Annotated in this window: 62 protein-coding genes (2 of these 62 only partly in view); 30 read left to right on the forward strand and 32 right to left on the reverse strand. The window is 63.3% G+C overall.

All coding sequences use genetic code 11. From position 1 onward, the window contains the following. Positions 1-136, reverse strand: the 5' portion of a protein-coding gene (gyrB, locus tag BM413_RS23450; protein WP_091917274.1) for a DNA topoisomerase (ATP-hydrolyzing) subunit B. Its footprint begins 2,339 nt before the window's first position; 136 of the gene's 2,475 nt are visible here — the first part of the coding sequence; the start codon lies at positions 134-136; the stop codon falls past the left edge of the window. A gap of 196 nt (positions 137-332) precedes the next feature. Beyond that, positions 333-923, reverse strand: coding sequence for an NADPH-dependent FMN reductase (locus BM413_RS23455; protein ID WP_091917275.1), 591 nt, complete (start codon positions 921-923; stop codon positions 333-335). A gap of 205 nt (positions 924-1,128) precedes the next feature. Here BM413_RS23455 and BM413_RS23460 point away from each other — a divergent pair, with 205 nt between their 5' ends. Further along, entirely contained in the window at positions 1,129-2,499 is a 1,371-nt protein-coding gene (locus BM413_RS23460; RefSeq protein WP_091917341.1) for a cytochrome P450, read from the forward strand. A gap of 10 nt (positions 2,500-2,509) precedes the next feature. Further along, on the forward strand, positions 2,510-2,794 hold the full coding sequence (locus BM413_RS23465) for an acylphosphatase (RefSeq protein WP_348272929.1): 285 nt from the start codon (positions 2,510-2,512) through the stop codon (positions 2,792-2,794). On the opposite strand, the gene BM413_RS23470 is transcribed toward BM413_RS23465, so the two are convergent. From BM413_RS23470 to rsmI, 3 genes are all read right to left on the reverse strand, one after another. Continuing rightward, complete coding sequence (locus BM413_RS23470) at positions 2,791-3,618, reverse strand: cyclase family protein (RefSeq protein ID WP_091917277.1); 828 nt, start codon at positions 3,616-3,618, stop codon at positions 2,791-2,793. The two genes, BM413_RS23465 and BM413_RS23470, sit on opposite strands and share 4 nt — an antisense overlap. 78 nt (positions 3,619-3,696) lie before the next feature. Next, positions 3,697-4,068, reverse strand: a complete 372-nt coding sequence (locus BM413_RS23475; protein ID WP_091917278.1) for a YraN family protein — start codon at positions 4,066-4,068, stop codon at positions 3,697-3,699. Continuing rightward, the gene (gene rsmI / locus BM413_RS23480) at positions 4,061-4,933 is read right to left on the reverse strand and encodes a 16S rRNA (cytidine(1402)-2'-O)-methyltransferase (RefSeq protein WP_091917342.1); all 873 of its coding nucleotides are present in this window, start codon (positions 4,931-4,933) and stop codon (positions 4,061-4,063) included. The genes BM413_RS23475 and rsmI overlap by 8 nt, the downstream gene beginning before the upstream one ends. Positions 4,934-5,060: 127 nt before the next feature. Between rsmI and BM413_RS23485 the strand changes: the two genes are divergently transcribed. Continuing rightward, positions 5,061-5,267: a hypothetical protein gene (locus BM413_RS23485; protein WP_091917279.1), complete on the forward strand. Its 207-nt coding sequence runs from the start codon at positions 5,061-5,063 to the stop codon at positions 5,265-5,267. A 70-nt stretch (positions 5,268-5,337) separates the two neighbouring features. Here BM413_RS23485 and BM413_RS23490 read toward each other — a convergent pair whose 3' ends face one another. The 5 genes from BM413_RS23490 to rph form a co-directional block, all read right to left on the reverse strand. Beyond that, positions 5,338-5,775: an EamA family transporter gene (locus tag BM413_RS23490; protein WP_091917280.1), complete on the reverse strand. Its 438-nt coding sequence runs from the start codon at positions 5,773-5,775 to the stop codon at positions 5,338-5,340. 173 nt (positions 5,776-5,948) lie between these two features. Next, positions 5,949-7,103: a radical SAM family heme chaperone HemW gene (gene hemW, locus BM413_RS23495; RefSeq protein WP_091917343.1), complete on the reverse strand. Its 1,155-nt coding sequence runs from the start codon at positions 7,101-7,103 to the stop codon at positions 5,949-5,951. Positions 7,104-7,114: 11 nt separating this feature from the next. Beyond that, a complete protein-coding gene (gene rdgB, locus BM413_RS23500) occupies positions 7,115-7,762 on the reverse strand; it encodes an RdgB/HAM1 family non-canonical purine NTP pyrophosphatase (protein WP_091917281.1) in 648 nt (215 codons plus the stop codon). Continuing rightward, positions 7,763-8,173, reverse strand: coding sequence for a VOC family protein (locus BM413_RS23505; RefSeq protein ID WP_091917282.1), 411 nt, complete (start codon positions 8,171-8,173; stop codon positions 7,763-7,765). Positions 8,174-8,182: 9 nt separating this feature from the next. Beyond that, entirely contained in the window at positions 8,183-8,899 is a 717-nt protein-coding gene (gene rph / locus BM413_RS23510) for a ribonuclease PH (protein WP_091917344.1), read from the reverse strand. 135 nt (positions 8,900-9,034) lie between these two features. On the opposite strand from rph, the gene hrcA reads away from it, so the two are divergent. The 3 genes from hrcA to BM413_RS23525 all read left to right on the forward strand — a co-directional run bounded on the left by hrcA (position 9,035) and on the right by BM413_RS23525 (position 11,395). Further along, on the forward strand, positions 9,035-10,111 hold the full coding sequence (gene hrcA / locus BM413_RS23515; protein WP_091917283.1) for a heat-inducible transcriptional repressor HrcA: 1,077 nt from the start codon (positions 9,035-9,037) through the stop codon (positions 10,109-10,111). A gap of 171 nt (positions 10,112-10,282) precedes the next feature. After that, positions 10,283-11,146, forward strand: coding sequence for a DUF2189 domain-containing protein (locus tag BM413_RS23520; RefSeq protein WP_091917284.1), 864 nt, complete (start codon positions 10,283-10,285; stop codon positions 11,144-11,146). 51 nt (positions 11,147-11,197) lie between these two features. Further along, positions 11,198-11,395 (forward strand): hypothetical protein, encoded by a 198-nt coding sequence (locus tag BM413_RS23525; RefSeq protein ID WP_091917285.1) that lies wholly within the window; start codon positions 11,198-11,200, stop codon positions 11,393-11,395. Positions 11,396-11,470: 75 nt separating this feature from the next. On the opposite strand, the gene BM413_RS23530 is transcribed toward BM413_RS23525, so the two are convergent. Further along, on the reverse strand, positions 11,471-12,061 hold the full coding sequence (locus tag BM413_RS23530; RefSeq protein ID WP_091917286.1) for a YceI family protein: 591 nt from the start codon (positions 12,059-12,061) through the stop codon (positions 11,471-11,473). A gap of 2 nt (positions 12,062-12,063) precedes the next feature. Then, positions 12,064-12,666 (reverse strand): cytochrome b, encoded by a 603-nt coding sequence (locus BM413_RS23535; RefSeq protein ID WP_091917287.1) that lies wholly within the window; start codon positions 12,664-12,666, stop codon positions 12,064-12,066. Positions 12,667-12,826: 160 nt separating this feature from the next. Here BM413_RS23535 and BM413_RS23540 point away from each other — a divergent pair, with 160 nt between their 5' ends. The 3 genes from BM413_RS23540 (at position 12,827) to BM413_RS23550 (ending at position 15,443) form a co-directional block, all read left to right on the forward strand. Next, positions 12,827-13,441, forward strand: a complete 615-nt coding sequence (locus BM413_RS23540; RefSeq protein WP_091917288.1) for a LysE family translocator — start codon at positions 12,827-12,829, stop codon at positions 13,439-13,441. Between the two features lie 150 nt (positions 13,442-13,591). After that, a complete protein-coding gene (gene cysK / locus BM413_RS23545; RefSeq protein WP_091917289.1) occupies positions 13,592-14,572 on the forward strand; it encodes a cysteine synthase A in 981 nt (326 codons plus the stop codon). Positions 14,573-14,822: 250 nt separating this feature from the next. After that, positions 14,823-15,443 (forward strand): glutathione S-transferase family protein, encoded by a 621-nt coding sequence (locus BM413_RS23550; RefSeq protein ID WP_091917345.1) that lies wholly within the window; start codon positions 14,823-14,825, stop codon positions 15,441-15,443. A 28-nt stretch (positions 15,444-15,471) separates the two neighbouring features. On the opposite strand, the gene BM413_RS23555 is transcribed toward BM413_RS23550, so the two are convergent. The 4 genes from BM413_RS23555 to BM413_RS23570 form a co-directional block, all read right to left on the reverse strand. Beyond that, the gene (locus BM413_RS23555) at positions 15,472-15,936 is read right to left on the reverse strand and encodes a thiol-disulfide oxidoreductase DCC family protein (protein ID WP_091917290.1); all 465 of its coding nucleotides are present in this window, start codon (positions 15,934-15,936) and stop codon (positions 15,472-15,474) included. Between the two features lie 72 nt (positions 15,937-16,008). After that, positions 16,009-17,283 (reverse strand): RNA polymerase sigma factor, encoded by a 1,275-nt coding sequence (locus tag BM413_RS23560; protein WP_091917291.1) that lies wholly within the window; start codon positions 17,281-17,283, stop codon positions 16,009-16,011. Next, entirely contained in the window at positions 17,256-17,618 is a 363-nt protein-coding gene (locus BM413_RS23565) for a YciI family protein (RefSeq protein WP_091917292.1), read from the reverse strand. The genes BM413_RS23560 and BM413_RS23565 overlap by 28 nt, the downstream gene beginning before the upstream one ends. Positions 17,619-17,755: 137 nt before the next feature. Then, on the reverse strand, positions 17,756-18,214 hold the full coding sequence (locus tag BM413_RS23570) for a winged helix-turn-helix transcriptional regulator (protein WP_091917293.1): 459 nt from the start codon (positions 18,212-18,214) through the stop codon (positions 17,756-17,758). 90 nt (positions 18,215-18,304) lie between these two features. Here BM413_RS23570 and BM413_RS23575 point away from each other — a divergent pair, with 90 nt between their 5' ends. From BM413_RS23575 to BM413_RS23590, 4 genes are all read left to right on the forward strand, one after another. Then, positions 18,305-19,594: an MFS transporter gene (locus BM413_RS23575; RefSeq protein ID WP_091917294.1), complete on the forward strand. Its 1,290-nt coding sequence runs from the start codon at positions 18,305-18,307 to the stop codon at positions 19,592-19,594. Between the two features lie 152 nt (positions 19,595-19,746). Further along, positions 19,747-20,706, forward strand: coding sequence for a TAXI family TRAP transporter solute-binding subunit (locus BM413_RS23580; RefSeq protein ID WP_091917295.1), 960 nt, complete (start codon positions 19,747-19,749; stop codon positions 20,704-20,706). A 226-nt stretch (positions 20,707-20,932) separates the two neighbouring features. Then, positions 20,933-23,044, forward strand: a complete 2,112-nt coding sequence (locus BM413_RS23585) for a TRAP transporter permease (protein WP_091917296.1) — start codon at positions 20,933-20,935, stop codon at positions 23,042-23,044. After that, entirely contained in the window at positions 23,041-23,412 is a 372-nt protein-coding gene (locus BM413_RS23590) for a DUF1850 domain-containing protein (RefSeq protein WP_091917297.1), read from the forward strand. Before BM413_RS23585 ends, BM413_RS23590 begins: the two co-directional genes overlap by 4 nt. On the opposite strand, the gene BM413_RS34035 is transcribed toward BM413_RS23590, so the two are convergent. Beyond that, positions 23,406-23,537 (reverse strand): hypothetical protein, encoded by a 132-nt coding sequence (locus BM413_RS34035; RefSeq protein ID WP_091917298.1) that lies wholly within the window; start codon positions 23,535-23,537, stop codon positions 23,406-23,408. The two genes, BM413_RS23590 and BM413_RS34035, sit on opposite strands and share 7 nt — an antisense overlap. A 416-nt stretch (positions 23,538-23,953) precedes the next feature. On the opposite strand from BM413_RS34035, the gene BM413_RS23600 reads away from it, so the two are divergent. Next, on the forward strand, positions 23,954-24,460 hold the full coding sequence (locus tag BM413_RS23600; RefSeq protein ID WP_091917299.1) for a YciE/YciF ferroxidase family protein: 507 nt from the start codon (positions 23,954-23,956) through the stop codon (positions 24,458-24,460). Between the two features lie 204 nt (positions 24,461-24,664). Here BM413_RS23600 and BM413_RS23605 read toward each other — a convergent pair whose 3' ends face one another. After that, the gene (locus tag BM413_RS23605) at positions 24,665-25,345 is read right to left on the reverse strand and encodes an ArsR/SmtB family transcription factor (protein WP_091917300.1); all 681 of its coding nucleotides are present in this window, start codon (positions 25,343-25,345) and stop codon (positions 24,665-24,667) included. Between the two features lie 70 nt (positions 25,346-25,415). Between BM413_RS23605 and BM413_RS23610 the strand changes: the two genes are divergently transcribed. The 3 genes from BM413_RS23610 (at position 25,416) to BM413_RS23620 (ending at position 26,389) form a co-directional block, all read left to right on the forward strand. Further along, positions 25,416-25,640, forward strand: a complete 225-nt coding sequence (locus tag BM413_RS23610; RefSeq protein WP_091917301.1) for a DUF1127 domain-containing protein — start codon at positions 25,416-25,418, stop codon at positions 25,638-25,640. Positions 25,641-25,715: 75 nt separating this feature from the next. Next, positions 25,716-26,048, forward strand: coding sequence for an NIPSNAP family protein (locus BM413_RS23615; RefSeq protein ID WP_091917302.1), 333 nt, complete (start codon positions 25,716-25,718; stop codon positions 26,046-26,048). Beyond that, positions 26,045-26,389 (forward strand): antibiotic biosynthesis monooxygenase family protein, encoded by a 345-nt coding sequence (locus BM413_RS23620; RefSeq protein WP_091917303.1) that lies wholly within the window; start codon positions 26,045-26,047, stop codon positions 26,387-26,389. Before BM413_RS23615 ends, BM413_RS23620 begins: the two co-directional genes overlap by 4 nt. Here the strand turns inward: BM413_RS23620 and mbfA are convergent. Further along, complete coding sequence (gene mbfA, locus BM413_RS23625; protein WP_091917304.1) at positions 26,386-27,369, reverse strand: iron exporter MbfA; 984 nt, start codon at positions 27,367-27,369, stop codon at positions 26,386-26,388. The two genes, BM413_RS23620 and mbfA, sit on opposite strands and share 4 nt — an antisense overlap. A gap of 166 nt (positions 27,370-27,535) precedes the next feature. Here mbfA and BM413_RS23630 point away from each other — a divergent pair, with 166 nt between their 5' ends. After that, positions 27,536-27,853, forward strand: a complete 318-nt coding sequence (locus BM413_RS23630; RefSeq protein WP_091917305.1) for a hypothetical protein — start codon at positions 27,536-27,538, stop codon at positions 27,851-27,853. Positions 27,854-27,865: 12 nt separating this feature from the next. Here the strand turns inward: BM413_RS23630 and BM413_RS23635 are convergent, their stop codons facing one another. From BM413_RS23635 to BM413_RS23650, 4 genes are all read right to left on the reverse strand, one after another. Beyond that, positions 27,866-29,002 carry an ABC transporter permease gene (locus BM413_RS23635; protein WP_091917306.1) on the reverse strand — a complete coding sequence of 379 codons (1,137 nt, stop codon included), beginning with the start codon at positions 29,000-29,002 and terminating at the stop codon, positions 27,866-27,868. Further along, positions 28,999-29,916, reverse strand: a complete 918-nt coding sequence (locus tag BM413_RS23640) for an ABC transporter ATP-binding protein (RefSeq protein ID WP_091917307.1) — start codon at positions 29,914-29,916, stop codon at positions 28,999-29,001. The genes BM413_RS23635 and BM413_RS23640 overlap by 4 nt, the downstream gene beginning before the upstream one ends. A gap of 122 nt (positions 29,917-30,038) precedes the next feature. Then, a complete protein-coding gene (locus BM413_RS23645) occupies positions 30,039-30,983 on the reverse strand; it encodes an HlyD family secretion protein (RefSeq protein WP_091917308.1) in 945 nt (314 codons plus the stop codon). Then, entirely contained in the window at positions 30,980-31,678 is a 699-nt protein-coding gene (locus tag BM413_RS23650) for a DUF1956 domain-containing protein (protein WP_091917309.1), read from the reverse strand. The genes BM413_RS23645 and BM413_RS23650 overlap by 4 nt, the downstream gene beginning before the upstream one ends. A gap of 79 nt (positions 31,679-31,757) precedes the next feature. Between BM413_RS23650 and BM413_RS23655 the strand changes: the two genes are divergently transcribed. Genes BM413_RS23655 through BM413_RS23665 form a run of 3 tightly spaced genes read left to right on the forward strand, consistent with a single transcriptional unit; the run spans position 31,758 to position 34,005 of the window. Continuing rightward, positions 31,758-32,228 carry a CYTH domain-containing protein gene (locus tag BM413_RS23655; protein WP_091917310.1) on the forward strand — a complete coding sequence of 157 codons (471 nt, stop codon included), beginning with the start codon at positions 31,758-31,760 and terminating at the stop codon, positions 32,226-32,228. After that, complete coding sequence (locus BM413_RS23660; protein WP_091917311.1) at positions 32,225-33,157, forward strand: CHAD domain-containing protein; 933 nt, start codon at positions 32,225-32,227, stop codon at positions 33,155-33,157. The genes BM413_RS23655 and BM413_RS23660 overlap by 4 nt, the downstream gene beginning before the upstream one ends. Beyond that, positions 33,154-34,005, forward strand: a complete 852-nt coding sequence (locus BM413_RS23665) for a C40 family peptidase (protein ID WP_091917312.1) — start codon at positions 33,154-33,156, stop codon at positions 34,003-34,005. The genes BM413_RS23660 and BM413_RS23665 overlap by 4 nt, the downstream gene beginning before the upstream one ends. Positions 34,006-34,008: 3 nt before the next feature. Here the strand turns inward: BM413_RS23665 and BM413_RS23670 are convergent, their stop codons facing one another. From BM413_RS23670 to BM413_RS23690, 5 genes are all read right to left on the reverse strand, one after another. After that, positions 34,009-36,450 carry a GcvT family protein gene (locus tag BM413_RS23670; protein ID WP_091917313.1) on the reverse strand — a complete coding sequence of 814 codons (2,442 nt, stop codon included), beginning with the start codon at positions 36,448-36,450 and terminating at the stop codon, positions 34,009-34,011. After that, on the reverse strand, positions 36,447-37,337 hold the full coding sequence (locus tag BM413_RS23675; protein ID WP_091917314.1) for a phosphotransferase family protein: 891 nt from the start codon (positions 37,335-37,337) through the stop codon (positions 36,447-36,449). The genes BM413_RS23670 and BM413_RS23675 overlap by 4 nt, the downstream gene beginning before the upstream one ends. Before the next feature lie 190 nt (positions 37,338-37,527). Beyond that, positions 37,528-39,549, reverse strand: coding sequence for an ABC transporter permease (locus BM413_RS23680; RefSeq protein WP_244537995.1), 2,022 nt, complete (start codon positions 39,547-39,549; stop codon positions 37,528-37,530). A 217-nt stretch (positions 39,550-39,766) separates the two neighbouring features. Beyond that, positions 39,767-40,786, reverse strand: a complete 1,020-nt coding sequence (locus tag BM413_RS23685) for a quaternary amine ABC transporter ATP-binding protein (protein WP_091917347.1) — start codon at positions 40,784-40,786, stop codon at positions 39,767-39,769. A gap of 78 nt (positions 40,787-40,864) precedes the next feature. Further along, complete coding sequence (locus tag BM413_RS23690) at positions 40,865-41,839, reverse strand: ABC transporter substrate-binding protein (protein WP_091917315.1); 975 nt, start codon at positions 41,837-41,839, stop codon at positions 40,865-40,867. Between the two features lie 242 nt (positions 41,840-42,081). On the opposite strand from BM413_RS23690, the gene BM413_RS23695 reads away from it, so the two are divergent. Beyond that, positions 42,082-42,861, forward strand: coding sequence for a DeoR/GlpR family DNA-binding transcription regulator (locus BM413_RS23695; protein WP_091917316.1), 780 nt, complete (start codon positions 42,082-42,084; stop codon positions 42,859-42,861). Positions 42,862-42,866: 5 nt separating this feature from the next. On the opposite strand, the gene BM413_RS23700 is transcribed toward BM413_RS23695, so the two are convergent. Genes BM413_RS23700 through BM413_RS23715 form a run of 4 tightly spaced genes read right to left on the reverse strand, consistent with a single transcriptional unit; the run spans position 42,867 to position 46,300 of the window. Further along, positions 42,867-43,763, reverse strand: coding sequence for an NAD(P)/FAD-dependent oxidoreductase (locus tag BM413_RS23700; protein ID WP_091917317.1), 897 nt, complete (start codon positions 43,761-43,763; stop codon positions 42,867-42,869). Further along, the gene (locus BM413_RS23705) at positions 43,753-44,202 is read right to left on the reverse strand and encodes an RrF2 family transcriptional regulator (RefSeq protein WP_091917318.1); all 450 of its coding nucleotides are present in this window, start codon (positions 44,200-44,202) and stop codon (positions 43,753-43,755) included. Before BM413_RS23705 ends, BM413_RS23700 begins: the two co-directional genes overlap by 11 nt. 59 nt (positions 44,203-44,261) lie before the next feature. Next, positions 44,262-45,629 carry a sensor histidine kinase gene (locus BM413_RS23710; RefSeq protein ID WP_091917319.1) on the reverse strand — a complete coding sequence of 456 codons (1,368 nt, stop codon included), beginning with the start codon at positions 45,627-45,629 and terminating at the stop codon, positions 44,262-44,264. Continuing rightward, positions 45,626-46,300, reverse strand: a complete 675-nt coding sequence (locus BM413_RS23715) for a response regulator transcription factor (protein WP_091917320.1) — start codon at positions 46,298-46,300, stop codon at positions 45,626-45,628. The genes BM413_RS23710 and BM413_RS23715 overlap by 4 nt, the downstream gene beginning before the upstream one ends. A 214-nt stretch (positions 46,301-46,514) precedes the next feature. Here BM413_RS23715 and BM413_RS23720 point away from each other — a divergent pair, with 214 nt between their 5' ends. From BM413_RS23720 to BM413_RS23755, 8 genes are all read left to right on the forward strand, one after another. Next, positions 46,515-47,114 carry a class I SAM-dependent methyltransferase gene (locus BM413_RS23720; protein WP_091917321.1) on the forward strand — a complete coding sequence of 200 codons (600 nt, stop codon included), beginning with the start codon at positions 46,515-46,517 and terminating at the stop codon, positions 47,112-47,114. After that, positions 47,111-47,749 carry a DedA family protein gene (locus BM413_RS23725; RefSeq protein ID WP_091917322.1) on the forward strand — a complete coding sequence of 213 codons (639 nt, stop codon included), beginning with the start codon at positions 47,111-47,113 and terminating at the stop codon, positions 47,747-47,749. Before BM413_RS23720 ends, BM413_RS23725 begins: the two co-directional genes overlap by 4 nt. Positions 47,750-47,791: 42 nt before the next feature. After that, positions 47,792-48,703 carry a LysR family transcriptional regulator gene (locus tag BM413_RS23730; RefSeq protein WP_091917323.1) on the forward strand — a complete coding sequence of 304 codons (912 nt, stop codon included), beginning with the start codon at positions 47,792-47,794 and terminating at the stop codon, positions 48,701-48,703. Positions 48,704-48,829: 126 nt separating this feature from the next. Continuing rightward, entirely contained in the window at positions 48,830-49,987 is a 1,158-nt protein-coding gene (locus tag BM413_RS23735) for an ABC transporter substrate-binding protein (protein ID WP_091917324.1), read from the forward strand. A 225-nt stretch (positions 49,988-50,212) separates the two neighbouring features. After that, positions 50,213-51,208 carry an ABC transporter ATP-binding protein gene (locus tag BM413_RS23740; RefSeq protein WP_091917348.1) on the forward strand — a complete coding sequence of 332 codons (996 nt, stop codon included), beginning with the start codon at positions 50,213-50,215 and terminating at the stop codon, positions 51,206-51,208. Positions 51,209-51,410: 202 nt separating this feature from the next. After that, positions 51,411-52,379, forward strand: coding sequence for an ABC transporter permease (locus tag BM413_RS23745; protein WP_091917325.1), 969 nt, complete (start codon positions 51,411-51,413; stop codon positions 52,377-52,379). A 194-nt stretch (positions 52,380-52,573) separates the two neighbouring features. Beyond that, the gene (locus BM413_RS23750; protein ID WP_091917326.1) at positions 52,574-53,389 is read left to right on the forward strand and encodes an ABC transporter permease; all 816 of its coding nucleotides are present in this window, start codon (positions 52,574-52,576) and stop codon (positions 53,387-53,389) included. A 116-nt stretch (positions 53,390-53,505) separates the two neighbouring features. Further along, on the forward strand, positions 53,506-53,647 hold the start of the coding sequence (locus BM413_RS23755; protein ID WP_091917327.1) for a gamma-aminobutyraldehyde dehydrogenase. Its footprint extends 1,286 nt past the window's final position; only the first 142 of its 1,428 coding nucleotides appear in the window; it begins with the start codon at positions 53,506-53,508; its stop codon lies off the right edge, out of view.

Below are 53,647 nucleotides of genomic sequence, written 5' to 3' on the forward strand. Positions count from 1 at the left end.
GGCCCGAGCCATCGTCGGTGTCGCCGATATACATGCCCGGCCGCTTGCGCACCGCATCAAGACCTTTGAGAACCTTGATGGAATCGGCGCCATACTCAGCCTGCGCACCGGCCTGGTTTTCGGTCGTATCGCTCATGAAGTGCTTTCGTCTCTCTATCGCGGGACAGGCGCGCAATTCCATTCCGAATCGCGCGCCCGATCATGTCCTAGATATAGGCGCTTCATGGCTTTTTTCCAAGTTTTCCAAGGATTTTGCCGGGGAAAAGCGAGGAGGACGGGGTGCCGGTCGAGAGCCGGGCAAACATGTTCGCACAGGTTGCTGCCCGTGCGCGTTAAGCGGCCTTGTCGGCTACTGCCTTCACCGGACGCAGAGCCTTCAGAGCGCCGGCCCAGCGGTCAAGTTCGTCGAGCATGGTCGTGGCACCGGTGGTGATGAGATCGTTCGGCTCGAACACGCCGTCCTTGAGGAACTGCGGGTAGTTCGGCACCGGCACGCCTTCGGGAATCGGCACCATCTTCTGCGTCGTCAGCAGCGGCTTGAGCGACTCCACTGCGCGCAGACCGCCGGAGACGCCGGCATAGGACAGGAAGCCGGCCGGCTTGTAGCGCCATTCGGCCGAAAGGTAGGTGATGGCGTTGATGAGCGAGGCCGGCGCGAAATAATTGTATTCCGGCGTCACGAAGACGAAGGCGTCGCCAGCGTCGATCGCCTCGGACCATTTCTTGGTGTGGGCGTTCTCATACTGGCCAAGACGCGGATGCTTGGGCTCGTCGAAGATCGGCAGGTTGAATTCGGCCAGGTCGACGATAACCGGCTCGAACTTGCCGTGCTTGCGGGCAAAATCGGCGAACCACTTAGCGAACACCGGGCCGACGCGGCCGGGGCGGGTGCTGCCGATGATGATGTTGAGTTTCTGTGTCATAGTCGTGATCCTGTGGGAGGATTAGGTATCCAATGGTAACCGAGTGTACATAAGCGCTCTTGTGTGCAGTGCACAAGAGGGAACTTTTCGGTAACTGGGGAAGGTTTTGGTGACACAGCGTTCACCAAACGCGGTGCGACAATGCCCTCGCATGGACGCTGGCCATCGGTGCGCCTACATAGGAGGGACCCGAATGGAGCAATTGATGGATATCGCCCCAGCGCCTTTCGTCCCGCCCGCGCCGAAGCCGCGCACCTCGCCGCCTTCGACGCTGGAGATGATCCGCATCGTCTACCGCAACCCGCTCGAATTGTGGGGTGAGCCTTCCTATAACGAGCCGTGGATTTCGGTGAACGGCGTCGGCGGGCCGCTGGTCATCGCCAATGACCCGGGCCTGATCCGCCACGTGCTGGTCGACAACGCCAAGAACTACAAGATGGCGACGGTGCGCCAGAAAATCCTGCGGCCGATCCTGCGCGATGGGCTGCTGACGGCGGAAGGCGACGTCTGGAAGCGCTCGCGCAAGGCGATGGCGCCGGTGTTCACGCCGCGCCACATCTTCGGCTTCGCCGGGCCGATGCTGAAGCGCACGCAGGAATTCGTCACGCGCTACGAGGAAGAGCCTGGCACGGTCGATGTCGCCCACGACATGACCCTGCTGACCTACGACATTCTGGCCGAAACGCTGTTTTCAGGCGAGATCGCCGGCGAGCCGGGCAGTTTTGCCCGCGAAATCGATCGCCTGTTCGAGACGATGGGCCGTGTCGATCCGCTCGATCTCCTGCGCGCACCCGACTGGATGCCGCGCCTTACCCGTATTCGCGGCCGCAAGACCATGGCCTATTTCCGCAAGATCGTCACCGATACGGTGTCGATGCGCACGGAACGGCTGGCGCGTGACCCAGATAATGTACCCGAGGATTTCCTGACGCTGCTGCTGCGCGCTGAAGGGCCGAACGGCCTGACGCGCGCCGAGATCGAGGACAACATCATCACCTTCATCGGCGCCGGCCACGAAACAACGGCCCGCGCGCTCGGCTGGACCATCTATTGCCTCGCCGAAGCGCCCTGGGAGCGCGACAAGGTCGAGGCCGAGATTGACGCCGTGCTGGCGCGCGAGCCGGACCCGACGAAATGGCTCGACGCCATGCCGCTGACCCGCGCCGCCTTCGACGAGGCGCTGCGGCTCTATCCGCCGGCGCCGTCGATCAACCGCGAGCCGATCGAGCCGGAAACCTACAAGGACCTCTACATTCCCAAACACGCTGCCGTTTTGGTCATGCCGTGGGTCGTGCATCGGCACCGCAAACTGTGGGACCAGCCCGACGCCTTCATGCCGGAGCGGTTCCATCCCGGAAACCGCGAAAAGATCGACCGCTTTCAATATCTGCCCTTCGGCGCCGGCCCGCGCGTCTGCATCGGCGCCAGCTTCGCCATGCAGGAGGCGATCATCGCGCTGGCCGTCATGCTATCGCGCTTCCGCTTCGACACCGTCGCCGAGACCAAGCCATGGCCGGTGCAGAAGCTGACGACGCAGCCGCAGGGCGGCCTGCCGATGCGGGTGACACGGCGCTGAGGGAGGGATGGTGAGCGACGCTCCTTCGGCTTTGCTGGTGCGGATAACGGGGCGGGTCCAGGGCGTCGGCTTTCGTATGTGGACACAGGACGAGGCCGAAAGGCTCGGGTTGCGCGGCTGGGTGCGCAACGAACGGGACGGCTCCGTCACGGCGTTGATTTCTGGCCCCGGCGAAGCGACTGCGGCCATGCTGAAGCTGTTATGGAACGGACCGCGCGGGGCGGTGGTGTCGAAGGTGGTGACCGAGGCGGCAAGTGCGGAGGCCGCACCTGCCGGCTTCGAAATCACCGCCTAGACCAGCGCAAAAATCCGCGCAGGCCCGCCCGTCGCACCCTTGATCTTCGGCGCGCCGACCACGATGGTCGCGCCCTTCACTGGCACCTTGTCGAGATTGGCGACGCCCTCGATGCCGTAGCGGCCGCTGGGCAGCCAGGTGTTGTGCACGATGAAATCGGGCGAGGGACCGTAGTCGAGCGACAGCGTGTCGACGGCGATCGCCTTGATCGACGGCTGCTCGATCAGCAGCTGCGCGGTTTCGACGTGGAAGCCCGGAAAATGCATGGTCTTGCCGTCATCGCCGACATTGCGGAATTTTTCGGTCGCGACATGATCGCCCCAGCCCGAGAGCAGCGCCACCACCGCGCCTTCCGGCAGGTCGCCATTGGCGCTCGTCCAGGCCTTGATGTCGTCCGGCGTGAGCTGCGCGTCGGGATTTTCTGCCGCCTTGGCACGGATGTCGATCACCACCAGCGGCGCGATCAGGTCCTCGACCGGCAGCTCGGCCACCGACTTGCCGTCGGCGGTGAAATGCAGCGGCGCGTCGATATGGGTGCCGGTGTGCTCGCTGATGCGCCATTCGTTCAGGTTGAAGGTGTCCTTGGCATGGGTGAATTTCTGGTCGATGAAAAGCTGCTGCCCGCCGAAATAGGTCGGAAACTGCTCCCAGATTTCATGAGTGAGATCCTCGGCCTTCTTGGGAGCTTCGGCGGCAAAAAGCGGCCGTGACGGCAAGGCCGTGGCAAGTGCTGCAGCACCAGCTGCCGCGATAGTTCCCTTGAAGAAGTTGCGGCGGCTGAGCATGCCCGCCTTGACGGATTCCATTACGCAGTGATGGCACATGATACCCCTCTTCATTCTGGTTGACGGAGGGAGTTTGTTCCACGGTTGCCGCAACGGCAAGTGCCTGATCTTGCGCGTTTAGTTGCGCCCGTGAAAAACGTTTTCGATATGCACCGGCCAGCGGCGCGGCAGCACCGCCACCATGTCGAAACGCACCGACAGCTTTCCATAGTCGGGCTGGCGCGACAGCCACAGGTCGGCCGCGCCCTCGATGCGGCGCTCGGAGCTGTAGGCGAGGGCTTCCATGGCTGAAACCAGCGTCGGCCGCGCCTTGACCTCGACGATCAGCACGAGGTTGCCGCGCCGCGCGATCAGGTCGATCTCGCCGAGTTTCGTTCGATAGCGCCGGGCGACGATGCGATAGCCCTTGAACATCAGGGCAAGGGCCGCCAGCCATTCGCCGCGGTGGCCGCGCTTGTAGGCCTTGATCCGCGCGCTGGCGTCAGTCACCCGTACCTTCCCTGAGTTCGAGCAGGCGGCGGTAGAGCGCGGGCTTCTGCCCGCCGGTCATGCGCGCAGCTTCGGCGGCAGCCTTCGACGCCGGCATTTCCTTGGCCAGCGACAGCAGCAGGCGGTCGATGTCTTCAGGCCCGGTCACGGCCTGTTCTTCCGGCGGGCCGACGCAGATGACGATCTCGCCCTTGGGCGTCGGCGCTTCGGCATAATGCGCGGCGAGCGCCGACAGCGTGCCGGTGCGCATTTCCTCGAATCTCTTGGTCAGTTCGCGGCCAATGGCGGCATGGCGGTCGCCATAGACGTCGGCCATGGCGACAAGCGTGTCGGCCAGCCGGCGCGGCGATTCGAAGAAGATCAGCGTTGCCGGCACGGCGGTCAGCTCGGAAAGCCGCGTGCGCCGCTGGCCGTCCTTGACCGGCAGGAACCCGGCAAACAGGAAAGCGTCGGAGGGCAGGCCCGATGCAGTCAGTGCGGCCAGAACCGCCGAAGCGCCTGGTATCGGCACGACCCGGATGCCTTTTTCCAGCGCCTGCCCGACCAGCCTGTAGCCGGGATCGGAAACGAGCGGCGTGCCGGCATCCGATACCAGCGCCACGCTCTGCCCGCTTTCCAGCGCCTCGATCAGGCGCGGGCCGGCCTCGGCGGCATTGTGCTCGTGATAAGGCGTCGGGCGCTGGCGAATGCCGTAGCGTTCCAGCAGAATGCGGGTAACGCGGGTGTCCTCGCAGGCGAGGATATCGGCGCCGGCCAGCGTTTCCAGCGCGCGCAGCGTGATGTCGCCGAGATTGCCGATGGGCGTGGCGACGAGATAGAGCGCGGCTTCCATCGGACGGGCGGCGACCTCCGTCTGCCCGATCATGAAACTCTTCTTGCCGTCTGCCCGCACGCCATCTTCTCCTTGACCTCCCTCTTTGGCACGCCGTCGGTCGCCTTGCAAAAAACCTTTCGGCCCTTACGTAAATTTTGCCGCAATCGGGAACGAAACCATGCGCGTCGGGTTTGGCATGTTCACCCGGGAGGATCCGATGCAAGGCCTTCAGCTACAGGACGTGTTCCAGCCCTACTATGCCGACCGCAGGAGTTTTCTCGCTGACGGTGCAATGGCGCCGGCTCCGAAAACCGAGCGCAAGGACAGCGACGAGACCGGCGATAAAAAGCCGGCCACGCCAGAGCCTAACTCGAAAAAGGCCTGAAGATACAATGCCCAATCACTTCGATGCATTCCTGCCGCGTCTGGAAAAACGGCACGCCGACGAGCGTCCGTCAGACCCGGTAGGCGACCAGAACAGCACCCGCGGCAATCAGCGCGACGCCAAGCCAGTTCGCGCCGCTCAGCCGCTCGCCGAGAAACACCACGCCAAACACCGCGACAAGAACCACGCTTAGCTTGTCGATCGGTGCCACCTGCGCGGCATTGCCCAGCTTCAGCGCGCGGAAATAGCAGAGCCACGACGCGCCCGTCGCCAGTCCCGACAGGACGAGGAAGCCATAGGTCTTTCCCGAGATTTCGCCCGGATTCTGGAACTGCCCGGTGGCGAAGACTATCCCCGCCAGCACCAGCAATATGACCACGGTGCGGATCAGCGTCGCGAAATCCGAATTGATGTTTTCGATGCCGACCTTGGCGAAGATCGCGGTCAGCGCGGCGAAGGCGGCTGAAAGCAGTGCCCAGAACTGCCAGGAGGTGAGGGCGGAATTCATTGAATGGTTTCCTGTTAAAGCACTAGGAGATTGTTCGTTACGGGACGATTGCGCAATCGTGCGTGAACTTTATCCCCCTCTCCGTCTCGGCTTCGCCGAGACGGAGAGGGGGCTTTGACGCACAAAAACGATCGTCCAACTCTTTTCATCAACGGAAGGCGCGGTGCGGCGTCCTACCGCGCCAGATCGGCCACGACCGCGTCCAGCACGATCATGCCCGACGCAGTTGCGCGCAGGCGCGAATTGCCGACGGGCGCGATCAGCCCTTCGCCTTGCAGGATCGACATGCGCGGCGAAGAAAGCGCGCGGCCGGAAAGCCGCTCAAAGCGGTCGAGGTCGATGCCCTCGGCAAGCCGCAGTCCCATCAGCAGGAACTCGTCGGCTTCCTCGGAACGCGTCAGGGTCTCGCCGCCGATGACGCCATGCCCATCGGTCTCGACAAGATCGAGCCAGCTTTCCGGCATCTTCTCGGTGAAGGTCACCACGCGCCGGTCATCCTCGATGAAGCGGCCATGCGCGCCGGGGCCGACGCCGACATATTCGCCATAGCGCCAATAGGTCAGGTTATGGCGGCTTTCCGCGCCCGGCTTGGCGTGGTTGGAAATCTCATAGGCAGGCAGGCCACGCGCAGCGGTCACTTCCTGCGTAATCGCGTAGAGGTCCGCCGATGCCTCTGCATCCGGCAGCTCGAATTTATGCGCGGCGTAAAGCGTGTGGAAGCGCGTGCCTTCCTCGATGGTCAGCTGGTAGAGCGACAGATGGTCGGCGGCGTGGCCGATTGCCTGTTCGAGTTCAGCGCTCCACGCTTCCGGCGTCTGGCCGGGGCGGGCATAGATCAGGTCGAAGGAAAGCCGCGGAAAGATTTCGCGCGCCAGCCCGATCGCGTGCAGCGCCTCGGAGACGTTGTGCAGGCGGCCCAAAAAGCGCAGGTCGGCATCGTTCAGCGCCTGCACGCCGAGCGAGACGCGGTTGACGCCGGCTGCGCGATAGCCGCGAAAGCGCTCGGCCTCCACGGATGACGGGTTGGCCTCCAGCGTGATCTCGATGCCGTCCGGCACGGTCCAGTTTTTCGCCACGGCGTCCAGCATCCTGGCCACCGTTTCAGGCTTCATCAGCGAGGGCGTGCCGCCGCCAAGGAAGACGCTGGTGACCTCGCGCGGGCCGGTGCGCTCGCGCATCGTTGCAAGCTCGGTCTCGAAGGCACTGGCAAAGCGTTCCTGGTCGACCGGCTGGTGGCGGACATGGCTGTTGAAGTCGCAGTAAGGGCATTTGGCCGCGCAGAAAGGCCAGTGGATGTAGACGCCGAATCCCGGTTCGCTGCCCGTCAATGCCTTGTCCTTCACGCCGAGCCGAGCATGGCCCGGGCGAATTTCTGGAAGGCGCGGGCGCGGTGCGAAAGCGCCTCGTCCTGGCCCGGCTTCCAGCCATGCTTCTGCTCGGCCGTCATCTCGCCGAATGTCAGATCGTGCCCGTCCGGCATGAAGACCGGATCGTAGCCGAAACCCTTCTCGCCGCGCGGCGGCCACACCAGCGTTCCCTCGGCCTCGCCGCGGAAATATTCGGCATGCCCGTCCGGCCAGGCAACGCAGATAACGGCGACGAAGCGGCCCTTGCGATCTTCAGGGTCGGTCGCGCCGACCTCGTGCAGGGCCACTTCCGTGCGCTGCATGGCCATGCAGAAATCACGCGTTCCGTCGGGCTTTTCGGCCCAGTTGGCGGTGTAGACGCCTGGCTGGCCGCCGAGCGCGTCGACGACGAGCCCGGAATCGTCCGACAGCGCCGGCAGGCTGGTCGCCTTGGCCGACGCGAATGCCTTGATAAATGCGTTTTCCTCGAAGGTCGTTCCGGTCTCGTCCGGCTCAGGCAGGCCGTATTCCTTGGCCGACTTGGCCTGGAAGCCGAACGGCGCCATCAGGTCGGCGAATTCCCGCAGCTTGCCTTCATTGTGGCTGGCGACGACGATTTCCCGTTCGGTCAGAATGCGCATTCAAAGTCCCCAGATGCGTGGTTCGGAAAATTCTATCGAATTGCCGGAAGGGTCGCGGATGTAGATCGAGCGTCCTTCGTTTGGCCATTCGAAATCGGCCTCGACGGCGATGCCTTGGGCCTCGAAGGTGGCTTTCCACTGCACGATCTCGTCAGCGGTTGCGGCGAAGCACAGATGTCCTTCGCCTGTCGTGCCATGCGGTGGAATCGGCAGTTTCGCGCCGGCCGCAAGCTGGTTTCTGGTTGCTTCTGCGTTGAACAGCAAAAGCACGCCTGGCCCGCAGCGGAAGAACACGTGCCGGCCTTCGGCTTTCAAGATCATGTCCAGCCCCAGCACACCGCCATAGAACCGCTCAGCCTCGTCGAGGTCAGTGACGTAGAGCGCGGATTCGAGGATGGCGGAGGGCTGCATGGCTGAACCTCAGGCGACCGCCATCTGCTGCAGGCTGACCAGCCGGGAAATACCCTTTTTGGCCAGCGCCATCAGCGCGGCGAATTCTTCTTCGGTGAAGGGGGCGCCCTCGGCCGTGCCCTGGATCTCGACGATGCCGCCCTTGCCGGTCATCACGAAATTGGAGTCGGTGCCGGCCGATGAATCCTCGAGATAGTCGAGGTCGAGCACCGGCTGGCCGTCATGGATGCCACAGGAAATGGCGGCGACGTGATCCTTCAGCACCTTGGAAACGCTGACCATCTGGCGCGCTTCCATCCAGCGCAGGCAGTCATGCAGGGCCACCCAGCCGCCGGTAATGGCAGCCGTGCGCGTGCCGCCGTCGGCCTGGATGACGTCGCAGTCGACCGTGATCTGCATTTCGCCCAGCGCCTGCATGTCGACCACGGCGCGCAGCGAGCGGCCGATCAGGCGCTGGATTTCCAGCGTGCGGCCGCCCTGCTTGCCGGAAGAGGCTTCGCGGCGCATGCGGTCGCCGGTGGAACGCGGCAGCATGCCGTATTCGGCCGTCACCCAGCCCTTGCCGGTGTTGCGCATCCAGCCCGGCACCTTTTCCTCAAGGCTTGCGGTGCACAGAACATGGGTGTCGCCGAATTTGACCAGGCACGAGCCTTCCGCATGTTTGGAGACGTTGCGCTCGAAGGAGATGGCGCGCATTTCGTCGAATTGGCGTTTGGAAGGGCGCATACGGTTCTTTCTGTGAAAATTGGTGGAGTCGTCGCGGCTTGTAGCTCCATGCCGTTTCCGGCGCAAAGGAAAACCGGCCATGTTGTGTTCCGGCGCCAGCCATCTATATCTTGATTCCGGAGGTTTGGTGAAACCATGACGAAACCTGTGCTGGATCCGACATTGCAATCGCTCGACATGCGCTCGCGCGATATTTTCCGCCGCATCGTCGATTCTTACCTTTTGGACGGCGAGCCCGTAGGCTCGCGCAGCCTGTCGCGCATGCTGCCCTCGTCGCTGTCGCCGGCTACCGTGCGCAATGTGATGAGCGACCTGGAGCATCTCGGCCTCGTCTATGCGCCGCATATCTCGGCCGGCCGCCTGCCGACGCAGAAGGGCCTGCGCTTTTTCGTCGATGCCTTCATGGAATTGGGCGACCTCTCGGACGAGGAGCGCCGGGTCATCGACGCGCAGGTGAAGGCCGCAGGCAGCGGCGCCACGCTGGAGCAGATGCTGACGGAAGCCAGCCAGATGCTGTCGGGCATGTCGCGCGGGGCAGGACTGGTCCTGGCGACCAAGAACGAAGTGCCGCTGAAGCATATCGAGTTCATCCAGCTCGAGCCGCAGCGCGCGCTGGCAGTGATGGTCTCGCAGAACGGCGACGTCGAGAACCGCGTCGTGGAACTGCCGCCCGGCGTCACCACCTCGCAGCTGCACGAGGCGTCGAACTATCTCAACGCTCATATCGGCGGGCGCACACTGGCCGAGGCGAAGGCCGAGATTGCGCGGCTGAAGGAAGAGACCAAGGCAGCGCTCGACACGCTGTCGCAGGACCTTGTCGAAAAGGGCCTCGCCGTGTGGGGTGGCGGCGGCGTCGAGAGCGGCCTGCCGTCACGGCTCATTGTGCGCGGCCGCGCCAATCTGCTGGAAAACGTGACGGCGCAGGCCGATATCGAATTGCTGCGGCATCTCTTCGAGGATCTCGAGACCAAGGAAGGCATGGTCCAGCTTCTCGATCTTGCCGAAGCAGGCTCCGGCGTACGTATTTTCATCGGCTCGGAAAACAAGCTGTTTTCGCTCTCAGGCTCGTCGCTGGTCGTCGCGCCCTATCGCGACAAGGATGCCCGCGTCGTCGGCGCGCTCGGTGTCATCGGCCCGACACGGCTGAACTACGCCCGCATCGTGCCGATGGTCGATTACACGGCGCAGCTGATCTCGCGCATGCTGCGATAAGCGCACGCGCCAGAGCGAATTCTGAAAAGGTTTTCAGCGCTTTCACCTTCGTGATGCGACAAAATGGCTCAGGCTGTGTATAGTCCGGTCACTGCAGGTCGCGGCCCGTCGAGCGGCATGCTTCGACGGCTCCCTAAACCACCGCGACTTTCAAGCAGCGGAGGTATGAGAATGGCACAATTTCATGTCATGGCAGGCGCCGGCGAGACCTATAATCATGTCGCCGTGCGCAAGATCAGCTTTTCCGACGTCACGGCCTCTCTGAGGCAGGGTGCTGAGGATTTCTGGGAAAAACCGTCTCACTATGTTTTCCTGTGCATAATCTATCCGCTCGTCGGCGTCGTGCTGGCGACCTGGACTTCCGGCAACAATGCCTTGCCGTTGCTGTTTCCGCTGATGTCCGGCTTTGCCCTGCTTGGGCCGATCGCCGCGATAGGACTTTATGAGATAAGCCGCCGCCGCGAACTCGGCATGGATACGTCATGGGTTCATGCCTTCGACGTTCGCCATTCGTCGGCGCTGCCGTCGATCGTCGCCGTCGGCATCTGGCTGTTTGCGCTGTTCATCGCCTGGCTGCTCGTGGCGCAGGCGATCTACGCCATGACCTTCGGTTCCGAGCCGCCGACGTCGATCGGTACCTTCATCAGGGACGTGCTGACGACAGATCGTGGCTGGTCGCTGATCCTGTGGGGCAATCTGGTCGGACTGGTGTTCGCCATTGTCGCGCTCGCCACAACGGTCATTGCCTTCCCGCTGCTGCTCGACCGCGATGTCGGCGTCATTGCGGCGATGGAAGCCTCGGCCCGCGCGCTCATCGTCAATCCGCTGCCCATGCTGTTCTGGGGGCTTCTCGTGGCCGTCGGACTGGTCATCGGCTCGATACCGTTGTTCGCCGGATTGGCTGTCGTCATGCCGATTTTCGGCCACGCGACATGGCATCTCTATCGCAAGGTGGTGGAGCCGAGCGTGACGGCAAGCTCGAAAGCTGCGGAAAAACGGCGCGGCTCCCTCAAGGCAGCAGCAAAGCGAGCGTAGTACCTGCGCGCCATCGGGTGTAGGCTGTGGTTTCGATCACAGGAGGCACCGATGGCACTGGAACAACTCAAGGCGCAGATAAGTCTCCTGCTCGAGCAGATGATCGAACAGCCCGAAGACGCTCATGAAGTGCATGAGCGTCTTCGCGAAAAGCTGAACGAATTGCGTGCCATGGGCATGCCGCTGCCGGCCGATCTCGTCGACCTCGAACGCAAGCTGGACGCCGGCTTTTACGAAGAGGGCAGCTGACCATGATCCCGAAAAGTGGGCACCGGTTTTCGGAAAAGATCATGGTCAAACAGAAAGACTGACCTTTCGTGCCGGTCAACGTGTTCCCTGCAGCACCATGTCGAACTTGACGACATTGGAGTAGATCGGCGTGCCGACATCCATGCCGTAGGGCGAGCGCAGGATTTTTCCCTGCACGCGGAAGGTTATCTTGCGCTTGGTGCGGTCGCTGACGCTGGCATCGAACTGCGCCGGGCGTGTCTTGCCACGCGCCGTCAGCACGCCGTCGATGCGGGCGCTGCTGGCGCCCGTTTGCGTGATGCCGGTGGAACGGAACGAAATCTCGGGAAAGTTTGCGACATCGAACACCGCGTCCGAGCGCAGGAAGTTTTCCACGCGCGCCTCACCGGTGCGCACGCTTGCCGGCAGCAGCGTGAAGCTGACATTCGACCGCCCGATATCCTTGCCGTCGATGCGGAATATGCCGCGAAATTCCCCGAAATCGCCGGCGATGCCGCCGCCGCCGACCTGCGCAACGCTGAAGGCGATGCGAGAGGAGGGAGCGATGCTGTATTTACCCGCAGCCTCGGCCAGCGGGTCGGCATGGGCGGGCAGGCCGGCCAACAGTGCGGCCAGGCCGGCGCTCAGGACTGTGTTGCGTGACGATTTCCAGACATGCGTCGACATTGTCATCTCCCGGCGGCTTTCTGACCTTTGACGGTCCCGCGGTTTGGGCTTTCTGCGCCCGGTTGCAGCATGCGTTTAAGAATGCCGTCGCCGAGCCAGAAATGATGGCGCAGCGCTGCCAGCATGTGGCCTGCGGCGATAGCGGCCGTGCCATAGGCAACCCACCAATGAACGTCCCGCCAGAAATTCTCGGATGCTTCGGATGGCGCGAGCGGCAGATGGGGGACCACGACGAGATTGAATGCGAAGCTTGGAATCTGCAGCGTCGAGGTCGAAACCAGTGCCCAACCGGTCAGCGGCACGGCGAGCATCAGGACGTAGAGCGATGACTGGACGAGCTTCGCGGCCAGCCATTCGGCGCGGCTGAAATAACTTGGCCGCGCTGGTCGCCTGTTGGCGAGCGCCCATAACAGCCGCAGTGCCGCCAGCGCCAGGATGAGGAAGCCGAAAGATTTGTGCCATTGGATCAGCGTGAACTGCAGCGCCATGCTCGCCACCCACTGCGTCGTGAGGCCGAGCAGTATCTGGCCGACAAACAGCGCCGCGATCGTCCAGTGAAACAGGATCGCGATCAGCCCGTAGGCGTTGTCTCTATTGCGAAGCATCGGTGTCTCGGCACGCGGCGGTTACGACAGACAACGTTGCGCGTCTGGATATCTTCCTCCCTGGCCGAATAAATTCATAGGCCGCTGCCGATTTCTGGCCTATTTGCAGCGCTTAATGTCCGTGCGATTATCGCTTTCCGAAAATTGTCGAGTTCGATCCATGACCCTTGCAGGCTTCGTTACCTATGCCGGCGCGCTGGCAATCGCCGCCGCGATCCCTGGACCCGGCGTCACCGCGCTGGTGGCGCGTGCGCTTGGCTCGGGGTTCCGCTCGTCGCTTGCCATGTCGCTGGGGCTGATCTGCGGCGATCTCACCTATCTGACGGCGGTCGTGCTGGGCCTGGCTCTGGTGGCGCAGACCTTCGGCACGGTGTTCCTCGTCATCAAGTGGCTCGGCGTCGCCTACCTCGCATATCTCGCCTGGACCTTCTGGACGAGCGGCATCACGCCGGAAAACATCGAGGCGCGGAAGGGCAAGGGCGGATTGTTCACCAGCTTCCTGGCGGGGCTGACGGTGACGCTCGGCAACCCCAAGACGATGATCTTCTATCTGGCGCTGACGCCGACATTGGTCGATCTGCGCACCATCACAGTGGCCGACTACGGCATTCTGGCGGTGGTGACCGTGCTGGTGCTGCTTGTCGTTCTGGTTCCGTATCTGGCACTGGCCGCGAAAGCGCGCTGGCTCTTGAAGACGCCGCGTGCGCTGCGGGCACTGAACCGCACGGCAGCTGTTTTCATGGCGGGAGCCGCCGCAGCCATCGCCTCCCGCTGAGGGGCGATTTCGCGCCAAATAATTCTCCAATTTCGCGAATCTAGAAAACGTTTTTCTGGTGTTTCGGCTTTTTAAGCACGCCGCCCACTCGGTTTTTTCGGGCGGCGCGCCTATTGTTGCGTCCGAAATTCCAATGTGGGAGCCATATCGATGAACAAGCCCGTCACCAGCGCGCGCGCCCCCGGCCGCGGCCGTGTCTACAACTCGATCACCGAGACGATCGGCGACACGCCGCTGGTGCGCCTTGACAAATTCGCCAAGGAAACCGGCATCGTCGCCAACCTCATCGCCAAGCTCGAATTCTTCAACCCGATCGCCAGCGTCAAGGACCGCATCGGCGTTGCCATGATCGAGGCGCTGGAAGCTGCCGGCAAGATCACGCCCGGCAAGACCACGCTGATCGAGCCGACCTCCGGCAATACCGGCATTGCGCTGGCCTTCGCCGCCGCCGCCAAGGGCTACAAGCTGATCCTGACCATGCCCGAAACCATGTCGCTCGAGCGCCGCAAGATGCTGGCGCTGCTGGGTGCCGAACTGGTGCTGACCGAGGGGCCGAAAGGCATGAAGGGCGCCATCGCCAAGGCTGATGAACTGGCCGCCACGCTGCCTGACGCGATCATTCCGCAGCAGTTCGAAAACCCGGCCAATCCCGAAATCCACCGCCAGACCACCGCCGAAGAAATCTGGAACGACACCCATGGCGAGGTCGATATCCTCGTTTCCGGCATCGGCACCGGCGGCACCATCACCGGCGTCGGCCAGGTGCTGAAGAAGCGCAAGCCGGGCGTGCAGGTCATTGCCGTCGAGCCGGAAGCCTCGCCCGTTCTGTCGGGCGGCCAGCCCGGCCCGCACAAGATCCAGGGCATCGGTGCCGGATTTGCGCCAAAGATCCTCGACACCACGATCTATGACGAGATCGTGCAGGTCTCCAACGACGATTCCATCGCCAATGCCCGCCTCGTTGCCCGCCTCGAAGGCGTGCCGGTCGGCATCTCGTCGGGAGCAGCCCTTCAGGCGGCAATCGTCGTCGGCTCGCGTCCGGAAAATGCCGGCAAGAATCTTGTCGTCATCATCCCGTCCTTCGCCGAGCGGTATCTGTCGACCATTCTCTTCGAAGGCCTCGGCGGCTGAAAATTCAGGTGAGGCCGGCCTGCAAATGATGATTGTCTGCGCTTCCGGTGCCCATGGACAGAATGTCCACTCCGCTCCGGTTCTCGAAAATCACCATTTTCGGCTCGGCCTGACCTGAATTCCGAACCGTCTCGATTATTCTTACTTCCGGCGAAAAAATTGCGTGGCGGACGCGCGGACCGGTTGAGAATTTGCCGGTTTGTCTGTCATATCCCTGCCGACCGGCGCTGTGCCGGTTGGCGGAGGCACCATGTACACACTCTATACGCGCCCCGGCAGCGGCGGCTTCGTGGTCGAGGCAGCGCTCGAACTGGCGGCTGCACCCTTCGAGCGGGTCAACGTCATCAAGTCTGCGCGACCTGATCCCCGTTTTCTGGAAATCAGTCCGCTCGGCCAGGTCCCGGTCCTGGCCTTGCCGGAGGGGCAGACGATGACGGAATCGGCGGCAATGTGCATTCTGCTGGCAGAGCGCCATGCCGACGCCGCTCTTGCGCCGGCGGCAGGCTCACCCGCAAGGGCCGACTTCCTGCGCTGGATGGCTTTCCTGTCCTCGGTCATGTATCCGGCGATCCTGCGCTACTACTATGCGCCGCGCTACACGGCTGATGCCGATGGCGCCGACGTCGTCAAGGAAGCGGCGGTCGCTGAATTCGAGCGCGGCCTCTCGATCATGGATGAGTGGCTCGAAGGGCGCGACTGGCTGGCCGGCGACGATTTCTCCACGGCCGATATCTATCTGCTGATGCTGGCTCACTGGCATCCGCAATGGACTGACACTCACATTATCTGGCCGAATATCGAGCGGCTCTGCGACGCGCTGCGGCAGCACCCGGTGATCCTGAAGCTGAACGTCACGCACGAGCTTTGGTGAATACGCTTGCCGGCGAATGTCGGCCTGCTCAGTCGATAATCCGCTTTCTGAGCTCGCCGGATGGTATCTCGCAACTGTCCTTGCGACCGAACAGGGCATAGCGGTTTTGCGCGATCAGCCGGTAGAGGCGGTCGCGTAGCGGAAGCGGCAGGATTCTCAAGACGCGCGCCGCCCGCCACGGCCAGCCTAGTGCATCCGCCGTGGCGATCAGGCTGTCGAGCCGCTGATAGGCGGTGCCGTCGATGATGACGAGATTGGTCTCGTAGAAATCCGTGCGCAGCCCGTACTTCTCGTAAAGCGCCTGGCCGAGGGGCGATTGCGCGGTGGCGAAGCGAAAGCGCTTTTGCTGGTCGAGCCGCACCACCATGCGCGCGAAGCCCGAGCACAGCACGCATACGCCGTCGAAGACGATCAGCGGTTGCCGCGCATCGTAAGTACGGTTGGGAGAAGGCGTGTCGCTGTCGGCGTGGCTGATATCAGTCTCGTGTCGCATCAGTCCCAAGCTATGCAGCCTGCGGCCCGTTGCAAGCCGTCACCGTATCGCGCAACGGGAATGTGATCGGCTTCAGTTCCGCAGCCGCGCACGGCGTTCCTGCAGGAATTTGCGGATCGCCGGGTCGGTCTCGAGGCCGATCGCCATGCCATAGGCCTCATGCGCCTCGGATGGCTTTTGCGCCAGGGTCAACAGTTCGGCGCGCGCGGCCCAGTAAGGTTGATAGGTCAGCAGCCGCTTGTCGTCGACAAGCGCCTCCAGCAACTTCAGGCCGGTGGCTGTGTCGCCCGCATGTGCCAGCGCGACCGCGTGGTTGATGGATACGACCGGCGACTGCGTCATGCGGGATAAAGCCTCATAAAACCGCGCTATCGCCTGCCAGTCTGTTTCGCCGGTCAGGCGTCGTGCCGCATGTGCCGACTGCACCGCCGCCTCCAACTGGTAGCGCCCGATCTTGCCCATGGTGCCGGCTCGGCGCAGCAGCGCTTCGGCCTCATCGATCAGCCCGCTATCCCACAGCTTGGTGTCCTGCTCGGCCAAAGGCACATAGTCGCCACTGCCGTCCCGCCGGGCCACCCGTCGCGCCTCGGCGAACAGCATCAGCGCCAGCAGCCCCAGCGTCTCCGGCTCATCCGGCATCAGCGATGCCGTCAGCCGGCCGAGCCAGATGCCTTCGGTTGCAAGGTTCCTGCGCCGGCTTTCGGTTCCGGCCGGGTCTGTCCAGCCCTCGGCGAAGGCGGCGTAGATCGCTTCCAGCACCGCGTCGAGCCGCTCGTCGAGCGCGTCGCGCTCGGGAATGCGGAAGGGAATGCCAGCCTCACGAATGCGGTTCTTGGCGCGCACCAGCCGCTGCCCCATCGTCGCCGGCGAGACGAGGAAGGCCGAGGCGATGGCGGCGGCGTCGAAGCCGAGGATCGTCTGCAGGATAAGCGGCGCGCGGATGCTCTGTTCGATCGCCGGATGGGCGCAGGCAAACATCAGCCGCAGCCGCTCGTCGGGCAGGTCGTCTTCCATGGATGAGGCCTCGATTTCCGCGGCGATCAGTTGCAGATGCGCGGCACCCTCGGCACTGGTCCTGCGCCGACGGATCACATCTACGGTGCGCCGCCGCGCCACCACCACAAGCCAGCCTTCCGGATTGGCCGGCACGCCGCTTGCCGGCCATTGTTCGAGTGCTGCCGCAAAGGCATCGGCGAGCGCATCCTCCGCACTCGCGACATCGCCGCTGCGCGAGGCCAGAATGGCGACAAGCTTGCCGTAGCTGCGGCGCGCGGCTGCCTCTGCCGCCGCGCGTCCATCGGTTTCGGTTGCCGGCTGCTTCACTGCGCGACCGATGTCGCTTCCCATATCGGCCGAACCTCGATGGTGCCGTGGTTCGCACCAGGACAGCGCGCAGCCCAGGCGATTGCGGAATCGAGGTCTTCCGCCTCGATGATGTAGTAACCGCCGATCTGCTCGCGTGTTTCGGCATAAGGGCCGTCGAGCACACTCGTTTTGCCGTCGGCAATGCGCACCTGCGTGGTCGTTGCGCTCGGCGTCAGGCGGTCGCCGGAGAGATAGACGCCGGCTTTCTTCAGCGCTTCATTGTAGGCGCCATAGGCGGCGAGCATTTCATAGCCCTTGTCTGCCGGGGTCTTCGGCATCTTGCTTTCGTCGAGATGGATGAAAAGCATGTAGCGCATGGTGATCTCCTCTTGTTACCAAGGCCGCGTCGTTGCGTGCCGAACCAATGTCGCGCGGCACAGCGCGATTTCGACAGGCGTCGGAAAAATCTTCGGCTTGGATATGAAGTTACGCAAGAGCCGGTTTTTCGCGGGGATCAGTCCTGATCCGGCTCGGGCACTTTGAGGATGACGGTGTTGTCCGGTCCGGCAGGCCGCCCGTCGTTGACACGCACATCCAGCCGCACCGGCAGGCCGGTGTCCCGCTCGACAAGCTTGGAATGTTCTTCACCGGGCGCGAACAGATGCTGCTCGCCCCATTGCCTCAGCGCCACCATCACCGGGAAGAGGTCGCGTCCCATCGCGGTCAGGCGGTATTCCTGATGCGCACCGCCATCGGCCGCCGGAACCGCCTCAAGGATGCCGCGCGCGATCAGCGTGCGCAGCCGTTCGGAGAGAATGTTCTTGGCAATGCCGAGGCTTTTCTGGAATTCGCCGAAACGCGTCAGCCCGTCAAACGCGTCGCGCACGATCAGCAGCGACCACCAATCGCCGATCACATCCAGCGATCTCGCGCTCGGGCAGTAATCTCCCTTCAGGCTTCTTCGCTTGACCATGCCGCCTCCAATTTCGGTTGCATTATAAAACCTTGTTTGCTATCGATCAAATGGTTTCATAATAAAACCTATTCCATATCGGAGCTTACAATGCGATCGACAAACGAGGTGGCGTCCGCCGGCGCCGCGAGCGCTGGCGCGTGTCTTCAGGCAAGCGAACTCGACAAGGGCAACGAGCGGCTCTCCTCCGGCCTCTCGCGCCCTGTCGTGCTGCTGTTTGCCGTGGCGAGCGGATTAGCCGTCGCCAATGCCTACTTTGCCCATCCGCTGCTCGACGTGATGGCCGACGATCTCGGCATCGCCCGCGCCACCGCCGGGCTGATCGTCGGCTTTACGCAGCTCGGCTACGGGCTGGGCCTCGTCCTGCTGGTGCCGCTTGGCGATCTCGTCGACCGGCGCAAGCTGGTGGTCGGCCAGTCGCTTCTCTCGGTTTTGGCGCTCGTCTCGGTCGGTTTCTCGACGACGGGCGCCATGCTGCTGGGCTCCATGGCCGCGATGGGCTTGATGGCTGTCGTCACGCAGGCGCTTGTCGCCTATGCCGCAAGCCTGGCGCGACCGGCCGAGCGCGGGCAGGTGGTTGGCGTCGTCACCAGCGGCATCGTGCTCGGCATTCTGCTTGCGCGCACCGTGGCGGGCACGCTCACCGATCTCTCGGGCTGGCGCACGGTCTATTTCGTTTCCGCAGTGCTGACGCTGATCATCGCCGCACTGCTCTACAAGGTGCTGCCGGCGCAGGAGCCGCAGAACAAGCGCATGTCATATCCGCGCCTGATCGGCTCGCTCTTCACGCTATTCGCTGAGGAGCCTGTGCTTCGCATTCGGGCGATCATCGCCATGCTGATCTTTGCCGATATCACGACGCTGCTGACGCCCTTGGTGTTGCCGCTGAGTGCGCCGCCCTTCTCACTGTCTCACACGGCCATCGGCCTTTTCGGATTGGCAGGTGCCGCAGGTGCGCTCGGTGCGGCGCGAGCAGGGCGCTGGACCGATCGTGGCTTCGGCCAGCGCACGACTGGCATTGCGCTGGCGCTGATGCTTGTCGCGTGGTTGCCGATCGCGCTGCTGCCGCATTCGATCCTGTGGCTGATCGCCGGCGTTCTGATCATCGATTTCGGATTGCAGGCCGTGCACGTCACCAACCAGGGCATGATCTACCGCGTCCGGCCCGAAGCGCAGAGCCGGCTGACCGCGGCCTATATGGTGTTCTATTCGATCGGCAGCGCTCTTGGTTCCTCACTGTCGACGATGATCTACGCCTACGCCGGGTGGACCGGCGTCTGCTTGCTCGGGGCCGGCATCAGCGCCCTGGCGATCGCCTTCTGGGCCGCGACGCTGCGTGCGACGCCCGCAACCGCCACGCAGGCGATAGGGATCAACTGACGTTATGCGGGAGAGTTGCCAGGGCCCTTTCTAAACCCTTCGTCGCACAAGCGACGATTGCGGGTTGGCATTTCCGGTTCGCTCTCTAAACTCGCACCGGTTGTGCCGGGTGGAGCGGTGGCGCGGCAAGGAAACACGAGGGAGGAAATTGCATGCTTAATCTGAAAACGAAGATTCTGGCAGCCGGCGCCGTCGCGCTGTCTTTGGGCCTGGGCAGTGTCTCGGCCAGGGCGGCCGAATTCATCAACGTGCTGACAGGCGGCACTTCGGGTGTCTACTACCCGCTTGGCGTGGCGCTGTCGGAAATCTACGGCAAGGGCATCGAGGGTGCGCGCACGCAGGTGCAGGCAACCAAGGCCTCGGTCGAAAACCTCAATCTGCTTCAGCAGGGCAAGGGCGAGATCGGCTTTTCACTGGGCGATTCCGTGAAGCTTGCTGTCGAGGGCCACAAGGAAGCCGGCTTCCCCGGCAAGCTCGACAAATTGCGCGGCATCGCCGCCATCTACCCGAACTACATCCAGATCGTCGCCAGTGCCGATTCCGGCATCAAGACCCTGGCCGACCTGAAGGGCAAGAGCCTGTCGGTCGGCGCGCCGGCCTCCGGCACCGAGCTCAATGCCCGCGCGATCTTCGAGGCTGCGGGCCTCAAATATGAGGACCTCGGCAAGGTCGAATATCTGCCCTTCGCCGAGTCGGTCGAACTCATCAAGAACCGCCAGCTCGACGCCACGCTGCAATCCGCGGGCCTCGGCGTCGCCTCGATCCGCGATCTCGCGACCTCGCTGAAAATCAACGTCGTGGCGGTGCCGAAGGCCGACGTCGAAAAGATCGGCACGCCCTATCTCTCGGTCATCATTCCGGCCGGCACCTATGACGGCCAGGACGCCGATGTCGAAACGGCAGCCGTCGGCAATTTCCTCATCACCCATGACGGCGTCTCCGACGAGACTGCCTACCAGATGACCAAGCTGCTGTTCGACAATCTCGACAAGCTGACGGCAGCCCACGCCGCTGCCAAGGCGATCGACCCCGCCAAGGCGCTGGACGGCATGCCGGTGCCGCTGCATCCGGGCGCGGAACGTTACTACAAGGAAAAGGGGCTGTTGAAGTAGTTCGCGACTTTCCCTCCCCCTTGAGGGGAGGGTGGCCCGTAGGGCCGGGTGGGGTCGTTGCGGCAGTGCTCCACATCCCTTTGCGCTGGCGAGCTGCCGCGCTGACCCCACCCGCCTCTCGGAGCCTGTCCTCGGGCTTGCCTTCGGCAAGACCCGGGGGCTCGGCACCCTCCCCTCAAGGGGGAGGGATAGATGCGTCGCCGTCCCGCTCATGAAAGTCCTCGCAATGACTGAAACGCAGCACCAAACCCCCACCGTCATTTCCCCCCACGTCGAGGAGCCGATCGAAGGCCTGCCGCCCGGCTTCGGCGAGGGCATCGCCGGAAAAATCGCCTTCTGGATCGCGGTGGCGTTTTCGGCCTTCCAGCTCTACACCGCCGCCTATGGCGCGCTGCCGAGCCAGGTGGTGCGGGCCATGCATGTCGGCTTCCTGCTGCTGCTCGGCTTCGCGCTCATCGCCAATCTGCGCGCCAAGACGACCGCGGGAAAAGCCTGGTTCTGGCTGCTCGGCATCGTCGGCTTCCTCACCGGCATCTACAACTGGGTCGAATATGTTCCGCTGATCCAGCGTAGCGGCTTCCTCACCCATGTCGATCTCTTCGTCGGCGTAGTGCTGATCGCGCTGGTCTTCGAGGGTGCTCGCCGCCTGATGGGCCTGCCGCTCACCATCATAGCCGGGCTGTTCCTCGCCTACTGTTTCTTCGGCAATTATTTGCCGGATCCTTTCGTGCATCGCGGCTACAGTTTCGACCAGATCATCGAAAACTTCGCCTATGGCACAGAGGGCATCTACGGCACGCCGATCTATGTTTCGGCCGCCTATATCTTCATCTTCGTGGTCTTCGCCGCCTTCCTCGAACGTGCCGGCATGATCGCGCTGTTCAACGATTTCGCGCTCGGCCTCGTCGGCAGCTGGCGCGGCGGGCCGGCGCAGGTCTGCATCCTGTCGTCGGCGCTGATGGGCACGATCTCGGGCTCGGGCGTCGCCAATGTCGTCGCCAGCGGCCAGTTCACCATCCCGCTGATGAAGCGCTTCGGCTTCCGTTCGGCTTTTGCCGGCGGCGTCGAGGCAACGTCGTCCATGGGCGGGCAGATCATGCCGCCGGTCATGGGCGCGGTCGCGTTCATCATGGCCGAGACGCTGAACGTGCCCTATGCGGCGATCGTGAAAGCCGCGATCATCCCTGCGCTCCTCTATTTCGGCGCCTGTTTCTGGCAGGTTCATCTCGAAGCCGGCAAGGCCAATCTGCGCGGCATGGACAAGGCGACGCTGCCCAACCCATGGAGCGCGGTGAAGCAGCATTGGCCGCTGGTGCTGCCGCTGGCGGCTCTCGTCTACCTGCTCTTTGCCGGCTACACGCCGATCTTCGCCGGCACGATGGGCCTGGCGCTGACGGTCGTCCTGATCCTTGGCACGCCGCTGGCAGCACTCATCGGCCCCTTCGCCTTCCGCGTCGTCTTCTGGATCGCGCTCGGGCTGGCGGCAGCCGCCTTCATGAAGTTCGGCGTCAACATCCTGGCCTTGGTCATCGGCGCGCTGGTGATCGCCTGCGCGCTGTTCAAGGGCGGCCGCGAGACGCTGGTCATTTGCGTCGACTCGCTGGCCGAAGGCGCCAAGAACGCGCTGCCGGTCGGCATCGCCTGCGCCATCGTCGGCATCGTCATCGGCACGCTGACGCTGACCGGCATCGCTTCGACCTTCATCGGCTGGATCATCTCGATCGGCGAGAACAACCTGTTCCTGTCGCTGGTGCTGACCATGCTCACCTGTCTCGTGCTCGGCATGGGCATCCCGACGATACCGAACTACATCATCACCTCGTCGCTGGCCGGCCCGGCGCTGCTGGAACTCGGCGTGCCGCTCATCGTCAGCCACATGTTCGTCTTCTATTTCGGTATCATGGCCGACCTGACGCCGCCGGTGGCGCTGGCAGCCTTCGCCGCGGCACCCATGGCCAAGGAGTCCGGCCTCAAGATCGGTATCCAGGCAACGAAGCTTGCGATCGCCGGTTTCGTCGTGCCCTTCATGGCAGTCTACACGCCGGCGCTGATGCTGCAGGATGCCGGGCCGATGGCGGCTGCCTACGGCTATCCCGTCGAGGTCGTCTACATCGTCTTCAAGGCCTGCCTGGGCATCGTCCTTTGGGGTGCTGCCGTGGTCGGCTTCCTGGTCGTGCGCATGGCTATCTGGGAGCGCGTGGTTGCGTTCGCGGCCGGTGTCCTGCTGGTCGTCGCACTGCCGCTGACCGACGAGGCCGGCTTCGCGCTCGCTGCCATATGGATCGGCTGGCACTGGTGGCGCGCACGCACGGCGGGTGATGCGCCGGCGCCGGCATGAGCCTCTGCATCCTCGCCGCCGGCAAGGTCACGGTGATGGCGGCGACCGCCTTCACGCTGTCCTGGACCCATTCGGTGCAGAAGACGCGCTGGGAAGAGGCCTGGCGGGTGACGCCTGCCGGCCTCGAGATTGTTCAGGCGCGCATCAAGGGCTCGGGCGCCGGCATGGAGCCGCCCGAGGATGCCGTGCTGAAGGATGGCTGGTGGGTCTATGCGCCGAAGCTGCCGACGCGGCCGGAGCTTGTGCTGGCCGCGTCAGGCGCGACGGGCGAGGGCTGGTCGCTTTGCGCGAAAAGCCAATGCACCGTTATCGGCGCTGCCGCAGGCGCGCCGGTCACGATCAAACCGTGTGAGGAATCCGCTCAATGAAAGGCAGCGCGGCGGGCGCAGGCGGGACCGGGTCCGCGCATGTAATGACGCTCCGGGCGGTAGGTCGGCGCGACGAATTCGCGGAGCGCTACTGCGTAGTTGGTGATGCGGTGCCAGAGTGCCATTTTCTTAAGTCCCAAGTCCCTCGGATGTCCCTTCCGAATATGGACGCGATTGTTAGGCTATTGTCGTGAATAGACGGTGAATGCGCTGTTAACTTCTTCACAAAACCGGCCCCGATCATGGCCGAAAAGCGTTGGTTTGGCGGTGTTTTGCTGGCGATCGTCGTGATTCCACCGACTGTGCCTTTTGCGCCACATATTTTGCGTTGAATCGGCAGCTCGCGCAAAAACTGACCTGCATCGATGCGGGACCAAGTTTTTCCGTTTCGATGAAGATTTGAAGGAACCGTGCCCGCATCGGCACGTTGGCTAATGGACCGGGGAGACCTGGCCGATGGAGCACCGGTTCGACCGGCCTCCCTCGAGCATCCGTGCTCAAAAACTTCCCACATCAACGTGAAACAGGAAGGGCCGAAACCATGGGCTTTTTTTCGAAAGACATCAAAACACTCGACGATCTTTTCGTGCACACGCTGCAGGACATCTACTATGCCGAAAAGCAGATCGAGAAGGCATTGCCGAAGATGATCGACAAGGCAACGAACGCCGACCTCAAGGTTGGCTTCCAGAAGCATCTTCAGGAAACCAAGGGCCATATCGAACGCGTCGAGCAGGTGTTCGAGATGCACGGGGTCACGGCCAAGGGCGTCAATTGCCCGGCCATTGACGGCATTCTGGAAGAGGCCGACGAGGTCAGCGGCGACATCGACGACAAGCAGGTTCTGGATGCCGCGCTTATCGCGTCCGCTCAGGCTGTCGAGCATTACGAGATCACGCGCTACGGCACCTTGGCCGCCTGGGCCAAGCAGCTTGGCCGCGACGACTGCGCCGCCGTGCTTGTGAAGAACCTCAAGGAGGAGGAAGCGACCGACAAGAAGCTGACGACGCTTGCCGAGGGTAACATCAACCTGCAGGCCGCCGAGTAGCGCTCGGTGAGCGGTTCATCGGTTTATGCGATTGGCGGCAGTTAAGAACAGTCGTCATCCCGGGCGGAGCATGAGCGCAGCGAATGCAGAGACCCGGGACCCATTCCGGAACAACGAATCTCACGGAATGGGTCCCGGATAGCCTTCGCTTCGCTACGGCTTCCGGGATGACGCCGCGCTTTTTTCCTAACCGAGAGCTTTTGCCTAACTGAGAAAAGCCTTCTCGAATTCCTTTTTGCCGGCAGGCGAAAATACGACCGCACGGCTTTCGGCGTCGCGGCGCGCCCATTTCTCAGTGAGGATCTTGTCGAAGATCGCGGCACCCAGCGTGCCGGCCAGATGCGAGCGCCGTACGCTCCAGTCGAGGCAGGCGCGGCAGACCTGCCGGCGGGATTTCTTCAGCGTTTCCGGCTCGATGCCGACCGCCTGGAAATAACCGGTGCCGGCCTTTCCCATCGTGATCTTGTCGCCGTCGCGTAGAAGAATCTTGCGCGCCAGAAAGCCGTCGAGCATCGCCACGGCGTGGTCGCCCGCGAGATGGTCGTAGCAGATGCGCGCTTCCCGCATCGTCGCGTCGCGCGGGCCGGGGCGTACGCGCTGCGGCCCGGACGTGGCGGCCACGCCCATGATCGATTCCAGCATGCTGGCCACCTGCGTGCTGGCAAGGCCGTAATAGCGGTGGCGCCCCTGTGCCGCGAGCGACAGCAGCCCGCCCTCCATCAGCTTCGACAGATGCGAACTCGCCGTCTGCACGGTGACGCCGGCTTCCAGCGCCAGTTCGCTGGCCGTCAGCGCGCCGCCACCCATCAGTGCCGTCAGCATGTTGGCGCGCGCCGGGTCGCCTACCAGGCTGGCAATGCGCGCTATGTCGGGGCCGTTCTTCATAGTTCGATGCTAGTCGAAGCATTCGTGTGCTGCAAGCTGTATTCTCTGTTGCATGACGATGGAGAAAAACATGACCGATACCGCCCTTCGAGACGCTGCGAATTTGGGGCAACCCGAGAGGCCCGGCTCTGCCTTCGCACCATTCCTCCGGTTCTGTCGCTGCATCGTTTCCCGCTACGAGCGCTGGCTGCAGCGCCAGGATCTTGCCGAACTTGACGATCACCTGCTGCGCGATATCGGCATCTCGCCGCACGACGTGGCGCGCGAATGCGCCAAGCCGTTCTGGCGGCGCTGAGCATGACAGATCGACCAGCCGGATGTTTCGATGAAGATCGAACCATTCCCCTCCCGCAATCATGAGGAAAGAAAAATGACCATCACCTGTTTCATCCGCTATGAGATCGATCCGTTCGGCAAGGCCGACTTTGAGGAATATGCGCGCAATTGGGGCCAGGCGATCCCGCGCTGCGGTGCCGATCTCATCGGCTATTTCGCCCCGCATGAAGGCTCGGCAACGACCGCCTACGGCGTCTACAACATCGAAAACCTCGCCGCCTACGAAGCCTACCGCGCCAGGTTGACTGCCGACCCGCTCGGGAGAGAAAATTACGCTTTCGCCAAGGAGAAAAAATTCATCCGCCGCGAGGACCGCATCTTCCTGAAACTGGCCTCGGGGCCGCACGCCGCAAAGGTCTTGCCATGATCGCAGTCATCTTCGAAGTCACGCCCGCCGAAGGCAAGCGCGACGCCTATCTCGGCATCGCCGGCAATTTGAAGCCGCTGCTCGAGAGCATGGACGGCTTCATCTCGGTCGAGCGGTTCCAGAGCCTGACCAATCCCGACCGGATGCTGTCGCTGTCGTTCTGGCGCGATGAGGAGGCGGTCAAGGCGTGGCGCAACACCGAGGAACACCGGCAGGCGCAGAAGGCCGGACGCGGCGGCATCTTCGAAGGCTACCGCCTGCGCATCGCCCATGTCGTGCGCGATTATGGGCTTGATGAAAGGGCGGAAGCGCCGGCGGATAGTCTGGTGGTGAATGGCTAAGCATTCCCGATCAGCACACCCGCCGCCAGCACCAGCGCGCCGCCGAGCACCACTTGCAGCGTGGCGCGCAGCCAGGGCGTTTCCATGAAGCGGTTCTGGATGAAGACGATGGCCCAGAGCTCGATGAAGACCACGATCGCGGCGATGGTCGTTGCCGTCCAGAAGTCTGCAATCAGATAGGGCAGGGCATGTCCAAGCCCGCCGATCGCCGTCATGATGCCGGAAGCCAGTCCGCGGATGACCGGCGAGCCCCGACCGGAAATCTTGCCGTCGTCATGGGCGGCCTCGGTAAAGCCCATGGAAATGCCGGCACCCACGGAAGCCGACAGGCCGACCAGAAACGTCTGCCATGTGTCGCCCGTGGCAAAGGCTGCGGCGAAGATCGGCGCCAGCGTCGACACCGAACCGTCCATCAGGCCCGCCAGTCCCGGCTGCACCATGGTCAGGATGAATTGCCGCCGCTCGGTCGCGGCTTCCTGCGATTTCACGTCGTCGGTCAGGTGTTTCTGGCCGAGCCGAACGGCCAGCGACTCGTGCACTTTTTCGGCCGCCGCCAGATCGCCGAGCAGCTTGCGCGTCGAGGCGTCGGAGGTGCGCTTTATCGCCTCGATATAGAAGCGGTAGGCCTGGTCCTCCATCTGCTCGGCCATGGCGCGCACCTTGTCGAGGCCGAGCGGGCGCACGAGCCAGTCGGGCCTGCGTTCATACCAGCCGCGCACATGCTCGCGCCGGATCAGCGGAATGCGCTCGCCGAAGCGTTTGCGGTGGAGTTCGATCAGCACGGCGCGGTGGCCGTCTTCTTCCTCCGCCATTTCCTCGAACACCTTGGACGAGTCTGGATATTGCTCCGAGAGGCCGTCGGCATAGGCGCGGTAGATGCGCGCATCGTCTTCTTCCGACGAGATTGCAAGCGCCAGGATTTCCTGTTCCGACAGGGATTCGAAGGGGCGGCGGTCGAAACCGAAAACGCGGGAAAGCATGAGTGCAAATACCTAGTTTAGAATAGTTCTAAACTAGGATCATGTCCCGCCGCGGTCAATGGCCGGGGCAGGGTGGACCGCCGCGACAAAAAAGCAGGCGCCGGTCTTTTTATAGCCATACCTTCACCTATATAGGCTAAGCTATACTCATAAGAAGGAAGTCGCGATGTCGGCCAAGAAGCAGCCCCTCGATCCCAAGCCCGTGCTCGAACTCATCGCCAGCATCGAGTCCGATCTCGAACGCCTCAAGGGCATGCTCCAGCCGCCGGCACAGAAATTCGACCCCGCTGACCCGCGCAACAAGACCTGCGATGGCAAGCTGACCGCCGACGGCGTCGAGTGCTGCTATCGCCTGTTCGACGAGGGCAAGAGCCGCTATTCGGTGGCCCAGGCGATGAAGATTTCCTTCGCCGCCGCAACCCATCGCCTCAACGCCTGGCGCAAGGCCGGCGGCGACAAGCGCAAGAGCGTGCTGCTGGGGTAAGGAGAAAAGCCCTCAATCCAGCGTCCGCCGGAAGCGGAACAGCGCCAGCCCTGCAAACAGGAACACGAACAGCACCAGTGCGCTGACCTCTCCCGCAATCGCCTGGAAGTCGGCACCCTTCAGCATCACCGCCCGCACGATGCGCAGGAAATGCGTCAGCGGAAAAATCTCACCCAGAACCTGCGCCCAGTCCGGCATGCCGCGATAGGGAAACATGAAGCCCGACAGCAGCAGCGACGGCAGGAAGAAAAAGAAGGTGAGCTGCATCGCCTGCATCTGCGTGCGCGCCATGGTCGAGATGGTGTAGCCGAGCAGCACCAGCGACAGCACGAACACCAGCACGGCCGACAAGAGCAGCGAAAGTGAGCCGACGAAGGGGATAGCAAACAGCAGCTTGGCTGCCACCAGCACCACCGCCACCTGCACCGCGCCGACCACGAGGAAGGGCAGCACCTTGCCCAGCATGATCTCGGCCGGGCTCGCTGGCATGGCCAGCAGGTTTTCCATCGTGCCGCGCTCGGTCTCGCGCGTCAGCGCCATGGAGGTCATCATCACCATGGTCATCTGCAGGATGACACCGAGCAGGCCGGGCACGATGTTGTATTGCGAGATGCCTTCGGGGTTGTAGCGTTTGTGCACGACCACCTGAAGCTGGGTCTTGGCGGTCTCGGCGGCTTCGGCCTGCATGCCCTGTTCGCGCAGCAGCGCCTGGCTTGCCACAGTGCTCAGCGTCGAGACCGCGCCGCTCGCCGCCGAAGGATCTGTCGCATCAGCCTCGATCAGGATCTGCGGGCTGTCGCGCCGCTCGACGCGCCGTGCAAAATCCGAGGGAATGGTGACGACGAAGGAAACGGCGCCCTTGGCCATCAGTTCTTCGGCCTCCGCCGCACTCTGCGCCACATAGTCGAAACGGTAGTAGTCGGTCATCTGCAGCGCCGACACCATGGCGCGGGTGTATTGGTCGTTGCTGGTGGCGACGAGGGCCGCCGGCAGGCTTTTCGGATCGCTGTTGATGGCGAAACCGAACAGTACCAGTTGCATCAGCGGCACGCCCAGCATCATGGCGAAGGTGATGCGGTCGCGGCGCATCTGGATGAATTCCTTCATCAAAAGCGCGCCGAGGCGGGCGAAGGAAAACATAGCGTTCATGCCATGTTGTCCTTCGACCCAGCCATGAACTGGATGAACACGTCCTCCAGGCTGGTTTCGCCCGGCTCAACCTTCGTGTCCTTGCGCGCCTTGATCTCCTTCAGTGCCGCTTCGAGCAGCTTGCGGTCGGAGCCGACGACATGCAGCGTCGTGCCGAAGGGCGCGACCTGCTCGACGCCGGGCTTGCCTTCGAGTGCTGCCGCGACCTCGTTCAGTCTCGGCCCGCTGACCACGAAGGTGCTCAGCCCGGCATTAGCGATCACCTCGTCGACCGTGCCGGTGGCGAGCAGCTTGCCGTAGGAAATGTAGCTGATGCGATGGCAGCGCTCGGCCTCGTCCATGTAGTGGGTCGAGACCAGAACGGTCAGCCCGTCTCGCGCCAGCCGGTGGATCTCGTCCCAGAATTCGCGCCGCGCCTTGGGGTCGACGCCGGCGGTCGGCTCGTCGAGCAGCAGCAGCTTCGGCTTGTGCATGATGCAGGCGGCGAGCGCCAGCCGCTGCTTCCAGCCGCCAGAGAGCGTGCCGGCCAGCTGGTCGCGCCGTGAGGTCAGTCCCAGCTCTTCCAGCGTTCGGCCGACATGCTCCTCCACCGGCCGCAGCTGGTAGAGCCTTGCGACGAATTCGAGGTTTTCGCCGATGGTCAGGTCTTCATAGAACGAGAATTTCTGGGTCATGTAGCCGACCTCGCGCTTGATCTTCAGGCTGTCGGTCAGAAGATCGTAGCCGAGCACCTGGCCGTCGCCTTCGTCGGGCGTCAGCAGCCCGCACATGATGCGGATCGTCGTCGTCTTGCCCGAGCCGTTCGGCCCGAGAAAGCCGACGATCTCGCCCTCGGCCACGCTCATCGTCACATGATCGACGACGGTTTTCGTGCCGAAGCGCTTGACCAGGTTGTGGACTTCGATGGCGTTCATTGTGCATCGCCTTCGGCGATGCAGTGAATAGTGAGTAGTGAATAGCGAGTAGAGGAAACTATCTTTGACATGGCCGCGCTCAATCCGGATTTAACTACTCACTACTCACTACTCACTACTCACTACTCCCCTAAAATCACATCCACGATCTGCCCCGGCTGCAACGGCGTCGCATCGCCTTCCGGCCGTGCTTCGATGAGGTAGACCAGCTTCTGGCGCGTCTCTAGCGAGTAGATGACCGGCGGCGTGAACTCGGGGTCGGGCGAGACGTAGCTCACCTTCGCCTTCAAATCCGGGCGGCAGCCGTCGCAGCGCACCGACAGTTCCGTGCCGATCTTGACCGACGAGAACTGCGCTTCCGGCACATAGACCTTCAGCTTCACCGCTCCGTCCGGCAGCATGGAAATCACTGGCGCGGACGGTCCGGCGACGTCGCCGGGATTGCGGATGACGTCGCTGACGCGGCCCGGCGCAGGCGCTTCGATGGTCCGCTTGGAAAGCTGCCAGCGCGCCTGCTCGAGTTTGGCTTGCGCGACCTTCACCGCGTTCTCCGCGGCCTTGATCGTCTCGGGTCGTGCCGGCAGGCGCCCGACTGCAAGATTGGCCGTGCTCTGTCCGATCGCTGCTGCCGCGACCTCCATTTTCGTAGTCGCATCGTCCAGCTGCGCCTGCGTGGCGACGCCCCGCTTTGTCAGGTCTTGCGTGCGGCTCAATGTGCGCTGGGCGTCGTCGGCCTGCGCCTTGGCCGATTGCACTGAAGCTTCCAGCACGGCGATTTCCTCGGGCCGCTTGCCGATCTGAAGGTCGGCAAGCTCGGCCTGTGCCTGGGCAAGGGCGGCTTCTGCCTGCGCGACGGCGATCTTCGCATCAGCGTCTTCCATAAGCGCGATCGGCTTGCCGGGCTCGGCGCGGTCGCCGCGCTTCACCGCGATAGAACGCACCTGCGCCACCTCGATCGGCGCCAGCAGAACATAGTCGCCCTCGACATAGCCGACGGCCAGCGGCGCTTCGCCCGCGCAGGACGAAAACAGCGAGGCGGCGAGAGGGATGGCGCAAAGAAAGCTCATGGCTTCCTGCCTTTCCGGGAGTTCAGGATTGCATCGAGATTATGCCCGGCGACCGTCGCGATCTTGGCCGCGTCGGCCTGGCCGATTTCGCTCCAGCCCATACGCCGCTTCACGGCCTCGCGGCCGATGCGGAAATAGACGACCTGCCCAATAAGCGTGAAGACGACGAGCTTGGTTTCTTGGCTCTCGGCGGCTTCGCCGGTGGCAGCCTCCCACATCGCGCAGAGCCGCTTGTGGGTCGGTTCGAACACGCCGCTATAGATGCGGTCGAGTGCGGCTGTCGGATGGGCAAGTTCGCGCAGCAGGAACTGCACGATCTCGCCAGCCTCGGGCTGCACGACGACGAAAGCGACCATGCGCTCGAGTGCCGCCCGAAGCTGCGCGTGTGCGGCCTCCGGCGTGATCTTCGCCCCGCCAGCAAGCTCGAAATTGCCCAGCGCCTGGCCGGCAATGCCCTGGATGGTCGCGACGATATAGTCCGCCGCTGCCGTCCTCAGCCCCTCCTTGCCGCCGAAGTGATAGGCGATGGAGCCGATATTGGCATTGGCCTGGGCGGCGATCTCGCGCGTCGACGTGCCCTCGAAGCCCTTGGCCCCGAAAAGCGTCAGCGCTGCGCGAATGAGCGCGGTCCGCGTCTGCTCAGCGGAGGGAGACGATGCTGCCTGCGTGTTTGTTAAGCTCGGTTTCCTGATCATGCCTCATAGTTTAATCAATCGAATGATTAAAGTCAATACGGCTTGCCCCGGAGGGCCGGGTAGGCTTTATTCTCGCGCCATGGCCAAGGAAATCGAACGCAAATTCCTGGTGACTGGCGAAGGCTGGCGTGCCTTGGCCGAGGCCGCCGTTTCGATGCGCCAGTTCTATCTCGATGCCGAGCCGGATCGCTCCGTGCGCGTGCGCATCCGCGAGGGTGCGGCGCTGCTCACGCTCAAATTCGGTGTCCATGCGCGCGTCCGCGACGAGTTCGAATATGCGATCCCGCTGGCGGATGCGGAGGAAATGCTGGACTTTGCCGTCGGATGCGTCGTGGAAAAAACGCGCTACAATGTCCGCCATGGCGGGCATCTTTACGAAGTCGATGTCTTTGGCGGCGATCTGACCGGGCTGGTCATGGCGGAGCTCGAAACGCCGGAGGATGTCCCGAATAGTGCGCTGCCCGCCTGGCTTGGCCGCGAAGTGACCGGGCAAACGGAATTCTACAACGCTTCGCTGGCGCTGCACGGCCGGCCGGGAGAGGTTGCATGAACTTTCGCATCGATCCGCGCCTGCCGCTCACCGCCGAGATACGGCGCATCGCTACCGAGGAAATCGGCACGGCGATGGCGGATCTTGCGGCCGCTCGCACCGAACCGGAGGTCAAGCTTCACCAGTCGCGCCGCCGCTTCAAGCGATTGCGCGCGCTGTTCCGGCTGGTGCGGGATGCGGACGAGGATTTCTGCCGCAGCGAAAATGCCCGCTATCGCGATCTTGGCCGCAGCCTGGCCGGCGCGCGCGAGGCAACGGCCCTGATCGAAACGATCGACCGCCTGATCAGGGCGTTTCCGCAGGACACGGCCTATAACGCGCTTGCCGGCCCGCGCGGTGTTCTCGTTGCGCGCCGCGCTGCGAACTCCACCAATGGCGCCGGGCTGGAGGCCGATATCGACGAGGCGCTCGCCGACTGCGAACGCGGGCGCATGGCCCTTGGCACCTTCGTGCTGCCATACGAACCGGAGGCTGCCGCCGATCTGCTTGCCGACGGTGCCCGCAAGGCCATGCGGCAGGCGTCGCGTGCGCTCGAGAAGGCACAAAAGCACGGCGCGCCTGAAGACTTTCATGAACTGCGCAAATGCGTGAAGACGCATTGGATGCATCTTCAGCTGCTGCATGCCTTCTGGCCGCGCCCGCTGAAACCACGCCGCAAGGCGGTAGATGAACTCGGCGAGCGGCTTGGCGAACTTAACGACCTTTTCGTGCTGCGCCGGCTGATCGACGAAGAGGGCAAGGCGCTGGGCAATGGGCGGGAACTGGCGCTGCTGCGCCGGCTGATCAAGCGCTCCGAAAAGGCGCTGAAGAAGGAGGCCCTGCGCGAGGCCGAGCGGCTTTTCGACGATGCGCCGAACAAGACTGCCCGCCGGATCGTCAAGAACTACCAGGCCGGGGCTGACGAAGAGCGCCCTGCGACAGACCAATGACAGCCCCGAGGGACACGCTGCTTGACCGCATTGGTCATTGGCTCGCTGGCCGGCTGCAGCAGGAATCGTCTGGCTACCAGCCCTATACGCCGTCCGATCCCGAAACGCTGCGCCGTGTTCTGGAGCCCGGCGATATCCTTCTCATCGAGGGCAACCAGCGCATTTCGGCCGTCATCAAATACCTCACCCAGTCGACCTGGTCGCATTCGGCCTTCTATGTCGGTGATGCGCTGCCTGAACCCGAGGATGGCTCGGAGCGGCCACGCCTGATCGAGGTCAATCTCGGCGAGGGCTGCGTGGCGGTACCGCTGTCGAAATACCGCACCTACAACACCCGCATCTGCCGTGCCCGCGGGCTGACGCCGGATGACCGCAACAAGGTCGTGTCCTTCATGATCTCGCGGCTCGGCCTGAAATATGACCTGAGGAACATCACCGACATGCTGCGCTATTTCATGCCGACGCCGCCGATACCGGTGCGCTGGCGCCGCCGCCTGATCGCCTTCGGTTCGGGCGACCCGACCCGCGCCATATGCTCGTCGATGATCGCCGAAGCCTACGGCCAGATCCGCTATCCGATCCTGCCGGAAATCACCCGCGCGCCCGGCCGCGCCTCGGCGCAATCGACCTATATGCGCCAGGAAATCCTGCACATCCGCCACCACTCGCTCTACACCCCGCGCGACTTCGACCTGTCGCCCTATTTCCAGATCGTCAAGCCGACGCTGGAATATGGTTTTGACTACAAGACAGTGACCTGGGGGGATGAGCCGCGGCCGGTGGAGGAAGAACCGGCGGCGGCTTTGGAGGCGAACCGCCGGGACATTACCGCCGCGAAATTGCCGTAGCGCTTAAGCCTTCACCTTCGCCATTGCCGGATCATAAAGCGGCTTGAGATGGATGCGCGCCTTGGTCCGCTCCATGGCCACCACCAGTTCATAATCGCCGCTGGTCAAAAATTCGTCGCTGACGCCGTCGACATTGCGGACATAGCCGTAGCCGACCGGTTTGCCGAGCGTGTAGCCGAAGCCGCCGCTCGAGAGATAGCCGACCGGCTCGCCGTTGCGCAGAATGGTTTCGCGGCCGAGCAGCACCACGTCCGGGTCATCGACCGTGAACCCGGCGAAGCGCTTCGTCAGCGGGGCGCCGCTCAGCCCTTCCAGTGCGCGCCGGCCAAGGAAATCGGTGTTTTTCATCAGCTTCACCGCCCAGCCCAGCCCGGCCTCCTGCGGTGTGTCGTTGGGCGTGATGTCCGCTCCCCAGGCGCGGTAGCCTTTTTCCAGGCGCAGCGATTCCAGCGCGCGATAGCCGACCGGGCGGATGCCGTGGGGCTTACCCGCCGCCATCAGCGCGTCGAAGATTTCACCGGCAGCGCCTATCGGCACATGCAGTTCCCAGCCGAGTTCACCGACATAGGTGACGCGCAAGGCGCGAACCGTGTGGCCGGCAATAACGATCTCGCGAACATGGCCGAAGGGGAAGGCGGTGTTGCAAACATCTGCGTCCGTCACCGCCGAGAGAACGTCCCGCGCCCGCGGCCCCATCAGCGACAGCGTGCCGAAATCCTCGGTCACGTCGGTCAGTGTCACATCGAAGCCGGCGGGGATGTGGTCGCTGATCCACGACAGGTCATGCGTGCGGAAGCCGGTGCCGGTGACGATGTAGAACTTCTCATCGGCAAGCCGCGCCACGACGATATCGGCCTCGATGCCGCCGCGCGTGTTGAGAAGCTGGGTGTAGGTCAGCCGCCCGACCGGCTTGTTGACATCGTTGGCGCAGATCCAGTCCAGCGCCTTCAGCGCATCAGGCCCGCTCATCTCGTATTTGGCGAAGGACGACTGGTCGAAGATGCCGACCGCCTCGCGCACATGGCGGTGCTCGTCGCCCACCGGCTCGAACCAGTTTTGCCGGCCCATGGAGTAGATATCCTTGGGCTCGATGCCCGCCGGTGCGAACCAGTTCGGTCGCTCCCAGCCGAGTTTCGAGCCGAAGACGGCGCGATGCTTCTTCAGCCGCTCATAGAGCGGCGAGACGATGCGCGGCCGGCCGGACTGATATTCCTCATGCGGAAAGCCGATCGTGTAGTGCTTGCCATAGGCCTCCAACGTGCGATCCGACACCCATTGCCGGTCGCGGTGCAGGCCGGAGAAGCGGCGGATGTCGACGGTCCACAGATCGAGCGGCGCCTCGCCATCGACCGCCCACTGCGCCAGCACCCAGCCCGCGCCGCCGCCCGAGGCGATGCCGAAGGCGTTGAAGCCGGCGCCGACGAACATGTTGGAACATTCCGGCGCGACGCCGAGGATGAAATTGCCGTCCGGCGTAAAGCTTTCCGGCCCGTTGATCATCTGCTTGACGCCAACCTTCTCCAGCGCCGGCACGCGGGCGATGGCCTGCGTCATATGCTGCTCGAAATGGTCGAAATCGTCATCGAACAGGCGGAATTCCCAGTCGTTCGGCACGTCTCCCGTCGTCCAGCCCTGCGGGTTCGGCTCGTAGCCGCCCATCACGAGGCCGCCGACCTCTTCCTTGAAATAGGTCAGCCGGTCGGGGTCGCGGATCGTCGGTGCGTCGGTGGAAAGCCCGTCGATCTTCTCGGTGATGATATACTGGTGCTTTACCGGCTGCAGCGGCACGTTTATGCCGGCCATAGCGCCCACCTGCCGCGCCCACTGGCCGGCGCAGTTCACCACCTTTTCGCAGGCGATGTCGCCCTTGTTCGTCTTCACCGCGGTGATGCGGCCATCCTTCATCTCGAAGCCGGTGACGCGCACCTCCTCGAAAAGCTTGGCGCCATGCATGCGCGCGCCCTTGGCCAGCGACTGCGTGATGTCCGAAGGGCTGGCCTGGCCGTCGGTTGGCAGCCAGCTCGCGCCGACGAGATCGGAGGTCTCCATCAGCGGCCACATGCGCTTGACCTCCTCGGGCGAGACCAGATGCATCTCCATGCCGAAGCTTTTGGCCGTGGTTGCCAGCCGCTTGAACTCGGTCCAGCGGTCCTGGTTGGTGGCGAGCCGCAGGCAGCCGGTCATCTTCCAGCCGGTGGCAAGCCCGGTTTCCTCGTCCAGCCGCTTGTAGAGGTCGACGGAATATTTGAGCACGCGCGTGATCGAGGCCGACGAGCGCAACTGCCCGACCAGACCCGCCGCATGCCAGGTCGAGCCGGAGGTAAGCCTGCCTTGCTCCAGAAGCACCACATCGGCCTTGTGGTCGCGCGCCAGATGGTAGGCTGTCGAGCAGCCGATGATGCCACCGCCGATGACGACGAGCTGGGCATGGGATGGCAAGGTCATGATGCGGTCTTTCCATATGTCATGCGGTAGTGTTCGAGGGCGGCGTCGAGCCGTTCGAGGTTTTCAGCGGTATAGGCGACGTAGTCCGCGCCGGGCGCGGTCAGGTGCAGTTCCGAAACCATGCTCCACATCGCCTCGCGCAGCAGCGAGGCGCATTGCATGGCGGCGTGCGCGCGGCGCAGCGGAATGTTCGGCGCATGGCCGAAATAGGCGCCAAGCAGGTCTTCCGATTCCTGCTCCGACATGCCGGCATTGGAGGCCACGCCGGCAAGATCGAACATGGCGGTGTTGAAACCGGCATATTCGAAGTCGATGAGCCAAAGCCTGTTGCCGTCGTCGAGAAAATTGGCCGGCAGCAGGTCGTTGTGACCGAACACCACCGGCAGTGCCAGTTGCGCGCGCTCCAGTTCGTCGGCCAGCGCGACATAGGAGGGCAGCTCTGCCGTCATGCGGCTGCCGCCGGCTTCGAGCGTGCGGGCATAGTCGCGAATGACGTGGAACACCCAGAACATGAAGCCGGCACCGGAGATATGCTTCGGCATCTCTTCGTGGAAGTGCCGCGCCAGCTCGGCGATGCGGATGCGGTTCTCGCGCACATCGTCCGGCCCGAAGGTTTTTGCGCCGAGATAAGCGGTAACCATCGCGCCCGGCTCGGCATATTGCAGTTCAGGCGCAAAGCCCGCCTCGAATGCGGCGCGCGCGGTCATGATCTCGCGCTCGCGGTAGACGTGGTGGAACGGATAATCCTTGCCGAAGCGCACGACATGTTTTCCGGCAGCGTCTGAGACCAGAAAATTCTCATTGCTCAGCCCGCCATTCAGCGGCTCGATGGCGATGCTGCCATTCCAGCAGGGCAGGGCGCGGATGCGGTCTTCGGTGGAGGTCATGTGGTTTGGCCTCCAGCCGGCGAACCCGCAAAGATACCCCCACCCCTAACCCCTCCCCACAAGGGGGAGGGGAATATCGACGCCGAGCCCTTTCGCTTCCTGCAGGCAATAGTCAGCGCAGGAAGATTCCCCTCCCCCTTGTGGGGAGGGGTTAGGGGTGGGGGTATGAGGCTGACCAATCGAGACATCATCACACCAACCCCAGCCTTATCTTTGCGCGCGCCGCCCCCGCAGAAATCAGCCGATCGGCGATGATCGCGATGAAGGCGACGGCAAACCCTGCCACCAGCCCGCGCCCGGTATCGGCCTTGGTCAGCGCGATATAGACCTCCTGACCGAGATCGCGCGTGCCGACCAATGCGGTGATCACCAGCATCGACAGCGCGAACATGATCGTCTGGTTCAATCCCAGCATGATTTCCGGCAGTGCCAGCTTCAGCTTGATCTTGGTGAGGATCTGGAACGGCGTGCAGCCCATCGCGCGTCCGGCCTCGATCAGGCGCGGGTCGACCTTCATCAGGCCGTGCACGGTGTAGCGGATCGCCGGCGCGATCGAATAGGCGACGACCGCGATCATGGCGGTGAAATCGCCGACGCGAAACAGCATCACCGCCGGCATCAGGTAGACGAAGGACGGCAGCGTCTGCAGCGTGTCGATGATGACGCGCACCCAGCTCCACAGCCGCGCCCGCTCGGCTGCCAATATGCCGATCGGAATGCCGAGAAGGGCTGCGAAGATCACCGAGATGCCGCAGAGATAGGTGGTGATCATCGCCTTTTCCCACTGGCCGGTGGCGGCAATGAGGAAGGCGAGCACGCCGACGATGGCGGCGAGCTTCAGACCGCCGAGCCGCCAGCCGGCGAAGGCGAGAATGCAGGTCACGCCGAGCCAGGGCAGGCCGCCGAGCAGGCGCTTGAACGGTATCAGTATGTTGAGCAGGACGGCGTTCTTGACCGCTTCGAAGGTGTCGAAGAAGTTGACGTTGATCCAGCCGACCACATTCGACCAGAACGATCCGGTCGAGAGTTTCAGCGCATCGGGGTAGGTCTGCACAGCAGGCAGGATAAGCCCGGCGACTCCAGTGACGAGGACCACCGCGACGGCAGCGAACGTATAGGGATGGCGGGCGACGAAGCCTCCAGTGGCCGCAGGCGCGACCGGTGCGCCGGCGCGCGCGGCATAGGCCTGGCTCAGCCGGTCGAGCGCGATTGCAAGGGCGACGATGGCCAGGCCCGCTTCCAATCCCGCGCCGATATCGAGGCGCCGAAGTGCTGCCAGCACGTCGAAGCCGAGGCCGCCGGCGCCGATCATCGAGGCGATGATGACCATGTTGAGCGACAGCATGATCACCTGGTTGACGCCGACCATCAGGCTGTCCTTGGCCGACGGCACCAACACCCGCCATGTCATCTGCCGGCGGGTGCAGCCGATCATGTTGCCGAGATCGCGGAATTCGGACGGCACCGCGCGCAGCGCCATCACGGTGATGCGCGTCATCGGCGGCATGGCGTAGATCAGCGTCGCGACGATCGCCGCCGTCGGCCCGAAGCCGAACAGGAACAGGATCGGTACCAGATAGGCAAAGACCGGAATCGTCTGCATCAGGTCGAGAACGGGCGTCAGCGCCGTCTCGAAACGCGGCCAGCGATAGGCGGCGATGCCGAGCAGCAGCCCGCCGACGACGCCGAGCGGCACGGCGACGAGGATCGACGCCAGCGTCACCATGGCGCTCTGCCATTGGCCGAAGACGGCGAGGAAGCCGAAACAGATGGCGACGATGGTGGCCAGCCTGCGCCCGCCGGCATGGTAGCCGATCAGCGTGACGACAGTGATGACTCCGACCCATGAGAGCGGCGGCAGGATTTGCACCGCGCTCGAGCCCTGGCCGGAGAGAAAGCCGGTGGCAAGCAGGCTGAGCGCCAGCCGGTAGGGCAGGTTGACGATGTCGGCGATGAACCGGGTCAGGTCGGTGAAGGTGAAGAAGCCGAAGCTCGCCTCGTTGACCAGCCATTTCATCGCATCGCTGATCCAGCGCGCCAGCGGAATCTGCCACGCTTTTGGATAGTCGAAAGCCCATTTCGAGATCGGCTGGCCGAATTGCCAAAGGGCGATAAAGACAGCACCGGCAGCCAGCCACGCAATCGACATTATGCCGCCATCCATGCGCGGAGCGATAGTGCGTTGGCTGGCGTTGATGGTCGGGGTGCTCATGAGACACCCATCGGCGGAATGTGCGAGGTCGTGTTACCCCCACCCCTAACCCCTCCCCACAAGGGGGAGGGGAACTCTGCCCCGTGCCGGTGGTGAGTCGGCTCGGCGTGGATTGTGGCGTCCCCCTCCCCCTTGCGGGGAGGGGCTAGGGGTGGGGGTGCGCATCGTAGGGCTGTAACGAGCAGATGGCATGAGGATCGATACAATCGAAGCATCTTCATCCCCGCATCATCAGTTCGACGACATCGTCGCGATGCAGCACACCGACCGGCTTGCCGGCGCTGTCGACCACGCCAATCCGATCGACATTGGCGAAGATGGGGGCAGCTTCGGCGATCGTTGCCCGCTCGCGCACGGTAGCACCCGTGCCGGCGGCGGAGTTGGCGGCGCGCATGATGGAGCCGACCTTGACCACCTTTGCCTTGGGCACGTTGCGGGTGAATTCCGCGACATAGGGTGTTGCCGGGTTGAGCACGATGTCTTCCGGCGTGCCGGCCTGGACGATGGCGCCGTCTTTCATGATGGCGATGCGGTCGGCCAGCCTTATCGCTTCGTCGAAATCATGGGTGATGAAGACGATCGTCTTCTTGAGCACAGATTGCAGGCGCATGAACTCGTCCTGCATCTCGCGCCGGATCAGCGGGTCGAGCGCAGAAAACGGCTCGTCGAGGAACCACAGTTCCGGCTCCACAGACAGGGATCGCGCGATGCCGACGCGCTGCTGCTGGCCGCCGGAAAGCTCGCGCGGAAAGAAATTCTCCTTGCCCGAGAGCCCGACCAGATCGATCATTTTCTTCGCCCGCGCCTCGCGCGTCCCGCGGTCGACACCCTGCACTTCGAGGGGGAAGGCGACGTTGGCCAGCACGGTCAGGTGCGGCAGCAGCGCAAAATGCTGGAACACCATGCCCATCTGGTGACGGCGAATCTCGATCATGCGGCTTTCGCTCGCCGCCAGCAGGTTTTCGCCGTTGAACAGGATTTCGCCGGACGTCGGCTCCACCAGCCGCGACAGGCAGCGTACCAGCGTCGACTTGCCGGAGCCGGACAGCCCCATGATGACGAAGATTTCGCCCGCATGGACTTCCAGATTGACGTCGCGCACCGCCCCGACCAGCCCGGCCTTGCCAAGGCTTGCCAGCGATGTGTCGGCATTTTTTGCGTTCAGAAATTCCCCGGCGCCGGCACCAAAAACCTTCCAGACATTACGACAGATGAGTTTTGGTTCCGATGCGGTCATCATCCGTCCGGTTTGGGATGTCTGTGAAAGCAAAAAAAACCCGCCGCACGAGGGCGGCGGGCAGGGGCAATTTCTATCCTATTTCTTGATCCACTCCGACCAGCGGGGCTCGTTGGCGCCTATCCACTCGGCAACCACGTCATCCACCTTCTTGCCGTCGAGGTCGACCTTGGTGATCATCTGGCCCATCTCGTCATTGTCGAGCGTGAAGGCCTTTATCGCCTTGTGGGCGCCCGGCCATTTGTCCTTCACGCCGGCCCAGCCGACCTTCCAGATTTCGCCATGCGGCTTGCCGCAATCATATTGAGCGTCGGGGTTCGATCCCCATTTCGGGTCGGTGTAGCACTCCTTCGTATATTCCGGGAATTCGATCCACTCGCCCTTGTATTTGGCCGGCGCCCAGTGCGGCGCGTAGATCCAGAGCAGGATCGGCGCCTTGCGCTGATAGGCGCTTTCGAGCTCGGCAAAGAGTGCCGCGTCCGTGCCGGCATGTATGACTTCGAAAGGCAGGTCGAGCGCCTCGACGCGTTCGTCGTCAAACCCGCCCCAGGTCACCGGTCCGCCGAGGTAGCGACCCTTGGGTGCGGTTTCGGCGGTTGAGAAGGCCTCGGCGCATTTCTCGTCCTTCAGCGCTTCCCAGTTGGGCAGGCCCGGGCACTTTTCCTTCATGTAGTCCGGAAACCACCACTCTTCCTTGGCCTTCATGCCGGTCGGGCCGAAATTCTCGACCTTCCCGGTGGCGGTCGCGGCGTCCATGGCGTCGCGGCCGGTGGTTTCCCACATTTCCATTGCGACATCGAGATCGCCCGTCTCGAGCCCGGCAAACTGGGCCAGATAATCGGCCTGCACGTAGTCGACGCTGTAGCCTGCTTTCTTCAGCACCTCGCCCATGATCTGGGTGGTGATGAGCTGTCCGGTCCAGTCATGCAGCGTCAGTTTGATCGGATCGGTCGACTCCTGGGCCCCCGCCCACTGCGACGATGAGAGGAGGGCAGCCGCCGATAGCGCTAACGCGCCGAACGCGGAACTGATGGTGCGGGTGCCCAATGGCATGCTGACCCTCCTGCTCACCGTTTTGGTATTCGTTTTATGTGCCCGAAGCTGCGGTTGCCTGTGTTTCTCAGCCGGCTTCAGGTCTGTTCCCTGAGGATGAGTGTCACGCAACGTAAGGTGGCTGTCAACGGAAATTTGTGGTCTTTTGTGTTTTTTTGACCGGGTTAAGGTAAGCTAGTTGTAAAATGCCACATAATTGCTTAAAAAGCGGTCATAGATGATGGCATCTGATACGGCGATCCATGAACCATTCAAAACGGCACAGCGAGATACTGCGGATTATTCAGGAAGAGGGCACGATCAGCGTCGCCGAGCTTGCTGAAAAGCTCGGCGTGTCGCTGGAGACGATACGGCGCGATGTGAAGCCGATGACCAGCGAAGGCACGGTCATCAAGATGCATGGCGCCATCGGCCTGCCCACTTTGGTCGGCGAGGCGCCCTTCGAGCGCCGCATGCGTGACAACGCCGAGGCCAAGCGGGCGATCGCGCAGCTGGTCGCCGCCACCATCCGCGACGGCGAGTCGATCATGCTCGATACCGGCACGACGACGAGCTATCTCGCCCGCGAGCTTCTCGGCCATCGCCGGCTGACCGTGGTGACGAATTCGTCCGACATCGCCCGCACGCTGGCGACCGTCAACGGCAACAAGGTCTATATGGCCGGCGGGGAGCTGCGCAGCGATTCAGGTGCGGCCTTCGGCGTCTCGGCCATCGAGTTCGTCAGCCGCTTCAGCGTCAACCACGCCGTCATTTCGACCGGTGCCATCGATGCCCAGATGGGCGTGATGGACTACGATCTCGAGGAAGCCGAATTCGCCCGCATGGTGCTGTCGCGCGCCACGCGAACCATCGTGATTACCGACCACACCAAGTTCGGCCGGCAGGGTCTCGTTCAGGTCTGCGGCTTCTCCGGCTTCGGCGAACTGGCGACGGACCGTATGCCGCCGCGCGAAATCGTCGCCGCGCTCAACACCGCCGGCACGCGCCTCAGGATCGCCGGCGACCATCGCGAAGTGGCCTGAGCCAACTACCCGAAAATCAGCGACTGGTGGGCCGCCACCCCGGCCCAGGTGCCGTTTGCGACGGCAAAGGCCACATTATGCGGCTCGCGCGCGGCATCGCCGGCGGCGTAGACGCCTTGCACCGTCGTCTGCTGGCGCTCGTCGACCTTGATGACCGGCCCGAAAAAGCCATCGACGAATTCGCAGCCCAGTTGTTCCGCCAGCGGGCTCACCATGCAGGTGCGCGGGGCGGTGAAAAGTGCCTTGATCTTTTGGGTGCTGCCGTCGTCAAGCCTGAGGAGAAGGCCGCTGGCGCTGTCGCCCTCGACATGGATCACACTGGCAGGCTCGACCACCACATTGCGTGTTCTCAACGCCTGCAGCTGTTCCGCATTCGGCACGAAAACGCCGTTTGTGAACAACGTCACATCGCCCCAATCGGCAATCATCTGCGCCTGATGAATGGCCATGGGTCCGGTCGCAAGAACCCCGAGAGCGCCGCCGGCCACCTCATAGCCATGGCAATAGGGGCAGTGCAGCACCGTCTTGCCCCATTGCTCGGCAAGGCCGGGAATGTCCGGCAGCGTGTCGCGCACGCCGGTGGCCAGGATCAGCCGTGACGCTTCGAAGGCTTCGCCGCTGCCGATGCCGATGCGAAGACCGGAATCAGTCGCTTCCGCTTTTTCAGCCAGACCATCGACGATCTCTGCCGTCGGGTAGGCAAGAAGCTGCCTGCGTGCGTCTCCAAGGATTTCAGCCGGCGCTCGCCCGTCCTGTCCGAGAAAACCGTGCGAATGCTCGGCGAAACGGTTACGCGGCAGGCCGGCGTCGATAACCAGAACCCGCCGCCGCGCCCGCGCGATCTGCGTGGCTGCGGCCAGTCCGGCAAAGCTTCCGCCAACGATGATGATGTCATACGGCATGTTCGGTCACTCCAAGTGCGGCATAGCGGCGGCGGAAATCGGCGGCGATGTCGGCAAGCGTCACGCGGGCGAGCTTTTGCAGAAGCAGGCGTTCCGCCTCGGCGCGAAAATCGTCGAGCACCGCAATCACCGCCTGCTCGACAAGGCAGCCGGGGGTTTCCGGCTCAGTGCTGAAGGGCAGCAGCGTCTCGCCAAGTGCCGTGCAGATCTCGGCCAGCGAGATCGTCTCAGGCGCCCGCGCAAGCTGCCAGCCGCCGCCATGGCCGCGCGCCGAGGCGACGATGCCGGCTTCGCGCAGGCCGGCGATGGTGCGGCGCACGACGACCGGATTGGTGTGGATGAAGGAGGCGAGCTGCTCGGAGGTTTGAATGCCCTCCCGCGCCTCGGCCATGTGGACGAGGATGTGCAGGGTCGAGGAAAGTTTGCTGTTTCGTTTCATGTAACTTACTTAGTTACGAATCGAAACGATGTCAAACACAAGCTCTGGAATGCTTTGTCTCAGGCTGTCTTGGGTTCGGCGGCCGGTGAAAAGATCATGCGGAAGCAAGCGCCGGCGGTTTTCGCCACGAGTTCGATGCGGCCGCCATGCAGCTGCATGATTTCCTGCACGAGATTGAGGCCGAGGCCGGCGCCATAGTTCTGCGGGCGGGCGCGGTAGAACGGCTCGAATATCCTTTCCCGCTCGGCTTCCGGAACGCCTTGGCCTTCGTCGGACACTTCGACGGTGGCGGGCGCATTTACGCACACCGTGATCTTGCCGGCATTGCATCCATGCTCGATGGCGTTTTGCACCAGATTGGTCACGGCGCGTTCGATCGCCGTTTGATCGCCATTCGTGAAAAGCGCTTTCGCAGCCGGCTCGAACGACACCTCGTAGCCGGCCGCGAATGCCATTGGTGCGAGGTCTACGACCACGCTGCGCGTCGTCTCGACCAGATCGACGGGCTTGAAACACTTGGCCTGCTGCCGGTCCAGGCGCTGCAGGTCGAGAAGCTGGTCGGTCAGCGTCGACAGGCGCGCGGTATCCTGCAGCAGCCGGGCCCGCTCCGGCGTTGCCGGCAGCGAGGAGATGCGTGTGTTGAGGATGGCAACGGGCGTGCGCAATTCGTGGGCGGCATCGGTCAGGAAGCGCTTGTGACGCTCATAGCCCTTGTCGAGCCGCGCCAGCGCGGCATTGACTGCATTGACCAGCGGCACCACCTCCAGCGGCACGTCCTTGACCGGCAGCTGCACACCGCGCTTGTCGATGTCGATCCGCTCGGCTGCTGCGGCCGCTTCCCCCAGGCCCGTAAGGGCGCCGCGAATGACCCAGGGCGTCGCCAGAAGGGTTGCCAGCGCCATCAGGCCGGTCAGCGGCAAAATCGCCTTGAGGAAAAAATGCGGTACAGCGGTAAGCAGGCGCAGCAGCGAAAGATCGCCTTGCGTGCCGGTCATGATGCGCACATCGCCGGCAGCCGTTTGGGCCCATTTGGTCACCGCGGCCGGCGGACCGTCCTTGGTCGGACTGAGCCGGGCATCGCTGACGAGATCGAGCATTCCGGCCAGTGGCGCGAACCCGGCCGGAACCGAGCCCTCCGAAAGCTGGCGTCCTTGCCCATCGCGGATGATGAACCAGAGATCGGGTACTTTCGTGCGCAGCTTGGCCAGCTCATGCGTCGGTTTCAGCACCAGATTGCCTCCGGCATCGCGGGCGACGGCATCTTTCAGCACGTCGAACGTGCCGTTCTCGTATTTTTCAGGAATGAAGCCTGCGCCCAGCATCACACTGAATATCAGCAGGATGAGCAGCGTCAGCATGACGCCCTGCAGCAACGCAATGCGCAGAACGAGGCGCCATTTCAGCGAGCAGAGCCAATGGTCTCTCATGACGTCTCGCGCAGCAGATAGCCGACGCCGCGAATGCCGTTGATCGTCACGCCGCCTGCGGCTTCCGAAAGCTTGCGGCGCAGCCGCGAAACATGGGTATCGAGCGCATTGGACTGGATCTCGTCATCGAGGCCGAACACCGATTCCATCAGTGACGAGCGCTGCACCATGCGGCCCGTGCGCCGCATCAGCGCCTCCAGCACCAGCAGTTCGCGCCGTGGCAAGGTAAACGGTTCGCCGCGAATGGAGGCTTCGCGGTGGCCGACATCGAATGCAAGATCGCCGGCGCGCAGCGTCTGCGCCTGCACGGTGGCAGGGCGGCGCAGCAATGCACGCAGCCGTGCCAGAAGTTCCTCGAAGGCAAACGGCTTTGCCAGATAGTCGTCGGCGCCCATATCGAGCCCGGCCACCTTGTCGGCAAGGTCGCCGCGCGCCGTCAGCACCAGAACCGGCGTGGCATTTTTGGTCGCGCGAAGCTTCGGCACCAGCGACAGCCCATCGCCATCCGGCAATTGACGGTCGAGCAGGATGGCGTCGTAGGTGTCGGTGGCGACGAAGCCCTCCGCGGCGGCGAGCGAGCCGGCATGATCCATAACCATGTCATGCCGCTTCAACGCGCTGCGCAGGGCCGAAACCATCTCCGGCTCGTCTTCGACCAGCAAAATGCGCATTCAACTTCCTTGCGAAGGCAATGTCCCGCCCGGCTATCCCGTCAACATTGCAGAAACATTGCGAAGTTGAAATGGCGATGCACCTTCCGCAGGCCAGCATTTTTTCATGAGGCTCGTTCCCGCGCAATGCCGGTGTAATCCTCCCGTCGCAAACAGCCCTCATTAAAGCTGGCGGTCGATTCGCCTGCTGCCGACATGTGGATTGAGGGTCGATATGCCTGCGAGTGATACTTTGTCCTTTCTCATGGCCTGGGCTGCGGCGCCATTGCGGGTCGCTTCGGTCACGCCGTCGAGCCCCAGCCTCGCGGCGCTGATGACGCGCGAGATAAATGCCGACACCGGACAGGTTCTTGAACTCGGGCCCGGCACGGGCCCTTTCACACGGGCACTGCTGGCGCGTGGCGTGAAGGAGGAGAACCTCACTTTGATCGAGGCAGGATCCGACTTCGCCAGCATGCTCAGGCACCGCTTCCCCGACGCGCGCGTCTTCGAGATGGATGCTGTGGGCTTGCGCCATCTGGCCCTGTTCGAGGGGCCGGTTTTGGGCGCTGCAATCAGCGGCTTGCCCTTCCTGTCGATACCGCCGCGCAAGACGCAGTCTATCCTAGAAGGCGTTTTCGCCAATCTTCGCCCCGGTGGTGCGCTTTACCAGTTCACCTATAGCTGGCGCTGTCCGATCGAGCAGACGATGCTTGATCGTCTCGACCTCGAGGCGACCCGCATCGGCCACACCTTTCGAAACTTCCCCCCGGCGGCTGTCTACCGTATAAGCCGGATTGAGACCGCTAACAGATATGATTGGCGCATCCGATGATCGGACCTGTAGCGACGATGCTCGGCCTTGGGCTTCTCGGCGCCGGCGTTCTCGCCTTCACTGAAAAGATACTGCCCGTGCCGCCCTCGCATGTGCTGCTGCTGTTCCTCGGCATGACGGCAGCACCGAACAGCGAAACCCTCGCCTCGCTGTTGCTGATCACCGCGCTCGGCTCCACCGTCGGCTCGATGTTCTGGTACGGCATGGGCCGCTGGCTGGGGTCGGACCGGGCAGGCCGGCTTGTCGAGCGCTTCGGCAAATATCTTTTTCTGCCCAAGGCGACCTATCAGCGGCTGGCGCAGGCCTATCGCGGCAACCAGTTTCGCGTGACACTTCTGGCCCAGCTCGTGCCTACGGTGCGCATCTATCTCGCCATTCCTGCCGGTGCATGGCGGCTTGCGGGCATGCCGTTCGTAGTCGCCACCTTCTGCGGTACCCTGGTCTGGAATGCCGCCTTTCTGGGCGCCGGCTATCTCATGCGCGATGCCGGGCAGGACCCGGTGACGATCGGCTTCCGCATCGTTGCGGTCGTCCTCGTGCTGGAGGCGGCATTCCTGGCCGCGCTGCGCTACGGCGCCGTTGGCCGCATCCGCGCGTTGCAGCGCGCTGTAGCCTTTCGGCGACGGGGACGCTGAGCGGCTCTTCCCATTCCTGCAGCGCGCGTGTTTATTCGCGCCATGGCATTCACCATCAGGCAGTTGCAGTTCTTCGTCGCGGTCGCCGAGCAGGGCACGGTTTCCGGTGCTGCGCAGAACCTTTCCATCTCGCAATCGGCAGTCACCGAGGCGATCAAGGATCTTGAGCGCGACCTCGGCGTCGAGCTTTTTGAGCGCCATCCGCGCGGACTGAACATCACCCACAAGGGCCATCAGTTCCTGCGCCATGCCACCAAGATTCTGGCTGACGTGTCCGACGCCCGCCGCACCTTTTCCGACGACAAGGAGCGCGCGACGGGCAGGCTTCAGCTCGGCGTCACATCGCTGGTCGCCGGCTATGTGCTGTCCGACCTGCTTGCCCGCTACCGCCGCGCCTTTCCCTCGATCGACGTGTCGGCCATCGAGGACAATGGCGACTATCTCGAGCATCTGCTGGTCGGCGGTGAATTGGATGTCGCCGTCATGGTCATCTCCAACCTGCGCGACCGCATGGCGCTGCAGGCCGAAATCCTCGAAGTCTCGCCTTACCGCCTGTGGCTGCCGCTCGGCCATCATCTGGCCAGCGCCGACATCATCGGCATCAACGACATCGTCAGCGAGCCGCTGATCATGCTCACCGTCGACGAAATCGAGGAGAACACCGGCAAGCTGCTGGTGGCCCTCGGTGCGCGCCCGCATGTCGCCTTCCGCACGCGCTCTGTGGAAGCGGTGCGCAGCCTCGTCGCCACCGGTGCCGGCGTGGCGCTGCTGCCCGATCTGGTCTACCGGCCCTGGTCGCTGGAAGGCGACCGCATCGAGTCGCGCGATATCTCCGGTTCGCTGCCGGTCGTGCAGGTCGGCATGGTCTGGCGGCGCGGCTCGAGCTTGCCGCAGGCAGCCCGCGATTTCATCGGCGTGGCCCAGTCGCAGCGGCAAACACGGCAAAGACCGTAACCTATCGGAAAAACCGATATCGTGTTTCTGATAAATCCGTTTGCGAATGCTCCGGATTCAGATCACCTTTCATTTCAGGGATCAACGTCGCCACCCAGAGCGGCCCCTTCAAATGGGAGAAAGTTCATGAAATCTTTTCTGAAGACATGCACCGCCCTGACCATGGCGCTGAGCTTTTCCGGCCAGGCGATGGCGCAGGAGATGCTGAAGGAAATCGGCAAGGGCGAAGGCCAGGTCAACATCATCGCATGGCCCGGCTATATCGAGCGCGGCGAAACCGACAAGGCCTATGACTGGGTCTCGGACTTCGAGAAATCTTCCGGCTGCAAGGTCAACGTCAAGACCGCCGCCACCTCCGACGAAATGGTCGCGCTGATGAACGAGGGCGGCTTCGACCTCGTCACCGCCTCGGGCGACGCCTCGCTGCGCCTGGTCGCCGGCAAGCGCGTGCAGCCGGTCAATGTCGATCTCATCAAGAGCTGGGGAACCGTCGACGAGCGTTTGCAGAACGCACCGTGGTTCACCGTCGACAAGGTCCATTACGGCGTGCCCTACCAGTGGGGGCCGAACGTGCTGATGTATAACACCGACGTCTTCAAGGAAGCGCCCAAGAGCTGGAACGTCGTCTTCGAGGCGATGGATTTCCCCGATGGCAAGCCAAACAAGGGCCGCGTCCAGGCCTATGACGGGCCGATCCACATCGCCGATGCCGCCAACTACCTGATGGCGCACAAGCCCGATCTCGGCATCAAGGACCCCTACGAACTCAATGAAGACCAGTACAAGGCAGCCCTCGACCTGCTGCGCGTCCAGCGCACGCTGGCCGGCCGCTACTGGCACGACGCCATGATCCAGGTGGACGATTTCAAGAACGAAGGCGTCGTCGCCTCCGGCTCGTGGCCGTTCCAGGTCAACCTGCTCAAGTCGGAAAAGCAGCCGATCGCCTCGACCATACCGGAAGAGGGCGCCACCGGCTGGGCCGACACCACCATGATGCATGTCGATGCCGCCAATCCCAACTGCGCCTATATGTGGATGGAGCATTCGCTCTCGCCCAAGGTGCAGGGCGATCTCGCCGCCTGGTTCGGCTCCAACCCGGCCGTCCCGGCTGCCTGCAAGGGCAATGAACTGCTCACCGACGAAGGCTGCAAGACCAACGGCTTCGAGGATTTCGCCAAGATCAAGTTCTGGAAGACCCCCGTCGCCAAATGCGCCAGCCAGGGCGAATGCGTGCCCTACTACCGCTGGGTGTCGGACTATATCGGCGTGATCGGCGGACGGTGAGCAGTTAACTTCCGGCGCTTGCGCCGCCCCTCACCTGCCTGCCGGCAATCCTCTCCCCGTATAGTGACGGGGATAGGAAGGCTGGCCGCGACGCTGACGCTTCTTCCTTCTCCCCGTTCACGGGGAGAAGGTGGCCCGAAGGGTCGGATGAGGGGCAGCGCCGACCTCAGCAATCGGCGATCGGGCCGTATCGATCCCGACTGAGCACCTTTGGACATCGACCCCATGACCACAGCCGTCTCCTTCGAAAAAGTCTCCCGCCACTTCGGCGCCGTGCGCGCCGTCGATGCGGTCGACCTCGATATCCGGCCCGGCGAGTTCTTTGCCATGCTCGGCCCGTCGGGTTCGGGCAAGACCACCTGCCTGCGCCTGATCGCCGGCTTCGAGCAGCCGACGGCGGGTTCTATTTCCATCTTCGGCGAGCGCGCCGAGGGCGTCCCGCCCTATCGCCGCAACGTCAACACGGTGTTTCAGGACTACGCGCTGTTCCCGCATCTCAACGTGCTCGACAACGTCGCTTATGGGCTGATGGTCAAAGGCGTGGGCCGCACGGAGCGTGCCAAACAGGCAGAAGACGCCTTGAAGCTCGTGCAGCTTCCCGGCTATGGCGCGCGCCGCCCGAGCCAGCTTTCCGGCGGCCAGCGTCAGCGCGTGGCGCTGGCGCGCGCGCTGGTCAACAAGCCGCGCGTGCTGCTGCTCGACGAGCCGCTCGGCGCGCTCGATCTCAAGCTGCGCGAAAACATGCAGGAGGAGCTCAAGCTGCTCCAGCGCGCGCTTGGCATTACCTTCGTCTTCGTCACCCACGATCAGGGCGAGGCGCTGTCCATGGCCGACCGCGTTGCCGTATTCAACGATGGCCGCATCATGCAGATCGGCACGCCGCAGGATATCTACGAGCGGCCGCAATCGCGCTTCGTCGCCGATTTCGTCGGCTCCTCCAACGTGCTGTCGCCCGATTTCGTCGCCCGCCATGGCGGCAAACGCCGCTGGGCGAGCCTGCGGCCGGAAAAGATCAGGCTGGGCGAAAAAGCAGGGCAGGGCGTGTCCGGCACCGTGCGCGCGCGCAGCTTTCTCGGCGCCACCAACCGGCTCACCGTCGATGCCGAAGGCACCCGCCTGCATGTCATAACGCCCGCCGGCCAGCCCGTGCCGGAAGACGGCGCCGATGTCTCGCTCGTCTGGCTGCCGGCCGATCTTCATTTGATGGACGAGCCGGCATGAGCGCAGCCGCACACACCCGCACCGCGTCATCCTGGAAGCCGCTTGAAGCGAAGCGAAAAGAGGCTATCCGGGACCCATTCAGCAGCGGTCTTCTGCCAAACGGCGTTCCGGAATGGGTCCCGGCTCGCGGTCGCTCCGCTTCCTTGGCCATGATGACGTCTCGGTTGGGGCAGCCCAAGCGCCGGCGTTGGAGGGATGCGGGATGAATACGTCCACCGCCCTTCAGGCCCATACAGCGCCGGTCATCCTGCCCAGCCGCGGCGGTATTGCGGGCGCGTTGTCGGATATCTTCTGGCGCAAGCCGAAACTGCTTCTGCTCTTGATGCTGACGCCGCCGCTTCTGTGGCTCGGCGTCGTCTATCTTGGCTCGCTGTTTGCGCTGCTGTTGCAGAGCTTCTTTTCGATCGATGATTTTTCTGGGCTCATCAACCGCGAATTCACGCTGAAGACCTATGGCGAGCTGCTGCGTCCCGCCAATTTCGACATCATCGTCCGCACGGTGACGATGGCCGCCTGCGTCACGCTGGCCTCGGCGGTCGTCGCCTTTCCCATCGGCTATTTTGCGGCGCGTTATGCCCGCGGCAAATGGAAGGCGCTGTTTTATCTCGGCATCATGCTGCCGCTGTGGTCCAGCTATCTGGTCAAGATCTATGCCTGGAAACTCATCCTCGCCAAGGAAGGCATTCTCACCTGGCTGTTCGCCAAGCTGCATCTGTCGTGGCTGCTCGATGCGTGGCTGTCTCTGCCTTATGTCGGCGGAAATTCGCTGTCGGTTTCCTTCACCGGCACCTTCATCGTCTTCGTCTATGTCTGGCTGCCCTTCATGATCCTGCCGATACAGGCAGCCCTCGAGCGCGTGCCGGGCAATCTGGTAGAAGCCTCGTCCGATCTCGGCGCAACCCCCGGCCAGACCTTCCGCAACGTGCTGTTTCCGCTGGCCCTGCCGGGCATCGTCGCCGGCTCCATCTTCACCTTCTCGCTGACGCTGGGCGATTACATCATCCCGCAGATCATCGGCACGTCGCGGCTGTTCATCGGGCAGGCGGTCTATGCCCAGCAGGGCACGGCGGGCAACATTCCATTGGCTGCTGCATTCACGGTGGTTCCGGTCGTGATCATGGGGCTCTACCTCTGGGCAGCCAAGCGCATGGGAGCCTTCGATGCGCTTTAGTTCTTCGGAGATGACCCCCACCCCTAACCCCTCCCCACAAGGGGGAGGGGGATCTCTCATGCATTCATTCTTGCCGAATTTTTCTTTGTCTGAGTGTGTCCCTGCCGAAGGCGAGGTGGAAAGATTCCCCTCCCCCTTGTGGGGAGGGGTTAGGGGTGGGGGTAAATACGTCAGCATAAGTGCGCGAGGTTCCCATGCGCTCTGACCGCCATCAATCCGCCCCGCTCGGCCTCAAGATCGCCGCCGGCGCAGGCCTGCTGTTCCTGCATCTGCCGATCCTGCTGATCTTCGTCTATGCCTTCACGACGGAGGAAAAGAGCTATCAGTGGCCGCCGCCCGGTCTCACCACGCAATGGCTCGCCGTTGCCTGGAACCGGCCTGATGTGTGGGCAGCCCTTGGCCTGTCGGTCAAGGTCGCGGCGGTGTCGACGGCGATTGCGCTGGTGCTCGGCACGCTGTGTGCCGCCGCCGTCAGCCAGACGAAATTCTTCGGCCGTGAGGTGATCTCGCTGCTGGTCATCCTGCCCATCGCACTGCCCGGCATCATCACCGGCATTGCGCTCCGCTCAGCCTTCAGCCTGGCCGAAATTCCTTTCTCGTTCTGGACGATCATCCTCGGCCACGCCACGTTCTGCGTCGTCGTGGTCTACAACAACGCGGTCGCCCGCTTCCGCCGCACCTCCGGTTCGCTGATCGAGGCGTCGATGGACCTCGGCGCAGACGGCTTCCAGACTTTCCGTCATGTCGTGCTGCCCAATATAGGCACCGCACTTCTGGCCGGCGGCATGCTCGCCTTCGCGCTGTCCTTCGACGAGGTCATCGTCACCACCTTCACCGCCGGCCAGCAGCAGACGCTGCCGATCTGGATGCTGGAGGAACTGGTGCGGCCCCGCCAGCGCCCGGTCACCAATGTCGTGGCCATGGTCGTCGTGCTGGTGACGTTCCTGCCCATCCTTGCCGCCTATTATCTGACCCGCGACGGCGACCAGATAGCGGGTGCGGGGAAGTGAAATGAGTGAATAGGGAGTAGTGAATAGTGAATAGGAAAAAGCAACGCGATCAAACCTATTCACCACTCACTACTCACTACTCGCTCTCTTGAGACACCAATTCAGGGAGAGTTTACATGGACACCGAGATGCTGATCGGTTCGCGCTTCGAAAAGGGCACCGAGACCGAGGAGCCGATCCTCAACCCCAAGACCGGCCAGATCATCCTCAACCTGCCGGAAGCGAGCCAGTCGCAGATCGAGGCGGCGGTTGCCGCCG

This window comes from Mesorhizobium sp. YR577 (assembly GCF_900116595.1).
In the GTDB taxonomy this organism is placed as follows: Bacteria; Pseudomonadota; Alphaproteobacteria; order Rhizobiales; family Rhizobiaceae; genus Mesorhizobium_M.

Bases quoted from the DNA above. Each gene is read 5' to 3' on its own strand.
- BM413_RS23585 (WP_091917296.1), top strand. From the start codon at position 20,933: ATGACTGAAACGCAGCACCAAACCCCCACCGTCATTTCCCCCCACGTC.
- BM413_RS23675 (WP_091917314.1), bottom strand. From the start codon at position 37,337: ATGACCTCCACCGAAGACCGCATCCGCGCCCTGCCCTGCTGGAATGGC.
- rph (WP_091917344.1), bottom strand. From the start codon at position 8,899: ATGCGCCCTTCCAAACGCCAATTCGACGAAATGCGCGCCATCTCCTTC.
- BM413_RS23555 (WP_091917290.1), bottom strand. From the start codon at position 15,936: ATGCGACACGAGACTGATATCAGCCACGCCGACAGCGACACGCCTTCT.
- BM413_RS23700 (WP_091917317.1), bottom strand. From the start codon at position 43,763: ATGCCGTATGACATCATCATCGTTGGCGGAAGCTTTGCCGGACTGGCC.
- BM413_RS23670 (WP_091917313.1), bottom strand. From the start codon at position 36,450: ATGACCTTGCCATCCCATGCCCAGCTCGTCGTCATCGGCGGTGGCATC.
- BM413_RS23735 (WP_091917324.1), top strand. From the start codon at position 48,830: ATGAAATCTTTTCTGAAGACATGCACCGCCCTGACCATGGCGCTGAGC.
- BM413_RS23505 (WP_091917282.1), bottom strand. From the start codon at position 8,173: ATGCAGCCCTCCGCCATCCTCGAATCCGCGCTCTACGTCACTGACCTC.
- BM413_RS23460 (WP_091917341.1), top strand. From the start codon at position 1,129: ATGGATATCGCCCCAGCGCCTTTCGTCCCGCCCGCGCCGAAGCCGCGC.
- BM413_RS23645 (WP_091917308.1), bottom strand. From the start codon at position 30,983: ATGAGCTTTCTTTGCGCCATCCCTCTCGCCGCCTCGCTGTTTTCGTCC.
- BM413_RS23710 (WP_091917319.1), bottom strand. From the start codon at position 45,629: ATGAGAGACCATTGGCTCTGCTCGCTGAAATGGCGCCTCGTTCTGCGC.
- BM413_RS23650 (WP_091917309.1), bottom strand. From the start codon at position 31,678: ATGATCAGGAAACCGAGCTTAACAAACACGCAGGCAGCATCGTCTCCC.
- BM413_RS23630 (WP_091917305.1), top strand. From the start codon at position 27,536: ATGTCGGCCAAGAAGCAGCCCCTCGATCCCAAGCCCGTGCTCGAACTC.
- BM413_RS23690 (WP_091917315.1), bottom strand. From the start codon at position 41,839: ATGCCATTGGGCACCCGCACCATCAGTTCCGCGTTCGGCGCGTTAGCG.
- BM413_RS23570 (WP_091917293.1), bottom strand. From the start codon at position 18,214: ATGGTCAAGCGAAGAAGCCTGAAGGGAGATTACTGCCCGAGCGCGAGA.
- BM413_RS23615 (WP_091917302.1), top strand. From the start codon at position 25,716: ATGACCATCACCTGTTTCATCCGCTATGAGATCGATCCGTTCGGCAAG.
- hrcA (WP_091917283.1), top strand. From the start codon at position 9,035: ATGACGAAACCTGTGCTGGATCCGACATTGCAATCGCTCGACATGCGC.
- BM413_RS23715 (WP_091917320.1), bottom strand. From the start codon at position 46,300: ATGCGCATTTTGCTGGTCGAAGACGAGCCGGAGATGGTTTCGGCCCTG.
- BM413_RS23540 (WP_091917288.1), top strand. From the start codon at position 12,827: ATGACCCTTGCAGGCTTCGTTACCTATGCCGGCGCGCTGGCAATCGCC.
- rsmI (WP_091917342.1), bottom strand. From the start codon at position 4,933: ATGATCGGGCAGACGGAGGTCGCCGCCCGTCCGATGGAAGCCGCGCTC.
- BM413_RS23620 (WP_091917303.1), top strand. From the start codon at position 26,045: ATGATCGCAGTCATCTTCGAAGTCACGCCCGCCGAAGGCAAGCGCGAC.
- BM413_RS23680 (WP_244537995.1), bottom strand. From the start codon at position 39,549: ATGAGCACCCCGACCATCAACGCCAGCCAACGCACTATCGCTCCGCGC.
- BM413_RS23660 (WP_091917311.1), top strand. From the start codon at position 32,225: ATGAACTTTCGCATCGATCCGCGCCTGCCGCTCACCGCCGAGATACGG.
- BM413_RS23725 (WP_091917322.1), top strand. From the start codon at position 47,111: ATGATCGGACCTGTAGCGACGATGCTCGGCCTTGGGCTTCTCGGCGCC.
- BM413_RS23695 (WP_091917316.1), top strand. From the start codon at position 42,082: ATGAACCATTCAAAACGGCACAGCGAGATACTGCGGATTATTCAGGAA.
- BM413_RS23740 (WP_091917348.1), top strand. From the start codon at position 50,213: ATGACCACAGCCGTCTCCTTCGAAAAAGTCTCCCGCCACTTCGGCGCC.
- cysK (WP_091917289.1), top strand. From the start codon at position 13,592: ATGAACAAGCCCGTCACCAGCGCGCGCGCCCCCGGCCGCGGCCGTGTC.
- BM413_RS23550 (WP_091917345.1), top strand. From the start codon at position 14,823: ATGTACACACTCTATACGCGCCCCGGCAGCGGCGGCTTCGTGGTCGAG.
- BM413_RS23640 (WP_091917307.1), bottom strand. From the start codon at position 29,916: ATGAACGCCATCGAAGTCCACAACCTGGTCAAGCGCTTCGGCACGAAA.
- BM413_RS23490 (WP_091917280.1), bottom strand. From the start codon at position 5,775: ATGAATTCCGCCCTCACCTCCTGGCAGTTCTGGGCACTGCTTTCAGCC.
- BM413_RS23635 (WP_091917306.1), bottom strand. From the start codon at position 29,002: ATGAACGCTATGTTTTCCTTCGCCCGCCTCGGCGCGCTTTTGATGAAG.
- BM413_RS23580 (WP_091917295.1), top strand. From the start codon at position 19,747: ATGCTTAATCTGAAAACGAAGATTCTGGCAGCCGGCGCCGTCGCGCTG.
- BM413_RS23455 (WP_091917275.1), bottom strand. From the start codon at position 923: ATGACACAGAAACTCAACATCATCATCGGCAGCACCCGCCCCGGCCGC.
- BM413_RS23610 (WP_091917301.1), top strand. From the start codon at position 25,416: ATGACCGATACCGCCCTTCGAGACGCTGCGAATTTGGGGCAACCCGAG.
- BM413_RS23600 (WP_091917299.1), top strand. From the start codon at position 23,954: ATGGGCTTTTTTTCGAAAGACATCAAAACACTCGACGATCTTTTCGTG.
- BM413_RS23590 (WP_091917297.1), top strand. From the start codon at position 23,041: ATGAGCCTCTGCATCCTCGCCGCCGGCAAGGTCACGGTGATGGCGGCG.
- BM413_RS23520 (WP_091917284.1), top strand. From the start codon at position 10,283: ATGGCACAATTTCATGTCATGGCAGGCGCCGGCGAGACCTATAATCAT.
- BM413_RS23685 (WP_091917347.1), bottom strand. From the start codon at position 40,786: ATGACCGCATCGGAACCAAAACTCATCTGTCGTAATGTCTGGAAGGTT.
- BM413_RS23750 (WP_091917326.1), top strand. From the start codon at position 52,574: ATGCGCTCTGACCGCCATCAATCCGCCCCGCTCGGCCTCAAGATCGCC.
- BM413_RS23535 (WP_091917287.1), bottom strand. From the start codon at position 12,666: ATGCTTCGCAATAGAGACAACGCCTACGGGCTGATCGCGATCCTGTTT.
- BM413_RS23665 (WP_091917312.1), top strand. From the start codon at position 33,154: ATGACAGCCCCGAGGGACACGCTGCTTGACCGCATTGGTCATTGGCTC.
- BM413_RS23485 (WP_091917279.1), top strand. From the start codon at position 5,061: ATGCGCGTCGGGTTTGGCATGTTCACCCGGGAGGATCCGATGCAAGGC.
- BM413_RS23745 (WP_091917325.1), top strand. From the start codon at position 51,411: ATGAATACGTCCACCGCCCTTCAGGCCCATACAGCGCCGGTCATCCTG.
- mbfA (WP_091917304.1), bottom strand. From the start codon at position 27,369: ATGCTTTCCCGCGTTTTCGGTTTCGACCGCCGCCCCTTCGAATCCCTG.
- BM413_RS23530 (WP_091917286.1), bottom strand. From the start codon at position 12,061: ATGTCGACGCATGTCTGGAAATCGTCACGCAACACAGTCCTGAGCGCC.
- BM413_RS23605 (WP_091917300.1), bottom strand. From the start codon at position 25,345: ATGAAGAACGGCCCCGACATAGCGCGCATTGCCAGCCTGGTAGGCGAC.
- BM413_RS23470 (WP_091917277.1), bottom strand. From the start codon at position 3,618: ATGTGCCATCACTGCGTAATGGAATCCGTCAAGGCGGGCATGCTCAGC.
- BM413_RS23560 (WP_091917291.1), bottom strand. From the start codon at position 17,283: ATGGGAAGCGACATCGGTCGCGCAGTGAAGCAGCCGGCAACCGAAACC.
- BM413_RS23730 (WP_091917323.1), top strand. From the start codon at position 47,792: ATGGCATTCACCATCAGGCAGTTGCAGTTCTTCGTCGCGGTCGCCGAG.
- BM413_RS23525 (WP_091917285.1), top strand. From the start codon at position 11,198: ATGGCACTGGAACAACTCAAGGCGCAGATAAGTCTCCTGCTCGAGCAG.
- BM413_RS34035 (WP_091917298.1), bottom strand. From the start codon at position 23,537: ATGGCACTCTGGCACCGCATCACCAACTACGCAGTAGCGCTCCGCGAA.
- BM413_RS23575 (WP_091917294.1), top strand. From the start codon at position 18,305: ATGCGATCGACAAACGAGGTGGCGTCCGCCGGCGCCGCGAGCGCTGGC.
- BM413_RS23720 (WP_091917321.1), top strand. From the start codon at position 46,515: ATGCCTGCGAGTGATACTTTGTCCTTTCTCATGGCCTGGGCTGCGGCG.
- BM413_RS23655 (WP_091917310.1), top strand. From the start codon at position 31,758: ATGGCCAAGGAAATCGAACGCAAATTCCTGGTGACTGGCGAAGGCTGG.
- BM413_RS23705 (WP_091917318.1), bottom strand. From the start codon at position 44,202: ATGAAACGAAACAGCAAACTTTCCTCGACCCTGCACATCCTCGTCCAC.
- rdgB (WP_091917281.1), bottom strand. From the start codon at position 7,762: ATGCGCATTCTGACCGAACGGGAAATCGTCGTCGCCAGCCACAATGAA.
- BM413_RS23565 (WP_091917292.1), bottom strand. From the start codon at position 17,618: ATGCGCTACATGCTTTTCATCCATCTCGACGAAAGCAAGATGCCGAAG.